Genomic DNA, 56,876 nt, shown 5'->3' with positions numbered 1-56,876 from the left:
TGCACATGAAGAAGACCACCGGCTTCCTCGGCGCGGACGTCGCGATCGACGCGGTGGGCGCGGAGGCGGACGGCAACTTCACCCAGCACGTCACCTCGGCCAAGCTGAAGCTCCAGGGCGGCTCCCCGGTGGCGCTCAACTGGGCCATCGACTCGGTCCGCAAGGGCGCCACGATCTCGGTGGTGGGCGCCTACGGCCCGATGTTCAGCGCGGTGAAGTTCGGCGACGCCGTGAACAAGGGCCTGACGCTGCGGATGAACCAGTGCCACGTGAAGCGGCAGTGGCCGCGGCTGTTCGAGCACGTCCGCAACGGCTACCTCAAGCCCAGCGACATCGTGACCCACCGCATCCCGCTCGAGCACATCGCGGAGGGCTACCACATGTTCTCGGCCAAGCTCGACGGCTGCATCAAGCCGCTGATCGTGCCCAACGCCGCCTGAAGGAGACGACCGCCATGACCTACACGTCGGACAAACCGCCGCTGCCCGAGTCCACCGACCAGTTGCGGGCCCGGATCCCGGGCTGGGGCGCGGACCTGGACCCGAAGGACCGCCCGTCCGTGCCGAAGCTGCGGTGGCAGGAGGACCGGACCGGCGCGCACTGGGAGTTCCCGAACCGCCAACCGGAGAAGTGGCCGCGGGAGCGCTCGATCGAGCACGAGTTCCTCGCCCCCGTCTTCGGCACCTCCTGCCCGCCGCGAGGGGCGTCCGGGCGGATCCGCCGGCTCGCCTACCGGAAGTACAGCGAGGGGCGGGCCGCGCACTGGCTGCTGCTGCTCGCCGCCGACCGGGTGGACGCGTGGGAGAGCCACCTGAGCTCGTTCCTGACGGCCCGGCCGGACAACCCCGTCACCGAGACGGGGGTGCTGAGCGAGTTCTCCCGGCACGGCGTCTCCTCCCGCCTCGGCCAGAAGCGGGCCGACGTCAAGCACCAGGTCCTGGACCCGGTCATCGTGGCCGGCCCGTGGGTGCTGGCCGTCGCGGTCGTGGTCACGCTGGTGCGGAAGCTGCTCCGCCGGTCGTAGGTGGGCCCTGAAGCACCCGGTGTGCGGGCGGCTGGGACGCGCTGCTCGATCGCGCTGGTGTGCCGCCGACCAGATCGTCGACGATGCGGGACGAGAAGGTGCGTCGGTAGTCGGTCGGGGTGGTTCCCGTCGCGACCCGGAAGTGGTGGCGGAAGTTCGCCGGGGTTCCCAGCCCGCACGCCTGGCCGATGTGGTCGATGCCGGCGTCGGTCGTCTCGAGCAGTTCGCGGGCGCGGCTGACCCGGGCGGCCGTGAGCCACTTCATCGGGCTGATCCCGAGCTGCTCGGTGAACATCCGGGCGAACGTGCGCTCGGCGACCGCGGCGTGCCTGGCCAGCTCGGCGACGGTCAGCGGGGTGTCGAGGCGGTGCAGGGCCCACTCCAGGGTCGCGCTCAGCTCGGTGCGGTTCGGTGGCGCGGGCGGGCGGGTCACGTACTGCGCCTGGCCGCCCTCGCGGTGGGGAGCGGCCACCATCACGCGGGCGATCGACGTCGCCGTGGCCGCGCCGCAGTCCCGGCGCAGCAGGTGCAGGCAGAGGTCGATGCCGCTGGCCACCCCGGCCGAGGTGAGCAGGGAGCCGTTGTCGACGTAGAGCGCGCCGGCGTCGACCTCGATGCGCGGATGCCGGCGGGCCAGCTCATCGGTGAGCAACCAGTGGGTGGTCGCGCGCAGACCGTCGAGCAGGCCGGTGGAGGCCAGGGCGAACGCGCCCGTGCAGATGGTGGCGATCCGCGCGCCCCGGGAGTGCGCCTCGCGGAGCGCGTCCCGCACGTCCGGGGTGGCGTCCGGTGGGGTGTCCCGCTCCGAGCCCCCGTGGGCCGGCACGATCACCGTGTCCGCCGTGACGACCTCGTCGAGGCCGTGGGGCGCGGTGAGCGACCAGCCGTGGAGAGTCTCCACCGGCCCGGCGGACCGCCCGCACAGGATGACGTCGTAGCGGCTGTCGTGGAGACCGAAGGTCTGGAACGGCATGCCGACCTCCATCGGCTGCACACCGCCGAGGGCGAGCACCGCGACGCGATGCCGCCGGGACGATCCGGTCATGGCGGAATCCTATCGAACAGGGGCATTCCTGCTACTCGTCGCGGCGGGGCGGGCCACGAAGGATGAGGGCATGACAGACACGCGGCCCTACCGCATCACCGTGCTCCTCTTCGACGGCGTCGAGGAACTGGACTTCACCGGCCCGTGGGAGACGCTCCGGATCTGGCAGACGGTGGCGAGCCGTCCGGTGAGCGTGCGCACGGCCAGCCTCGACGGGGCGCCCGTGCGCTGTGCGCTGGGGTTGACGGTCACCCCGGACGGCGGGATCGACGACGAGCCCCTGCCCGACCTCGTCGTGCACCCCGGCGGCGCGGGCATCGAAGCGCTCCACGCGGACCAGGCCCATCTCGCCCGCATGCGGACCCTCGCCGAGCACGGCACGATCATGACCTCGGTCTGCAACGGCGCGATGGTCTACGCCGCGGCCGGGCTGCTCGACGGCCGGGCCGCCACCTCCCACTGGCTCGTCCTGGACGAGCTGGCCGAGAAGCACCCGGAGGTCGAGGTCGTCCGCGACCGGCGCTGGGTGGACTCCGGCCCGGTGGTGACCAGCGCGGGCATCACCGCCGGCATCGACATGGCACTGCACCTGATCGACCGGCTGGAGAACACCGACATGGCCCAGGCGGTGGCCGGCGTGCTCGAGCACCCGTGGGACCCGCGCGTGGACCTCGTCGCGGCGACCAGCCCGGAGACCCGCCGGCACACGCTCACCACCATCGTCCCGCGGATGCAGGCGGCCCGCAGGGACGGTTGATCGGCCTCGGACGGCGTTTCGGGAGCCCGCTGCCGGCAGTGGCAGCGGGCGGTGCGCACGTGCCGCCGACGTGATCGACCGCCCGCCGCCGGACGCACCCCCGCAACGCGCGCGAAGGTCAACGAACCGATCATCGTCACCACCCGGAGGGCGTGATCCGCTCAGGTCGATCCCCGGCGGGAGTTCGGGTCCCGTCCCTCGACGAACTCCTTGAGGTGCACCAGTCCCTGGTCCATGACCTGCTGGGCGCCGGCGAGCAACTCCTGCGCCGACTGGCCGGACGGCAGCAGGGCGCCGCGGGTGTAGACGTCGTAGGCGACCACCGTGCCGTCACCGGCCGGGGTCAGTTCCCAGGTCGCGAACCCGATGAAGGAGCCGTCCAGCCCGTCGAGGCGGATCGTGCGGCGCTGCTCCGCGACCAGTTCGACGTTCTCGACGTAGTAGAGCGGAACGTCGAGGGCTTCCGGTGCTGCCACGTGGAACCGGCCGCCCAGACCGCCCGCATCACCGCTGAGGTGCACGAGTCGCTGACCGGGGCGCCATCCGCTCACATCGACGACGTGCGGCCAGATCGTCGCCGCGCCGGCCTCCACCCGCACCTTGCTGTGGGTCAGGAAGTCGATGGTCTCGAGGGCCTCGGTCATGCGGAATCTCCCTTGTGGACCGCGCCGGGGCGGCGCAGGTGGGTCGGTTGCGCGCCGGCGTGGCCTCGCGCAGGCGGTCGGTGAACTTGCGGCCGCAGAAGGGCCGGCAGGTCGCTCTCGCCGAACACCTGGTGGACGGCGGAATCCCTCGCGCTCGGGGACGAGGGATTCGCCAGGTCGTGACGTCCTGGGACATGGAGACCGGAATCGCCACCACCTGCCCGCGGGACCCGTCGACGGTGACCCGCACGACGTAGGTCTCGTCGTCGAGCCACGAGCTGTCGCACTCCCCCGTCCACCCGCTGGGAGGGAAGGGGTTCAGCGCGAACGTCTCCAGGTCGAGCAGTCCGTGCCCCGCAGGTCCCCGGCGGCGACGGGGCGGTTCCATGCCTCAACCACCTGCCTTCGCGAGCGACGGGACCCGTGCAGAAGTCCAGTGTGGACACTGAAGGAGTCGCGTCACAACCGACGGATGTCGAGGAGCCCGCGCTCCCGGCCCGACATGTGTTCACCGTCGGGCGCCGAGCCGGACGGCGTCACGGCGAGTGCCGAACCACATCTGAGCGTGACGAATAGGCGTGTGACATCGTCGTCTCGCCGGTGTCACGCGGACGGCACGCCACGAGCCGTCGACGAGGTGATGGGGGTGGATCCTTGGCCAAGGTGCCGCTGGCGGACCGGATGTACGAGGTGCTGCTGACACAGCTGATGGACGGGACGCGCAAGCCGGGCGAACCGCTCAACATCGGTGCGATCAGCCGTGAGCTCAAGGTCAGCCAGACCCCCCTGCGGGAAGCGCTCGCACGCCTCGAGCACTCCGGTCTCGTGCAGCGCGAGGCCCTGCGCGGCTACTTCGTGGCGCCGGTGTTCACCAAGCGCGAGATGACGAAGCTCGCCGCCGCCCGCGAACTGATCGAGCCGGCCATCGCCGCCGAGAGCGCGCTGCGCCGCACGCCGGAGTTCCTGGCCGAGCTCGCCGTCACCATCGACGAGCTGGCCGGGTCCGGCGCGAGCGCCGACACCGACTCCGACTCGTTCCGCCTGTACTGGAGCTCGGACGCCCGCTTCCACAGCCTGATCGCCGCGCAGGCCGACAACCCGTTCCTCGAAAGCGCCTTCCACGCGCTCAGCGGGCACGTGCAGCGATTCCGCCTGTTCATGAAGGCCGGGCACGCGCACGCGGGGCAGGCCGCGGACGAGCACCAGCGCATCCTGGACGCGCTGGCGGCGGGCGATCCCGTCGTCGCCTCCCAGGAGATGCTGGCGCACGTGAAGGCCGCGTCCGAGCGCGCGTTGGCCGAGCACGGCTGACGTGACTCCGGTTCGGGACCTGTCAGGCTGAGTTCGCGCGTCCGGCGATGTAGGCGGCGACGTTGCGTTCCACGGCCGTCAGCGGCAGCGTTCCCGATCCGAGCACGACCTCGTGGAACTCGCGCACGTCGAAGGCGGCGCCGAGTTCCTGTTCCGCTTCCCGGCGCAACTGCCAGAACTTCGTCGCTCCCAGCCGGTAGCCGAGACATTGGCCGGGCATGTCCGTGGCGTACCGGAGGGTCTCGGACGCGACCTGGGCCGGAGATTCCATGGTCATCGACGCCATGTACTCCCGCGCCTTCTCGAGCGACCAGCCCATCAGGTTCAGGCCGGTGTCGACGACCAGGCGCTGGGCGACGAACCGCTGGTGCACACAGGCGCCGTACGCGTCCCAAGGATCGTCGTACGCACCCATCTCGAACCCGAGCGAGGCGGCGTACTCGGCCCAGCCCTCGGTGTAGGCGCCGAACTCCGCCGGTGCCGCCTGGGCCTGCACCGGGTGCAGGCCGGTGTCCTCGGCCTGGCGAGCGAGGTGGAAGTGGTGGCCGGGAACGAGTTCGTGCAGGATCAGCGCGGCCGCGGAGATCTGCGCGCGGGAGTCCAGCCCTGATCCGTTGAACCGGTAGCGGCCCACGACGTTCGAGGCGACGGGCGGCTCGTAGTAGCCGTACGACATCCCGGCTTCGAGCGCCGCGTCCAGCCGCTGCACGCCGTACTCGGCCTTCGGCAGGACGCTGAACCACTCCCCGATCCGCGGTTCGATCGCCGCGATGTGCCTGCGGTAGGTGCGCGCGACGGACTCGGCGTCGGGTGCGTGGAAGCGGTCGTCCGCCTGCAGCACCGCGCGGTACGCGGCCTCGTCACCGGTGAACCCGGCAGCACCACGGATGTCCGCCAGCTGCTCGGTCAGCTGCGCCACCTGCTCCAGGCCCAGCTCGTGGACCCGCTCAGGCGAGATGTCATAGGTCGCGTACTGCCGCACGAGCGCGCGGTAGGCATCTTCGCCGCCGGCGTACTGGTGGAGTCCTACCCATTCGATGGCGCGTTCGGCGCCAGGACCGGTCAGGTGGTCAAGCAGCCGGTCGAACGCGGGAAGCACCTCCCCGTCGACGATGCGTTCGACGTCGTCGCGGAGGTTGCCCCGCGCCGCCGCTCCGAGGCCGGCCGCACGGGCCTCGTCGACCCGGAAGAAGTCGGCCGCGGCCACGCGGTGCGCGCGAATGGTGGCCAGGAAACCCGGCAGTGCGGGACGCGGCACCGCGATCCCGTTCTCGGCCTGCGCGACCAGCTTGCCGCGGGCGGCGTCGAGGGTCTTCGCGAAGTCGTCGACCAGCGAGAGGTAGCGGGAGACGTCGCCCCCGTCCGCGAAGGTGAACGGCTCGAACACCTGCTGCCGGTACAACGACCACGGATAGGTCTGGTAGGGCGCGACCGGGAAGGTCCACCAGTAGTCGTTGTCGGCGCGCGCCAGCTTGCGGGCGTACTCCCCGACGACGACGGCGAGGTCGGAGTCCTTTTCGGACAGTGCGGAGATCTCCGCGAGCAGCCGCTTCCCGAACGCGGCGTCTTCCTGCGCCTCCTCCGGAGTGCCGTGCGGGAGCCGCGTGACCGGATCGCCGGCCCGCTGCGCGAGGTAGGGATCACCCGCTCGGAGATGCGACCAGAGACGGTCGGCAAGAGCCCGCAGCGCGATCGAGTCAGTTGTTTCCGGCATCGGACCAAACTATCCACGGGGGCATGGCGGTGGAATCGACTTGTGTCGCTCCCCGGCTCCGACGACCAAGACATCTGTCGACACGTGTCGCGTGGCTCCGCCGGACTTCTGCCCAGCGTCGTCGAGGCCATCGCCGAGGCGGCCACCAGCATCGGCGTACCTGCGGACCACATCGCCGTCGGCTGCGGCTCGGTGATGAGGTCCTGTTCGCGTGGAGGTCCTTCGAGGCCTACCCGATCGTCACGCACGTCTCCGGCGCCCGACAGATCCGCGTACCGCTGACCGACGAGCACACCCACGACCTCGACGCGATCACCCTGAACACGCGGATGCTGTTCGTCCGCAACCCCAACAACCCGGCCGGCACCGCGCTGCAGTGGGCGGCCGGGCACACCAACGTCGCCGTGCTGCGCAAGGTCCACGTGCCGTTCTCCGTCAACGCACTGGCGCAGGTCGCCGCCACCACAAGGTCGTCGTGCGGGCGTTCGTCGACGAAGGCGCCCGCGTGACCATCGGCGAACCCGACGAGAACGACGCCTTACTGGCCGCCGCCCGCGCGTTCACCCTCTGAGAACTACTGCGACGGACTACTGCGACGTCTTCACGAGGTGGGTGCGGAAGAAGTCGCTCACCTTGCGCCAGTAGTAGCTGTTGTGCGCGGCGTCGTAGCTGTGCGGCTGTCCCGGCAGGACCACGAACTCGTGCTGCTTGCGCGCTCGGATGAGGGCCTCGCTCATGGTGACGTTGTTGGACCAGGTGGAGTGGTCGATGGTCCCGCAGAGGAGCATGAACTCCGCCGACATGCGTTCGGCGAGGGGGTAGACCGCGGCGTCGCGGTAGGCGTCGGCGTCGGTCTGGGGGAATCCGAGGTAGCACTCGTACAACACCGACGAGTACGGGTCGAAGCCCGAAGCGGACGACACGGCGGCGCTGTAGACGTCAGGTCGTTCGGCGGCGAGCCGGAATGCGGAGTAGCCGCCCCAGCTGTGCCCGATGACTCCGACCGGCGCGTCCGACAGGAAGGAGTGCCGTGCCTTCAGCTGCTCGACCACGGTGGCGTGGTCGGGTACCAGTGCACCGGCCCAGTCGCGGTGCACGACGTCGTGGAAGGCCTTCGACCGCTCCGGGGTGCCTCGGCCGTCGACGACGAACGTCACGAACCCGAGTTGCGCCAACGCCTGTGCCCTCGGGGTGAACACGTCGTGGAAGGCGCGCGGGACGACCGCGATCTGCGGACCGCCGTAGACGTACTCGATCAGCGGATAGGTCCTGGTCTCGTCGAAGTCGGCCGGGAAGAACATCGTTCCCCACAGCTCGGTCCTCCCGTCCGCGGCGGTGGCGGTGAACTCGCGGGGCGGCGTCCACTCCAGACGCGACACGTCCGCTGTGGACAGTTCGCACAGCAGCGCCCCGTCGTTGCGCCGGAGCACGCTGCGCGGTGCCTCGGCCGGAGTCGACCAGGTGTCGACGAACACGGCACCGTCCGGCGAGAACATCGCCGAGTGCTTCCCCGCGTGCTCGGTCAGGTGCTCCACCTCCCCACCGGCCAGCGGAACCCGCGCCAGGTGGAGGTCGTAGGGACGGGCCTGGTCGAGGTGCGCCGTGAAGTACACGTGCTCGCCGTCGATCCGGCACACGTAGTCCACCGGCCAGTTCCCGTCGGTGAGCTGACCGACCAGGTCGCCGTCGAGGTCGTACTGGTAGAGGTGCTTCCAGCCGGACCGCTCCGACAGCCACAGCAACCGGGTGCCGTCCGGCGTCAGGAACAGGCCGATCTTCTTGCCGAAGTAGACGTCGTGGTGGATGCGCAGGAAGGTCTCGCCTTCCTCGACGAACAACGACCGCGTGGCCCCGGTCCTCGCATCGGCGAGCAGCACCTCGGCCCGGCGGCAGTCGCGGCTCAGCACGAAGACCACCAGCGCGGTGCCGTCGGGCAACCAGGCCGCGTGCACCGGATAGGTGTCGGTGGTGTCGCCGAGGTCCAGCTCCACCGGCGCACCGCCGTGCACGTCCAGTACGTGCAACGTGGTGCGTTCGAGCTTTCCTCCCGCCAGCGGGTCGTAGCGGAAGACCACCTCGGCCTCGCGCTTGAGCTGGTGGACCTGGGGGTTCTGGTACACGCCCCGGTTGTCGACGCGGTGAACGGCGAGACGTGAGCCGTCCGGCGACCAGTTGCACACGGGGAAGGCCAGGCCCAGCATGGCCATCGACGGGTCCACCAGGTCGAACCGGTACTCGTGCTCGGGTGTGCCGTCCGAGGTCAGCGGCACGGACCGCCCGTCCGCGGCGGAGCGCAGCACGACGTTGCCGCCCTCGGTCGACACGAACAGGTCGCCTCCCGGCGACACCAGCTCCCGCACCTTCATGGGGTCGACCATCGGCAGCGTGCGCAGGAACTCCCGCGGCGTCCGGCGGACGCTGTCCGCGAATCCCGTGTGGACGTCGACCGCCCGTTCCTCGGGCACCTCGCGGACATCACCGGTGTCGAGGTCGAGGGTCACCCGATCCGGCCCGACCACGCCCAGGAGCGTGCGCGGCCCGGTGAAGGCGATGTGGTCGAACGGCAGGCCACGTCCGGCCGGAGACCTCCCGGTGGCCTTTCGGACTTCCTCGCGCAGCGCCTGCACGTCGGCGACGAGCGGGGTGCTCTCCCCTGTCTCGAGGTCGACGAGGCGGCCGGTGCGCTCCTCCGCGGTGCCGTCGAGGAACGCGAGCGACCTCCCGTCCGGTGACCAGGCGGGAAGGATCGTCCCGCCGGTGACGAGCCCGTCCAGGCCCCCGATGAACCGGTCGAAGCCGGCGTGTCCGGTGCTCATCGAACCTCGATCCTCACTTGTGGACTGATCATGTGATCACGCTTCGCCGAGCCGGTCGTTCATCGGTTCGGGCGTTCGGCTGGGCAGTTCCGGCAACCTACTGCCGGCCCGGCCGCGTTCGGCATCGACATCCGTCGCCAGTTCACCCGCACCGCGATCCACACTTGTCGTGCGAACGATCCGATCGACATCTGTCGAATCCGGACAGGGAGCAATGCGAAGGTTTGCGCCTGCGCCGGGCCGCTCCCCCGTGGCAGTGTCCGTCGCATGATGACGTCAGATGAACTCCAGGTGAGGCTGGCGGAACTCGCCGCCAGCACTCTCGTGCCGGGTGCCGCGGTCGCGATCCTCCGCGGCGAGGAGACGGTCAGCGCCGTGACGGGTGTGGCGAACATGAACACCGGTGCGCCCGTCGTGGCGAACACCCTGTTCGCCTCCGGCTCGATCTGCAAGGTCTTCACCGCGTCGCTGATCATGACGCTGGTGGACGACGGGCTCGTCGAGCTCGACGCGCCGGTCCAGCGCTACCTGCCGGACTTCACCCTCGCGGACCCGGTCAAGTCGGCGGCCGTCACCGTGCGGATGCTGCTCAGCCACACCTCCGGGCTGCCCAGGAACTTCTTCCCCGACGACCCGGCGGGACCGGACGTCATCGAGAAGTTCATGCAGCGGCTCAAGGCCGTGCCCTTTCCCGGCACGCCGGGCAAGCAGTGGAGTTACAGCAACCCCGGCATGGTGACGCTGGGACGCATCGCCGAAGTCCTCACGAAACAGACCTACGACGACGCACTCGATCAGCGCATTCTGCGCCCGCTCGGCCTCAACGCCACGACCTACCCGGATCGCATGATCATGGGCTCGACGGCGGTCGGCCACCTGGTCGACCCGGCCACGGGTGACGTGACGCCGGCGCCGCTGTTCCGCAAGTGGTTCGGCAACGCGCCCGCAGGATCGACTCTGTGGCTCGACGTGGCCGCCCTGATCGGGTTCGCCCGAATGCACCTCGACGGCGGGCTCGGACCCGACGGGCACCGCGTGCTGTCGGAGGAGTCGGTGGCGGCGATGCAGACACCGCTGGCCGACATCTGGGGCTTCCTCTACCCCCGGTGGGGGCTGGGATGGGGGATCGCCGACGTCGGCGATCGGCGGCTGGTGGCGCACGCCGGTGGCAACATCGGCATGCAGTCCACGTTGTGGGTGATCCCGGACCAGCACGCCGCGGTGGCGGTCCTGACCAATAGCGGCACCGGATTCGGCCTGAACTCGACGCTTGCCGCCGAGATCCTCGAGCGGGAGTTCGGCCTGGAACTGCCGGCTCCACCGTCACCTCCCGACGCCCCCGAATCCGTGGATCCCTCGTTGTACGTCGGCCGGTACGGATCAGTGGAGGGCGACCTCGTGGTCACGTGCGACGCGAACGGAAGCCTGTACGTGCAGGTCGAGCCAGAGGCCTCCCAGGTGGATGCGGGCCGGCTGATGGGAGGCCCGACGGAGCCCTCGCGTTTCCCGATGACCTGCGTCGATGCCGAGCGATCCCGGTTCCTGGTGGCTGCAGGACCAGAGGGATCGCCCCTGGCTTCGATGCCCATGGAGTTCTACGAGGCGGATTCCGCAGGCTGCCCCAGGGTGGCGAATCTGTTGTTCCTCGCCGAGCGGGTCGGCTAGATCTTGAGCGCGGCCTTGCGGCACGAGTTCGCGCGGTACTCCAGGAACGTGCCCTTCGGGTCCTCGAAGCGGCTCCACGGTGCGCCGTCCGCCCGGCCGCCCAGGGCCCGGAACTGCTCGATCACCTCGGCGAAGCGGTTGTGGTCGTACAGCGCGAGGACCAGGTGACCGCGGTCGTCGTTCGAGAGTTCGTCCGCGGCCAGGAGTTGGTCCACCGCGTCGGCCACGAGTTCTGTGCGCCAGATGAGCGGGTCCTCGTCCTCCAGCAGGAACGCCGCCCGCAGGACCAGCGAGGGGCCGGCGTTCGCCGCGAAGTCGAGCATCACGTCGGACGACTGCCCCGCCCAGTACTCCAGGGCGGCCTCGTGGGCGGCGCGGTGCCTCGGTGCGCGGCTGACGAGTTCGTGCCAGATCTCGGCGAAGCGCGCCTGGTCGAACGAGAGGCCGCCGGCGACCTCGACCAGCGTCCACCACGGCGTCGGGTCCTGCGGGGCCAGGTGGATCGCGTGCCGTGCCGCGCGTTCGGCCCGGCGCAGCACGCGGTGGAAACCGTCCACGTGGTCCTCCTCGTCGCTCTCGCCGAGGATCTCCTTCGCCACCAGCACCCACGCGGCCGCGTCGACGGCGGCCAGGTCGCGGTCCGGCTGCTCGTCGCGCCACGTGTTCAGCCACTCGTCCGTGCGCGCGCCTTCGCGGGCCAGCGCCAGGGTCACGCGGGCGCGGTCGTCCCAGTCGCCCCAGGTGGGCTTCATCGCGTCCGCGGCCTGCCGCCACTGCCCGCGGGAGGCGGCGGTGACCGCGCGGGCCAGCACCGGGTCCTCCTCGGGGAAGACGTCGCGGACGTACGCGTCCGGGACCAGGCCCCAGCGTTCCGGATCGGCATGTCTGGTCGGGTCGAGCGCCACTGCGTCGTTCTCCTAGCGGGTCGGGACCTGGTCGACGCGGAGTCCGGCGAGCGCCGCGCGCAGACCTCCCGTGGAGCCCCTGTCGTCGGTGGCCTGGTCGATCTCGGTGGTGAGATCGGGGCCGTGGAACGTCGTCCTGCCGAGCCAGTCGGACTCCCAGCGCGCGTGCCGCTGGTCGGCGAGGGTGAGTTCGACGAGCGCGGTCAGCTCACCGATCAGCAGGCCGCGGGCGAACTCGCGCCGCGCTCGTGGCCCCGGCGTGCCGCTGCCGGGCCGGACGTCGGTGCGCAGCAACGAGGACAGCCGGCCCTCGTCGAGCAGGTCGAGAACGGTGCCGAGCGAACCGCCGCCGACCCGTGCCAACCGCCGCGACCGGTCCACCCGCGTGGCGCGGGCCGCGGTGTGCGACAACGTCGCCCAGTCGACGCGCTGCTTCACGCCGAGCTGTTCGACCAGCGGGCTGACCAGGGTCCTGTCCATCACCGCCCCGTTGTTCGCGAGCAGTGCACCGGCCGGCCGGTCGGGGCCCCTGCTCGGTACGGCCATCGCGGTGACGGCGGCGATCCGGTCCGGCAGCGGCGGGTGTGAGTCGTAGCGGCCGAGCACGCGCTCGGGCGGGTTCTGCCTGACCTCGTCGAGGTAGGCGCCCAGCTCCGGCGAGCCGCGCAGCCCCGCGAACGCGGCGAAGATCGTCGTCGGCAGGAACCCCGCCTCCCAGGCCGGGCGGAAGTGCCTGTCGTGGAACAGGGTCCAGGCGGCTTCGACCACCGGGAGCTCCCGCAGGGCGCTCACCGCGGCCTCGGACCCGGCGATCCGGGTGGCCGTCGCGTCGGCGGCGAGCTCCTGCTGACGCGACAGCGACGCGGTGACCGCGAAGTAGAGCTTCGCGTAGTAGGCGAACATCACGGCGACCACGACGTGGTACCAGGAGCGGTTGTTCAGCCCGGTGAGCATGCGGACCAACGCCACCCGCCCGGCCGCCACCACACCAGCCAGCCTCGTGTCGTGGTTGCCGTAGTGGCCGAGTTCGTGCGCGAGGACGAAGCTCAGCTGCCGCTCGGTCAGGCACGCGAGCAGCGGTGCTCCCACGTACATCCGGCGGGTGGTCGCGACGAGGCCGAGCAGTCGGGTGCGCTGCGACACCGCGGCGTTCGCCTCCGCCACGACGAAGAGGCGGTCCGGTGGACGCGTGCCGACCTCGTCGGCGAGCCGGCGGACCAGCGCCCACAGTTCGGGCTCGTCCTGCTCGCCGACCGGTTCGCCGCGCTCCTCGTCGTCCGAGGCGCCGGCGATCGTGAACAGGCCGGTGAGCAGCGCGAACGCCAGCGTTCCGCCGATCACGACGGACCAGACGAAGCCGATCGGCCGATCGTGGACGAGGAACAGGACGTTGACCAGCACGATTCCGGCGATCAGCGCCAGCCCGAGGACGTACACCCCCACGAGCAGCGCGACCGCGACGACAGCACGCATCACTTCCCCCCAGCACCGCCCCCTGCGGCAGGAGAAGTGTGCACGATGGACGGTCCTGCCGGACAGCGTGCCCCGGGAGTCGCGCATCACAGGCACCGGCGCGGTCACCGCCGACTGATCATCCGAGTAGTTCTACCGACGTCGCTCCGAGCCACCGCATATAACGTGCACGCAGGAGGTGCGGGAGTGAGTACACGGTTGGCCGGTGTGGCGGTGCACCTGCCGGAGACGCGGATGAGCACGGACGAGGTGGAGCGGCGTTTGGGGCCGTTCACCCCGCCGCCCGGGCTCATAGGCCGGTTGACCGGTATCCGGTCGAGGCACGTGATGCGCGAGGACGAGCAGGCATCCGACCTGGCGGTCGCGGCGGCGCGGAAGTTGCTGGCGGACACCGGTTCCGAGCCGGCGGACGTCGACCTGCTCCTGTTCGCGTCCGCCAGTCAGGACATGGTGGAGCCGGCGACCGCCCACATCGTCGCGGCGAAGCTCGAGCTGCGCTGCCCCGTGATGGACGTCAAGAACGCGTGCAACAGCGTGCTCAACGCGATCGAGGTCGCCGACGCCCTGATCTCGACGGGTCGTTACCGCACGGTTCTCATCGCGAGCGGGGAGTCACCGTCGCGGGCTGTGCGCTGGGACGTGGCGAACGCCGCGCAGTTCCGGCGTGCCTTTCCCGGGTACACGCTCTCCGACGCGGGCGCGGCCGTGCTGCTCACCGCCGGTGATGCCGGCGTGCTGGGCAGTGCGTTCACCGCGGACTCGACGTGGTGGGACGTCGGCACCCTCCCCGGTGGCGGATCCCGGCATCCGCGCGATCCGGAGTTCACCTACTTCGACATGGACGGTCCGCGGCTCAAGGACGCGTTCCTGCACCTGGGCCGCGACGTCCTCGACGACACGCTCCGCGGGCTCGATCTGACGTGGGACGACTTCGCGGTGGCCTGCGTGCACCAGGTGTCGTTGCCCTACCTGGAGATCTTCGCCGACCGCGCGGGCGTGCCGCGCGACAAGCTGGTGGTGACGCTGGCCGAGCACGGCAACGTGGCGTCCGCGAGCCTGCCCCTGCAACTGGTCACCGCGCAGCGCATGGGCCGTTGCGGTCCGGGCGACCTCGTCGCGCTGGTGGGGCTGGCCGGTGGCGTGAGCCTCGGACTCGTGGTGGTGCGGCTGTGAGCCTGTGGGTGGTCGTGCCGGCCTACAACGAGGAACGCTCCATCGTCGCGACGCTGAGATCCCTCGCGGCGCAGGAGGACCAGGACTTCACGCTGGTCGTGGTGGACAACGGCTCGACCGATTCCACCGTGGACCTGGTGCGGCGGTTCCACGGGCAGAATCCGGGGCTGCGGCTGGAAGTCGTGCACGAGCCGCAGAAGGGCACCGGCGCGGCGGCGGACACCGGGATGCGCCACGCCGTCGCCCGCGGGGCGCGGTGGCTGGCGCGCACGGATGCCGACTGCCTGCCGGCACCGGACTGGACGGCCCGGATCAAGGCCGCGCTGGGTGGCGGGCTTCGACTGGTGTCAGGACAGCTCCTGCCGCGCGAGGACGAAGGGGTTCCGGCTGTCACGCGATGGGTGCTGGTCGTCGCCGTCGAGGTCGCGTCGCTGTTCGGCAAGGTGAGGTCCGGCAACCGGGATCCCCGCTACCTGGGTCCGTACGTGATGACGCCGGGCTGCAACATGGCGATCACGGCCGAGTTGTACGTGCTCGCCGGTGGGTTCCCGCGGTCGAAGATCGAGGACCTGCACGAGGACCGCGCCCTCGTGAACGCGGTTCGCCTGCACACCAAGGCGTACGGGCGGAGGCGGGACGTTGTCGTGCACGGCTCGTCGCGGCGGGCGCGGGCGTGGGGGCTGCGCAGAACGCTCGCCTGGTACGCCGACCACCGGTACCGGCCGGACGTCGTGGACATCCGATGAACTGGGAGCTGAAGCTCCACCTGGCCGCGCACCCGGTCGCCTACCCCTTGGTCCGCGCGGTCGGCCGCATCGCGCCGGTGGTCCGCGTACCGCGGGTGGGGGTCGTGGTCAGCGACGCCGCTCTCGCGAAGGAAGTGCTCAACGACCCGGCGCACTTCACCAAGACCGGGCCGGGGTCACCCGCGGACCTGTGGACGCCTGTGGTGGGCCCGACCGTGTTGCTGAACATGGAGGGCGCGGCGCACGGTGAACTCCGGCGCAAGCTGTCCGGGCTGTTCACCCCGCGCAGCGTGTCCGAGCTGTGCGGGGCGGTCCTCGACGCACCGCTGGAGGAGTTGCGGAACGCTCTGAGGTCCGGCCGCCCGGTCGACCTGGTGGCCGTCGTGCGGCGGCTGGTGGGTGCGGTGATCTGCGGACTGGTCGGGCTGGAGGCGTCCGAGGCGGTCGCGGCACACCTGGCGGGAACCGCGATCACCTCGGAGATCCGGCTGGGCCGCCGGTCGCTGACGCCCGCGCAGGTGCTGCGGTGCCGGCAGTCGCTGGGTGTGCTCACCCGGCCGGCCGCACGGGCGTGGGCCGACGGCGACCCGGCGACCGTGCCGGGCCGGATGCGGCAACTCGGGCTCACCGAGGAGGAGGCGCTCGGCGCGGTGGCCGCGTTCGTGCTCACGGGGACCGAGACGCTGGTGTCGTACGTCCCGCGGCTGGTGGCGTTGCTGCACGACTTCGGCTGGCTGGACCGGCTGGCGGCGGACAGGAGCCGGGTCGACGACGCGGTCGCCGAGGCGCTGCGGGTGACCGTGCCCTCGCCGGTGATGCTGCGCAGCGTCGCCGCGGACACCCGGATCGGCCGGGTGCGGGTGCGGGCGGGCGACCGGGTGGTGATCGCGACGATCTCGGCGGCCACCGCGCTGGGGTCGTTCGATCCGGAGCGTCCGCACCCGCAGGAGATCAGGCAGCTGTGGTTCGGCGCGGGACCGCACTTCTGCCTGGGAATGCCTTTGGCACAAGCGGAGATCCACGCGGTGCTCGGCGCCGTGCTCGACGCGACTCCCCTGTCCGTTGTGGACCGCAGCGCCGCCCAGCGGGTGCTGATCCCCTCCTACTCGAAACTGGTGGTGCGCAGTGGCTGACGACCTGCTGATCGGGGTGCTGCAGGCGGCCAGGCGCCACAGCAGGCGCCCCGCGCTGACCGACGGACGCGGGAGGACGACGACCTACGGCGAGCTGGCCGACCGCGTGCTCGGCACAGCACATCGGTTGCGCTCCCGGGGTTTCTCGCCCGGCAGCCGGATGCTGTTCTCGGTGCGACCGGGGCCTGACGCGATCGTCCTGGCTCTCGGAACCGTCGCGGCCGGCGGCACGGTGGTGTTCGTCGACCCCGGTGGTGGGCAGGAGCTCTTCACGAGGCGCACCGAACTGGCAGGACCGGCGTGGGTGGCGGCCGAATCCCTGCTGTACGCGGCGAGCGCACCCGGCCCGGTGCGCGCCCTGGCTCGTCGCAGGGGCGTGCTCCTCCCGGACTACACCTCCCTCCCGGTGCGGTACATCAGATCCGGGCCGTGGCTGCCCGGTGTGCCGCTCCGCTCGGTGTCCACCCGGAGGCTCGCGAAACCGGTCGCCGACGCGCCGGTGCCCGATCCCCGGCCGGACCAGGACGCCGTGGTCGTGTTCACCTCGGGCACCACGGCGGAGCCGAAAGCCGTTGTGCACACCAGGGGTTCGCTCGCGGCCGCGCTGACCGTGCTGGCGACGCGGTGCGAACTCGACCAGGACTCCCGAGTCCACACCGACCAGATGATGCTGGGACTTCCCGCGCTCATCGCGGGTGCGCACTGGTCCATGCCGCCCTACGGGTTCGCGCCCGCCGCGGAGCCCGCCGCGCTCGCGGCCGGCCTGGAGGGCGCGACCCACACGTTCCTGGTGCCCTCCGACCTGGCCGCGATCCTCGACAGCGGGGTCGCGCTGCCGCGGTCGCTGCGCCAGGTGTTGCTGGGGTCCGCACCGGTCCTGCCCCCTCTGCTGCGACGTGCGCGAGCCGCGCTGCCGGAGGTCGAACTGCTCGCCGTGTACGGCATGACCGAGATCCTCCCGGTGGCGATCGCGACCGCCGAGGAGAAGCTGGCGCACGACGGCGACCTCCTCGGCCGGCCGTTGCCGGGCGTACGAGCCCGTGTCGCCGAGGACGGGGAGCTGGTGGTGTCCGGGCCCAACCTGTGCCGCGGTTATCTGGGATCGCCACCGTTGACCGAGCACGCCACCGGCGACCTGGCTCGACTGGAGGGCGACCTGATCGTGCTCACCGGCCGGAAGAAGGACATGATCCTGCGCGGGGGCACCAACGTGTACCCCGGCCTGTACGAACCGGCCATCACCCGCCTGCCCGGAGTGGCGGACGCCGTCATGATCGGCGTGCCGGACGAGATCGGCGACGAGCGGATCGTGCTGGCACTCGTGGCCACCCCGGACGCGGGCCCCCACCTGGCCGCGCGGGTCCGGGCATCGCTGCCGGACCTGATCGACGTCTACGCGCTGCCGGACGAGGTCGTGGTGCTGCCGGAGCTGCCGTTGTCGGGCCGCACCAGGAAGATCGACCGGTCCGCCCTCCGCGCGGGACTGGCTCGCTGATGCGGCTCGCGGTGACGGGCGCGACCGGTTTCGTTGGCGGGGCGGTGTGCCGTGCTGCCGAGGCACGGGGCTGGCAGGTGCACGCCTACGGCTCGCGTTCGTGGGACATCACGGCGGGCCCGCTGACCGATCCGCCGGCCGTCGACGCGGTGGTGCACTGCGCCGCCGCCGTGACCGACTGGGGTTCTCCCGCGCAGATCCGGCGGGTGAACGTCTCCGGCACGCGGAACGTCCTGGAGACCTTCCCTGATGCGCGGTTCGTGCACATGTCCTCGGCGAGCGTGTACGACCCGTTCAGGCCGACCACCTCGGCGGTCGAGTCCACCGCCCCGGTGAGTCGCTACCTCACCGCCTACGGTGCGACGAAGGCCGAAGCCGAAGGAGTGGTGCTGGCACGTCCGGACAGCGTCGTCCTCCGCCCCCATGCCGTGTACGGCCCCGGCGACCCGACTCTGCTCCCGCGGGTCCTGAGCGCGATCCGCGGCCGCACCTTGTTCCTCGTGGGCGACGGGCAGGCGCCGCAGTCGCTCACGTCGATCGACAACCTGGCGCAGGCCAGCCTGCTGGCCTGCACCGGCCGGCCCGGCGTCTACAACGTGGCGGACTCTTCGCCTGTCGTACTGGAAAGCGCGGTGCGGGACCTCCTGCGGGAACGCGGCCTGGACGTCCGGATCCGCCACCTCCCCCTGCGACTCGCCTGGTCCCTGGCAGCGGTGGCCGAGCCCGTCTGGCGACTGGCGGGCCGAGCCACGCCTCCCCGCCTGACCCGGTACGCCATCAGCCACCTCGCCCACGAGCGCACTCTCGACATCACGGCGGCCCGGACGCACCTCGGGTACAAGCCCGCACCGACGTCTTTTGCCGGTGCGGCAACGTGGTGAGCCGCTCGTCACCACCGCAGGGCGCTGAGCCGCCTGGTCAGAACCGGTGACAACGTGCCGTCGGCGGTCGTCATCGCGTGCCCCACGTCCGGCAGGACCACGCGGTGGCCGACCACGGCGGCGAGCTGGTCGGTGGTGTGGCAGGGCACCTGGGGGTCCAGCGCGCCGCAGGTCAGCAGCACGGGCATCGGCCGCAGCCGGCGTGCGACGTCGGGCGGGAAGTACGCGTCCACGGACGTGATGTACCGGCGGCTCGGTCCTGCCAGTGCCTGGAACAGCGCGGCGAGCGCCGGCGGCATGCCCGTCGTGTCGACCGGGCGGCCTCCCCGCAGGTCGGCCACGGCCAGGTCGACCGCACGGTCCGCGGCCCGCCCTTCTGCCTCCGGCACGGCACCTGCCTCGACGGCCTGCCCGATCTGGCCGTGCAGTTGCATGGCCAGCACGTCCAGCATCCGCAACGCCAAGGGCTGCAACAGGATCAGCGCGGCGGCACGCCGGTCGCGGGGTGCGTCCGCGGCGAGCACCAGCGCGGTCATCGCTCCCTCGCTGTGCCCGGCGAGCGCCACCCGGCGCGGAGCCACCTCCTCGCGGCCCCGCAGGTAGTCGCGGGCGGCCGCGGCCTGCCGGACGAACGCCGGGTAGTCGATCTCCTGGGGACGCCCCGCCCACTCCCCCAGCCCGGTGCGGCCGGTCCCGTACTTGTCGAACCGCAGGGTCACCACGCGATCGCGGTCCAGCACGCCGGCCAGATCGCGGAGGGTGTTCGGCGTGAGCGCCGGAGGCTGGTTGCCGTCGCGATCGGTGGGCCCGCTACCGGGCAGCAGCAGGGCCGCGGGCAGCCGCTCCCCGCGGCGGCGTTCGGGCACGTGCAACGTCCCGTAGGTGGTCGTGCCGTCGACGACGAAGGAGATCTCCTCGTCCTGCGCCGGCACCCACCCGGCGTGGTGACCGCCGCCGACCGCGAGGGCGGTCGGGGCCGGTGAGGCGACCGTGACACCGGCCGCCGTCGACAGCACCGCAGCCAACGCCACCGCGGCGTTGGCGATCACCGGTTCGTCGCCTTCTCGACCATCGCCACGACCGCGCGCGGGTCGTCGACCTCGACCACGAGCCGGGTGTAGGTCTCGTCGGCCAACTCCACGACCACGGCCTTCTGCGCGTCCCGCACCGCCCAGAAGACCTTCTCGCCCTCGTGGTGGAACGTGCCCGCGGTGATCACCTTCGGCACGTGCGTACCCGGCGCCCGGATTCCCTTGGGCTCGCCCAGAATCCCCGGATCCACCGTGGCACCCCGCACGTTCGCCAGGGGGATGGTCAGCCTGCTCTTCAGAGCCCACAGCTTGTCCAGTCCCTCCATCTCCACCACCAGGTCCTCGCCCTGCACGCTGACCACAGCCATGTCAGATCCCCTCACCAGGCGCCGTTTCCGGCGCGTCCTGTTCAGCCGGGACGCCGTGGCGCCCGGCCTCGGGCCGGCGACGCAGCCACCGGCCCAGCAGCACCTCGGTGGCCGCCGGATCACCCATCGCCTCGTCGAGCTCGGCGAAGACGGCGGACACCAACTCCGCCACCTCCGCGTCGTCCGGCGCCCGGTCCACCGCGGCGAGCAGCAACAGATCCCACGTCAGCGCGACCCCCGGCTCCGCCGCGCGGGCCAGGTGCGGACGCACCTCCTGGTCGATGTGCCGGCGCAACGCCGCGAGGTACACCCCGCGCTTGCTGCCGAACACGCCGTAGAGGCTGTTGCGGTGCACACCGAGCCGTTTGACCAGGTCGTCGATCGAGACACCGTCGTAGCTGCGGCCGGCGAACAACTCCGCGGCCGCCTCGACGACCTCGTCCACGTCGAATGACCGTCGCCGTCCCATGAGACGACCCTAGCGTTTTCAGGAACGATCGGTCAAGAACGAGCGTTCCTGAATTGGGCGGCGCTGAGCGGACGCAAAAACTCCGGGAACCGCAACACAGTGCGGTTCCCGGAGTCGCGGTACTGCGTCTCCCCTGGAGATGTCAGGCGGGGAGCAGCACCGAGTCGATGAGGTACACGGTGGCGTTGGCGGTCTTCACGCCACCGCAGATCACGTTGGCGTCGTTGACCTTCAGCGCGTCCTTGGTGCCGGTGACCTTGACGGTGCCGGTCTGGACGGTCTTCTGGTCGCCGACGATCTTGTCGGGCGAGATCTGGCCGGGGACGACGTGGTAGGTCAGGATCTTGGTGAGCAGCGCGTCGTCGGTCTTGAGGGTCTCGATCGTCGCGGCGTCGATCTTGGCGAACGCGGAGTCGACCGGGGCGAAGACGGTGAACTCGCCGCCGTTGAGGGTCGAGACGAGGTTGACCTTCGGGTTCAGCTTGCCGGACACCGCGCTGACGAGGGTGGTGAGCAGCGGGTTGTTGGACGCGGCGGTGGCGACCGGGTCGGCGGCCATGCCGCTCACGGAACCGGCGCCCGACGGCACCTGCTTGGCGTAGTCGGCACAGCCGGGGCCGACGAGGTCGCGGGCCGGGTCGGCCATCGCGGCCGACGAGGACGCGGTCGTGGTGGGCGCGGCGGCGGAGCTGGAGCTGCCACCGCCGGCCGTGTCGCCCGAGCCGCACGCCGTGCCGAACAGGGCGAGCGCGGCGGTGCCGACGGCGAGAACGGTGTTGCGGACCGACTTGTTCATGACGGGACATCTCCAGGGAGCGTTCGGGTTGTGTCGGAGGGGATTCGCCACTCCGGGCGGAGTGGATGGGTTCGGTTATCGACCCGTTACCCAAGAATCCGCGAACCTCGCACCACCAGCACGAACAGTCCCGCGCCGTCCAGTTCCTCCACAGTGGACGACGAGATCGATTCACTCTTCCGTGTTCGCAAGCACCTTCGCGGCGCGGAGCCGCGGCGCGGATGTCGCGATGATCGCCTCCTCGGGGACGAGGCCTACCACGACGCCGGCCTGTCGGCCATCGGCTCGTTCACCGCGACCGTGAACGCCGGCGGGCAGGCCTTCTCCTTCACCTTCGGCTGACGTGGGGCAGCCCGGCGAGCCGGTGGGTCACGTGCGCAGCAGATCCAGCATCGCGAGGGATCGCCGCACGGCGGCGCTGGAACTGACCAGGAGGTCCACGGTGGACGCGTCGACCTCCCCGCTCACACGGACTCTGATCACCTTCGCGACGGCGGCGGGAACCACCATGCACCGCACGCGTGCGACGCTTCGCTCTGCGAGGCGGAATTCCACCGCGGGCGGTAGACCTGCGGGGTCACTCCCGTTCACGGCAGGGGCTGCTGGTGGTAGGGGTTGTCGAGGAGCACGCCGGTCATCCAGATCTGCGGGTGGGCGTGCACCATCGGGACGATCACGTCGCCGTCGAACAGGTCGAGGTCGTAGAAGCACAACGCGTACACCGGGCGCGTCGTCACCCACCGGCTCGCGTTCACCTCGTGCCGGAAGAGCGCGTCGAGCTGGCCCGGCCGGCTCAGCGCGCTGCCGGCCCAGCGCATGTCGCCCGCGACCCGGCAGGGGGTTCCCTGCTCACCCGACCACTCGTCGAGCTCGGCCATGAACGCGTCGCTGTCCATGCCGTCGTCGCACCGGTAACGGCTTTCCGCGCCGTTCACCTGAAGTCGCGGGTGCGGACCTCCCAGCTTCCGTTCCGCGTCGTCCCGGTCCCCGGCCATGGCGAAGTACTGGCACGCCTCGCCGCGGTGGAGCCCATCCGCGAGGAACGGCATCAGCAGCTCGTCGCGCTCGGCGGGGCCGTGGTGGAACACGCACAGGTGGGAGTGCATGTCCAGCGGCACGCCGTCGAACACCGCACCGGTCACCGGCCCTCCAGCGATCGCCCCTGCAGCACCTGCCACGCGCGCGTGGCGACGTGGACGTTCAACCGAGTTTCCACGTCACCCAGGTCGAAACCGGTGATCTCCCTCATCCTGCTCAGCCGGTACCGCAACGTGCTGCGGTGGATCATCAGCGCGGTCGCGGTCCTGTCGTAGCTGCCGCCGCACTCGAGGAACTGGGAGAGCGTGCGGACCATGTCCGCGGCCCGCGCCTCGTCGTAGTCGATCAGCCCGCCGAGCCACTGCCGGACGAAGGCCGTCACCTCGGCGCGGCTCTCCCCCGCGTCGAGGATCCGGTAGAGGCCGAGCTGCTCGAACGACGCCATCCCGTTCGGTGTGCCCGAGGCCTGCCGGATGCGCAGCATGCGCACCGCCTCGCGGTACGACCGGGGCAGCGTCTCCGGTGTGTCGCACGCTCCGCCGACGGCGACCACTCCCGTCTCCACGCCCAGGTCGTTCGCCACGGACCGGAACAGCGCCTCGCAGTCCGGATCTCCAGCGACGAGCACCACCACGACGCCGGAACGGCGCGAGCACAGGGCTTTCCAACCCAAGGCGACTACCGCACGCGCCACCGCGTCCGACAGATCGCTGTCGGCCTGGGCGCCGTCCCACTGCGCCACGAGCACCTGGTGGGTGCCCCGCAGGTCGTGGCCCAGCGCGTCGGCCCGTGCGTACGCGCTGGCGTTGTCGGTGCCGGCGATCAGGTCGTCAACGAGCTCCCGGTGCAGCCTCAGCTCCACCTCGGCGAGGGTGCGCTGGTGGGCGAGCTCCAGCGCGAGCACGGTCGTGCCGTACTCCAGCGTGAAGACGTCCTGGTCCCCCGCGGTCTTCGCCGGCTCGACCAGGGAGACCACGCCCAGCACCTCGTGGTGCGGCTTGACCAGCGAGATCAGCCGGTCCTTCTCCCTCAGCGGGGACGTGCGGCGGGCGGCGCGGGCCAGCAGGTCCTCCCTGCGCCGCGCGGGCGGCTTCGGGTACGGGTCGGGAAGGCCCGGCCCCGCCCACGCGCGCAGGTTGCCGAACTTGTCCTCGATGGCGACGGACAGTCCGGTGAGCTCGTGCAGCGCCTGCGCGATTCCCGGCTCACCGTCTCCACGAGCACCCTCGCGAGTTAGCACGTCGTGCACGCGTTGCTGGTGCCGCAGCACGTCGACCGTGTCGGTCAGCCGGGCGTTCACCTCCGCCCGCTCGTCGTTGGACCGGCGCAGCTCCTGGACGTAATCGTCACCCCTGCGGTGCAGGGCCGCGTTCGCGAGCGCGGCACTGGTCTGCTGGCAGAGCACCTTGAGCAGGAACATGACGTCGACCGTCGGCTCCGAGTCCGCGGCCACGACCAGGCAGCCGGCGAGACCGGCCTGCTCCCTGAGCGGGAACGCCCAGCGCCACGTGCCGCCGGGGAGCGCCACACCGGATCCGTGCTCGTCGATCTGCGACACGATGCGGTCGAGCTCGGCGTCGGGCGGGCGGTCCGAGGGCTGGCGCTCCAGCGCGCCCCCCGCCGCGAGGTAGGTCGCGGCCACCGTGCACGGCCCGAGCGACGGCACTGCGGTCGCCGCAAGGGCGAGGATTTTCGCGGCGTCCCTGCCGCCGAACATCTTCATCGACAACACGAAGACGCCGTAGAGATTGGACAGTTGGGTGCGAGCCCACCCGTCCACTCCTCCGGTGCCGGCGATCATGGTCCCTCCGTGACTGGTTGCCCGTCGACCGCTCGGGGACCTCCCGGTCGTGCTCCCGTGTCCACCGGGGAAGACCGGTTTGGTCCTGGCAGGACGACGCGCCGCACATGTGTTCTTCGCGAGGGTTGACGCGAAGAACGGGACTAAACCGCGCAGGGCCGGCAGACCCCGCGCGGATGAAATCCGCGACCAACCCGCAGTCAACGCCTGAGGGAGCAGCCATGACCACCCACCACTCGGGTGCCCACGCACGCGCTGACACCGGTGCCGGCACCACGCAGAATACGCCGCGCCGGCGCACGATCGCGTCGTTCAGCAACTACGAGGACGCCGAGCGCGCCGTCGACCACCTGTCCGACAACAAGTTCCCGGTCGGCCGCACCGCGATCGTCGGAGTCGACATCCGCATGGTGGAGCAGGTCGTCGGCCGGATGAACTGGGGCCGGGCGATGCTGCACGGCGCCGCCACCGGCGCTGTCCCCGGACTGCTGTTCGGCTGGATCTTTGGCCTGTTCGACCTCATCAACCCGCTCGTCGCCGCGTTCACGCTCGCCCTGTACGGCCTCGTGTTCGGCGCGCTCATCGGCGCCGTCATCGGCGCGATCACCTACGCCCTGCAGCGCGGCAGGCGTGACTTCAGCTCGGTGACCGCGATGGTGCCCAGCCGGTACGACCTCGTTGTGGACGAGGAGGTCGCGGAGGACGCACTGCGACTCCTCAGCGCCATGACCCCGGCAGGAGGTGGTAAGTGATGGCAGCGGCAGTCGGGATCGACCTCGGCACGACGAACTCCGCCATCGCGGTCGTCGAGGGAGGCCAGCCCACCGTGATCGCGAACGCGGAGGGGTCGCGGACCACCCCGTCCGTCGTGGCGTTCACCGACAGCGGCGAACGCCTGGTGGGACAGCTGGCGAAGCGCCAGGCGGTGCTGAACCCGCACGGCACGATCAACTCGGCCAAGCGCTTCATCGGCCGCCGGTTCGACGAGGTCGGCGAGGAGGCGAAGTCGGTCACGTTCGACGTCGTCCGCGGACCGAACGACTCGGTGCGCTTCAAGGTGCGCGACAAGCTCTACGCGCCCGAGGAGATCAGCGCGCAGGTGCTGCGCAAGCTGGTCGACGACGCGAGCAAGTACCTCGGGGAGAAGGTGCGCGAGGCGGTGATCACCGTGCCCGCGTACTTCAACGACTCGCAGCGCCAGGCGACCAAGGACGCCGGGAAGATCGCGGGTCTCGAGGTCCTGCGGATCATCAACGAGCCGACGGCGGCCGCGCTGGCGTACGGGCTGGACCGCAAGGGGCACGAGACGGTGCTCGTGTTCGACCTCGGTGGCGGCACGTTCGACGTGTCCCTGCTGGACGTCGGTGACGGCGTGGTCGAGGTGCGGTCCACCTCCGGTGACACCCACCTCGGCGGCGACGACTTCGATCACAGGCTGGTCGACCACCTCGCCGGCAAGTTCAAGAACGACACGGGGATCGACCTGCGCGGCGACGCCCAGGCGCTGCAACGGCTGTCCGAGGCCGCCGAGAAGGCGAAGGTCGAGCTCAGCTCGGTCACCCAGACCCAGGTGAGCCTGCCGTTCATCACCGCCGACGCGAGCGGCCCGAAGCACCTGACCGAGACCGTGACGCGATCGACGTTCGAGCAGATCACGGCCGACCTGGTGGAACGCTGCCTCGGCCCGGTCGAGCAGGCCATGGCCGACGGCAAGGTGACCGCGAACGACATAGACGAGGTCGTCCTCGTCGGCGGGTCGACCAGGATTCCGGCCGTGCAGAAGCTCGTCCGCCGGCTGACCGGCGGCAAGGACCCGAACATGAGCGTCAACCCGGACGAGGTCGTGGCACTCGGTGCCGCCGTCCAGGCCGGTGTGCTCAAGGGCGAGGTCAAGGACGTGCTGCTGCTCGACGTGACCCCGCTGTCGCTGGGCGTCGAGACGCGCGGCGGCGTGATGACCAAGATCATCGAGCGGAACACGACCATCCCGGCTCGCCGCTCCGAGGTGTTCTCCACCGCCGAGGACAACCAGCCCGCGGTGGACGTCGTCGTGCTGCAGGGCGAACGCGAACGCGCGGCCGACAACCGCGTGCTCGGCCGGTTCCAGCTCAGCGGCATCAGGCCCGCGCCCCGCGGGGAACCGCAGGTCGAGGTCATCTTCGACATCGACGCCAACGGCATCCTCAACGTGACCGCCCGGGACAAGGACACCGGCGCGGAGCAGGGCATCACCATCAGCGAGAGCTCGAACCTCGACACGTCCGAGATCGAGCGGATGGTGACCGACGCGCAGGCGCACCAGGCGGAGGACCAGCGGCTGCGCGAGGCCGTGGACGCCCGCAACACCCTCGACTCGATCGCCTACCAGGTCGAGAAGACGCTGTCCGACCTGGGCGACAACGCGCCGGCGCACGAGAAGGCCCGCGCCGAGATGCTGGTGTCCGAGGCGCGCGAGGCGTTGCAGGACGAGGCGCCGATCGAGCGCGTGCGGGAGATGACCGACGAGCTCACCCAGGTGCTGAACGGACTGGTGGCGGCACGGTCGTCCGCGCCACCGCCGTCGTCCGGCCCGAGTTCGGCCACCGCGCCGGACGACGACGTCATCGACGCCGACTTCGACCGGGTCTGATCACCATGACCGCACAGGGGAACGCCGCGAACGCCGCGGCCGAATCCGGGGCCGGTGCTCCCCCTTCCCCAGCGCCGGTCCCGGACGTCGCCGAGCTGGAAGACCGCTGGCTGCGCGCCATGGCGGAGCTGGACAACACGCGCAAACGCCACAGCCGCGAGCTGGAACGCCAGCGCGCCTCCGAACGCGCGCGGGTGGCGTCCGCCTGGCTGCCGGTGCTCGACAACCTGGAGCTCGCGCTCGGGCACGCGTCCGACGACGCCCTGGCAGAAGGCGTGCGGGCGACCCTCGACCAGGCCGTCGAGGTGCTCGCCCGGCTCGGCTACCCGCGCCAGGACGCCACCGGGGTGCCGTTCGACCCGGCCGTGCACGAGGTCGTGACGGTGCTCGACGATCCGGACGCCCCGCCGAACACGGTCGTGCGCGTGCTGCGACCGGGTTACGGCGATCTGCGTCCCGCCGCCGTCGCGGTGGCGCGCGCACGGGGGTGATGACGACGTGGCCAGGGACTTCTACGAGGTGCTCGGCGTGCCGCGCGAAGCGAGCACCGAGGAGATCCAGCGGGCGTACCGCGCGCTCGCCCGGCAGTACCACCCGGACGTCAACCGCGACCCCGGTGCCGAGGACCGGTTCAAGGAGGTCAGCGAGGCCTACGGCGTCCTGTCGGACACCGAGCAGCGCCGGCGGTACGACCGGTTCGGCGCCGACTTCCGCCAGGTTCCGGAGGACTACGGGGAACGCGCGCCCCGAGGCCGCACCGCGTACTCGAGCGGGCCGGGCCTCGGCGGGTTCGAGGACTTCGACTTCGAAGACCTCTTCGGCGGTGTCTTCCGCCGCGGCGGACGGGGTGGCCCGATACCGGGCGCCGACCAGGAGGCCGGGCTGACCCTCTCGGTCGAGGAGGCCTACCGGGGCGGCCACCGCCGGCTGACCGTCGGCGACCGCGAGCTGGACGTGACGATCCCGGCCGGCGTGGTGGACGGCCAGCGCATCCGCCTGTCCGGCGAGGGCGGCCGCGGCTCCGGCGGTGGCACGTCCGGGGACCTGTTCCTGGTGGTCCGGATCGCACCGCACCCCCGCTACCGGCTGGAAGGCCGCACCATCGTCGTCGACCTGCCCGTCACGCCGTGGGAGGCCGCCCTCGGCGCCACCGTGCCGATCACGACCCCCGGCGGGGAGGCGAAGGTGCGGGTCGTCCCCGGCTCGTCGAGCGGACGACGGCTGCGGCTGCGCGGCGAGGGCATGCCGAACCCGCGCGGGAAGGACGGTGACCTCCACGCGGTCGTGAAGGTCATGGTGCCGAAGTCGCTCGGCAAGCGGGAACGGGAGCTGTTCGAGGAACTGTCCGCGGTCTCCGACTTCGACCCGAGGGGCTCGTGATGTACGTCCTGACCAAACCCGCCCGGCTGAGCGTCGACCGGGTGTCCGTCCACACCGGACTCCACCCGGACCTGGTGCGCCGGTTCGCCGCGCTCGGGCTGATCGAGTGCGCGGTGGACGACGGCGGACGGCTGTGGTTCCCCCCGGACACCGCGGCCCGCATCGCGAGGATCCAGCGGCTGCGCGGCGGGCTCTCGCTCAACTACAACGCGGTCGCGCTCGTGCTGGACCTGCTCGACCGGATCCGGGTCCTGGAAGCACAAGTGCGCGGCGGTGATCCGTCGTGGAGGTGATGTGGCTGTGGACGTGAACAAGCTGACGCAGAAGTCGCAGGAGGCGCTGCAGTCCGCCCAGGAGGTCGCCCGGCGGCTCGGGCACACCGAGACCGACGGCGAACACCTCCTGCTGGCACTGGTCGAGCAGCCCGACGGCCTGGTGGCACGCCTGCTCGCCCAGGCGGACGTGGACGTGCGGGCGTTGACCGACGACGTCCGATCCGCCCTCGCCCGACGCCCCAGGGTGACCGGGCCGGGTGCCCAACCCGGGCAGGTCAGCGTCGCCCGACGGCTGATGGGCCTGCTCGACGCCGCGGAACGGGAAGCCAAGCGGCTCAGGGACGAGTACGTCAGCGTCGAGCACCTGCTGCTCGCGCTGGCCGAGGAGGGCAGCGGTACCAAGGCCGGTCAGGTGCTCGTGCAGCACGGCGTCACGAGCGACCGGTTCCTGGAGGGACTGACCAGGATCCGGGGCAACCAGCGCGTGCGCAGCGCCACGCCGGAGGGGACGTACGAGGCGCTGGAGAAGTACGGCCGCGATCTGGTCGAGGACGCGCGGACCGGTGACCTCGACCCGGTGATCGGCCGGGACGCGGAGATCCGCCGGGTGGTCCAGATCCTGTCCCGCAAGACGAAGAACAACCCCGTGCTGATCGGTGAGCCCGGCGTCGGCAAGACCGCGATCGTCGAAGGACTCGCGCAGCGCATCGTGCGCGGCGACGTGCCGGAGGGGTTGCGGGACAAGACGGTCTTCTCCCTCGACATGGGTGCACTCGTGGCGGGCGCCAAGTACCGCGGCGAGTTCGAGGAACGGCTCAAGGCCGTGCTCGCCGAGGTGAAGGCCGCCGAAGGCAGGATCCTGCTGTTCGTCGACGAGCTGCACACGGTCGTGGGCGCGGGTGCCGCCGAGGGGTCGATGGACGCCGCCAACATGCTCAAACCCATGCTCGCGCGCGGTGAGCTGCACCTGATCGGCGCCACCACGCTCGACGAGTACCGCAAGCACATCGAGTCCGACGCCGCGCTGGAGCGGCGGTTCCAGACCGTGGTCGTGGCCGAACCGTCGCCGGAGGACGCGATCTCGATCCTGCGCGGGCTCAGGGAACGCCTGGAGGTCTACCACGGTGTCAAGATCCAGGACGCCGCGCTGGTGTCCGCAGTGGTGCTGTCCCAGCGCTACATCACCGACCGGTTCCTGCCGGACAAGGCGATCGACCTGGTGGACGAGGCGTGTGCCCGGCTGCGCACCGAGATCGACTCGATGCCCGCCGAGCTGGACGAGACCTCGCGGCGGGTGACCCGGCTGGAGATCGAGGAGGCCGCACTGGCCAAGGAGACCGACGAGGCCAGCAGGCACCGCCTGGAGGCGTTGCGCAAGGAGCTCGCCGACCTCCGCGCCGAACTCGACGCCATGACCGCGCAGTGGGAGGCGGAACGGCAGGCGATCCGGCGCGTGCAGGACCTCCGCGGCGAACTCGAACGCCTGCGCCGCGAAGCCGAGGAAGCGGAACGGGCGTACGACCTCAACCGGGCCGCGGAACTGCGCTACGGCAAGCTCGCCGACCTGGAGGGCCAGCTCGCGTCCGAGGAGGAACGGCTGGTGGGCAAGCAGGGTCAGCACCGGCTGCTCAAGGAGGTCGTGACCGAGGACGAGATCGCCGAGATCGTCGCGGCGTGGACCGGCATCCCCGTGTCGAGGCTCAAGGAGGGCGAACGCGAGAAGTTGCTCAGGCTCGACCAGATCCTGCACGACCGGGTGGTCGGCCAGGACGAGCCGGTGCGGCTGGTCGCCGACGCGATCATCCGGGCGCGGGCGGGTGTGAAGGACCCGCGCAGGCCGATCGGGTCGTTCATCTTCCTGGGCCCCACCGGGGTCGGCAAGACCGAGCTCGCGAAGGCGCTGGCGGCGGCGCTGTTCGACAGCGAGGACAACATGGTGCGCCTCGACATGAGCGAGTACCAGGAGAAGCACACGGTCTCGCGGCTCGTCGGCGCGCCGCCCGGCTACGTCGGCTACGACGAGGGCGGCCAGCTCACGGAGGCGGTGCGGCGCAAGCCCTACTCCGTCGTGCTGCTGGACGAGATGGAGAAGGCGCACCCGGACGTGTTCAACACGTTCCTGCAGGTGCTCGACGACGGGCGGATCACCGACTCGCAGGGCCGCACGGTCGACTTCCGCAACACCGTGATCATCATGACGTCCAACATCGGCTCGGAGCACCTGCTGGACGGCGTGACTCCCGACGGGGAGATCAAGCCGGACGCGCGCGGGGCCGTGCTGGCGTCGCTGCGCGACCACTTCCGGCCCGAGTTCCTCAACCGCGTCGACGACATCGTGCTGTTCACACCGCTGCGGCTGGAGCAGATCGAACGCATCGTGGACCTCCAGATCGCCGAGCTGCGCACCCGCCTCGCCGAACGCCGGATCGACGTCGAGCTCACTCCCGAGGCCCGCGAGTTCATCGCCAGGCGCGGTTTCGACCCCGTCTACGGCGCACGGCCGCTGCGGCGCTACATCGCGCACGAGATCGAGACGCGGGTGGCACGGGCGCTGATCGCGGGTGACGTGGCGGAGAACGCGACGATCCGGGTCGACGTGGCGGACGACGAGCTGTCCGTCAGCACGTCCGGTGAAAGCAGGGCGGCCGCATGAGGACGACCGGCGTCGCGTGCCCGAACTGCGGCAGGACCAACCGCATACCCGTTGCCGCACAGGGCAGGCCGAAGTGCGGCAACTGCGGTCGGCCGCTGCCGTGGATCGTCGACGCGCTGGACGGCGACTTCGGCGAGGTGGCCGAGCAGGCGGACGTTCCGGTGCTGGTGGACATGTGGGCGACGTGGTGCGGGCCGTGCCGGATGGTCAGCCCGGTGCTGGACCAGATCGCGCACGAGCGGGCGGGAGAGATCAAGCTCGTGCGGGTGGACGTGGACCGCGCACCCCGTCTGTCCGAACGGTTCGACGTGCGTTCCATACCCACGTTGATGATCCTGCGCGGCGGTGAGGTCATCGCGCGCCAGCCCGGTGCCGTGCCCGCACCCCAGCTGCGCGCCTGGCTCGACAACGCTCTCGTCCCGGAGGTGAGGACATGATCAGCCGATCCCTGCTGCGCCAACTGCCCGCGCGCATCACCACAGGTGCGTACGTGCTCAACTCAGGACTCGGCAAGCTCCACGCCGACCAGCAGGCGGCCGAGTCGATGCACGGCTGGGCCGCGAACACGTACCCGTTGCTGGGCAAGCTGGATCCCCAGCGGTTCGCGAAGCTGCTCGCGGCCGGCGAGATCGCGACCGGCGTGGCCCTGCTGGTGCCGCTGGTGCCCGGGATCGTCGCGGGCGCCGCGCTCACCGGGTTCGGCGGGGCGTTGCTCGGGCTCTACCTGAAGACACCCGGGATGCGGCAGGAACGCAGCCTGCGGCCGACCGAGCAGGGCATCTCGCTGGCGAAGGACGTGTGGCTGGTGGGCATCGGCCTGTCGCTGGTGCTCGACGACGTGATGCGGGAGGAACGATGACCACGGTCGTGGACGAACACCTGGCACTGGTGCGCGAGGTCGTGCCGCGAACACCTCAGGGGTGCGAGGAGTGCCTCGTCTCGGGCACCTCGTGGGTCCACTTGCGACTCTGCCTCACCTGTGGACACGTCGGCTGCTGCGACTCCTCCCCCATGAAGCACGCGCGCAGGCACGCCTTCGGCGGTGGCCATCCGATCGTGCGATCCCTGGAACCCGGCGAGAACTGGCGGTGGTGCTATGCCCACGAGGCTTTCGTCTGACCTGCCCGTGCAGGAGACGCCTGACGAGAACGGTGCTTTCCCCCGACTCGACGACGACCAGATCGACCAGTTCGCGCGGTACGGCACACGGCGTCCGGTACCAGAGGACGAGGTGCTCTACGCCGCAGGCGACCGGAACCACGACTTCTTCGTGATCGTGAGCGGTGTCGTGCAGGTGCTGGAGCACGGCGAAGTCGTGCGCACGCACGGACCTGGGCGGTTCCTCGGTGAACTCGGTCTTCTCGAGGGGCAGCCGTCGTTCGTGACGGCCGTGGTCGCCGAGCCCGGCGAGGTCGTCCAGCTGTCCGCCGACCAGCTGAACGAGCTGGTGCGCAACGACCCCGTGCTCGGCGACCTGGTCCTGCGCGCGTACCTCGTGCGCCGGGCGGTGCTGATCGGCAGGGGCGGCGGACTGCAGATCGTCGGCTCGTGCTTCTCGCCGGACACCAAGCGGCTGCTGGAGTTCGCCGCGCGCAACCGGATCCCGCACCGGCTCGTCGACACAGACCAGGACGCCCACGCCGAGGACCTGTTGCGCCGGGTCGGCGTGACCGTCCACGAGACGCCCGTGGTCCTGGTGCCCGGCGACGGGACGCTGCGCAACCCGAGCAACCGGAAACTGGCCCAGGTGCTGGGACTGCACGCGTCACCGCCGCCGGGTGACCTCGCCGACCTGCTCGTGGTCGGCGCCGGCCCCGGTGGTCTCGCGGCCGTCGTGTACGGCGCGGCGGACGGCCTGGGCGTGGTGGCGGTCGACTCGATCGCCGCCGGCGGCCAGGCGGGCACGACGTCGCGGATCGAGAACTACCTGGGTTTCCCGGCCGGCATCTCCGGCCCGGACCTCGCCGAGCGCGCGGTGCTGCAAACCGAGAAGTTCGGTGTGCCGGTGACCGTGTCGGCGGAGGCGGTCTCGTTCTCCGCGCACGACGGCCACTACGTGGTGGGCTTCGACGACTCGACGGAGGTCAGGACGCGTTCGCTGGTGATCGCGACCGGGGTGCGCTACCGCAGGCTCGACCTGCCCCGGCTCGCCGACTTCGAGTCGACCGACGTGTACTACGCCGCCACGATCCACGAGGCGCGCGAGTGCCGGGCGAACCCGGTCGCGATCGTGGGCGGGGGCAACTCGGCCGGCCAGGCCGCCGTGTTCCTCGCGGACCGGGTGCCCCGCGTCCACCTCGTGGTGCGCGGCGGTGATCTGAACAAGGACATGTCCCGCTACCTGGTCGACCGCGTGACGAGCCATCCCCGCATCGAGGTGCTGCTGCACCACGAGGTCGTGGAGCTGCTGGGCGACGACAAGCTCGAGGGCGTCGTCGTGCGTAACAACCGGGACCACGACCGCCGCATCCTGCCGGTGCGGGCGTTGTTCGTGTTCATCGGCGCGAGGCCCTGCACGGCCTGGCTCTCGTCGTTGATCGCGCTGGACGACGACGGTTTCGTCCTGACCGGGGAGCACGTCGCGACCGACGACACCTGGTGGCACAAGGGCAGGAGGCCGTTCCCGCTGGAGACGAACCGGCCGGGCGTGTTCGCGATCGGCGACGTGCGCAGCGGTTCGGTCAAACGGGTCGGCTCCGCGGTCGGCGAGGGCGCGATGGTGGTGCGGCTCGTGCACGACCACCTCTCGTTCGGGGCGACGAGATGATCTCGCTCATCCCGAACCAGTGACCACGGGGCGACTGCTCCGTCTGGCGTGCCGTGGGCTGTCGAGAGACTGCTCAACCATCCGGTGCCCCGGGAAACCTGGGTCGATGAGGCGGGGACTCGGTCACCCGCGTGTTCCTGCCGCACCGCAACGTCCTGGGGATTCGTCCACCTGGGACGGTTCGCGGGCGCTCACCGCCAGCGGTTCGGGGAGACGCCGTCCGAGACACACCGAAGAAGCGTCACACACCGGTGAACCCCCGCAGGGCACGGCCGACCGCCGCTGACGAACACGTCGACACCGCGTGAGGCCGCGAGCCGGGTAACCGCACGAGGGCGGCGACCCCGCACGCTCCGCCGAGCCTGCCAAGTGCCCGCGTTGCCCAGCGCTTCGGCAGCGATGGACGAACCCAGCGGCCGGTCACGGGCGCACGGGCGACCCCGGCACCCGAGCGTGCCGTCTCACCGCCGCGACACCCCGAAGACAGGCGTGCCGTCCCTGTCCGTGCGCGCGTCGAGCACCTTGTCGTCCAGGTAGTCCGCCGATCCCGGCGCGACGAAGACGCGTTCGCCGAACCGGCCGGTGACCACCTCGTCGCCCTCCTCGGGCCCGTCTGCTCGCGTGACGCGCAGGTCTCCGTCCGCGAAGTCGAGCCGCAGGCCGGCCGACGGACTCTCCCCTTCCACGAGCCGCCTGATCACATCGGCGGCGACGGGCGTCATCTCCAGCACAGCTACCTCCCGTTGGGTCAACGACCACCCAGGACGACCGTCAGCTCGGTCTGCTGCTCACCGCGGCGCACCGAGACGGAAGCCCTCTCGTCCACGCGCGAAGACCTCAGCACGGCCTGCACGTCCTGCACGCCGGTGATCTCCTGGTTCTTCATCTCGACGATCACGTCCCCGGCCCGCAGTCCTCCCGCCTGCGCGGGCCCGCCCTGCTCGACCTCCAGCACCAGGGCTCCGCGCTCCGCGGAGATCCCGAACCGCGAGCGGATGTCCGGTGTCAGGTCGCCCAGGGAGGCTCCGAGGTACGGGTGCTCGACCTTGCCGGCCGACAACAACTTCTCCGCCACGGTCAGCGTCACGCCGGACGGGATCGCGAACCCCAGGGACTCCGCGCCCTGTGCGGGCGGGATGTAGGACTCGTTGATGCCGACGACACGTCCTGCCGAGTCCAGCAGCGCGCCACCGGAGTTGCCGGGCGAGATCGGCGCGTCGGTCTGGATGAGCTCGACCTGCGGTCCGCCGGCCAGCGTCCGGTGCAGACCGGACACGATTCCGGCCGTCACCGTGAACTCCAGCCCGAGCGGGCTGCCGATCGCCAGCACGGTGTCCCCCGGCCGGGGCAGTTCGTCGCGGAACTCGGCCGCGGGCAGGTCCTTGCGCTCGGTGCGGATGACCGCGAGGTCCGACAACGGGTCCGTGGCGAGCACCTCGCCGCCGGACTCCTGCCCGTCGGCGTACCGGATCCGCACCTGCCGGGCGGTCTTCACCACGTGCTCGTTCGTCACCACGACGTCGGAACGCAGGACGACGCCGCTGCCCACGCCGTCCTCGACGCGGACGGTCACGGCGGAGGGCGCGACGCGCGCGACCACGTCGGCCTGGGAACCGGACCCGGCAGGCGGTGGCGACCGGCTGTCCGTGCACGCGATCGATCCCAGCAACAGCAACAGGAAAGCGAGCACTCTTGCGAACATTCAGCCCGGCTACCCGTCGAATTCGGTTTCACACGTCCAGGTTCACCCATCTCAGTCCTAGATTTCGGCACCTCACGGCCACTTGTCCCCGCAGGACGAACGCGGACCGAAAAGTTCGCCCTCCCAGGCGAAAGCGCGCCGCGCCGCAACCTTGCCAGGGTCTTCGTGACGGCATTCACGGGAGGAGGCGGGACGATGACGCCCACGATCAACCCTGCCGGGCGCCGGCAGGACGGTGCACCCGGCCACCTCGGGACGCCATGACCGGGGGCTGGGCGTTCGAGGGTCAACCCGCCGCGCTCTCGGGCGGCACCGTGACACTGGTCAACGGCACGTCCTTCTGCGTCTGCGGGCACGACGGCGAGATCCACGGCGGCGGACCGCAGGGCATCTTCTTCCTGGACACGCGGATCGTGTCCGGCTGGCGCGTGCGGATCGACGACGCGGCCACCGAACCGATCACCGCGGTCCCGGCGGAACCGTTCCGCACGACGTTCCTCGGCCGAGCGGTCCTCGGCCGGCGTGGCGAGAGCACGCTGCTGGTGGAACGCACCCGGTACGTCGGCGCCGGCATGCGCGAGGACGTGGTGCTGCGCAACTACGGGCCGGAGGATCTGGAGGTCACGCTCACCGTCCACGTGCAGGCCGACTTCGCCGACCTCTTCGAGGTCAAGGAGGACCGCGTGCGCGCCGACCAGCGCCGGTCCGGCGCGGAGGCGCGGGAGGACGGCCTCGAACTGCACCGCGGCAGCCGGGGCGTGCGGGTGAGCGCCGATCACGCCGAGTACGACCTGGACCGGCTGACGTTCCACGCGCGGGTGCCCGCCAGGGGTGAGTGGTCGACCCGCGTCACCGCGCGACCGGTCGTGGACGGCGAACTGGCGCCCGCGCTGTTCCCCCTGGACGAGCCGGTCGAGCAGTCCGCGCCCATGACACGGGCGCGGCAGTGGCACGAGAGTGGGCCGGTGCTGCGGGTCTTCGGTGCGCCGTCGCTGATGCGCACCCTGCAGCAGAGCAGGGAAGACCTGGGCGCGTTGCGCATCTTCGACCCGGAACGGCCGCAGGACACGGTGATCGCGGCCGGAGCGCCGTGGTTCATGACCCTGTTCGGGCGCGACTCGATCCTGTCGTCCCTGATGGCGCTGCCGATCGACCCGACGCTGGCGCTCGGCACCGCGCAGACGCTCGCGCGCCACCAGGGCAAGGCCGTGGAGCAGAACAGCGAAGAGGAACCCGGCCGGATCCTGCACGAGATCAGGTTCGGCGCGGACTCCTCCCTCGCGCTCGGCGGGCGCAACGTCTACTACGGCACCGCCGACGCCACGCCGTTGTTCGTGATGCTGCTGGGCGAACTGAGCCGGTGGGGCATCGGCGACGACCAGATGGGCGCGCTGCTGCCCCACGCCGACCGCGCCCTCGAGTGGGTCGACCACCACGGCGACCGCGACGGCGACGGATTCGTCGAGTACCACCGCACGACCCCGCGCGGGCTGGTGAACCAGGGCTGGAAGGACTCCTGGGACGGCGTCAACTTCGCGGACGGCACCATCGCGAGCAGCCCGATCGCGTTGTGCGAGGTGCAGGGCTACGTGTACGCCGCGTTCCGCGCACGGGCGTGTCTCGCCCGTGTGGCCGGCGACGATCCGGGCTACTGGGAGGACCGGGCCCGGGCGCTGAAGAAGAAGTTCAACGACGCCTTCTGGCTGCCCGAGCTCGGCCGTTACGCCGTCGCGCTGGACCACGCCAAGCGGCCGGTCGACTCCGTCACGTCCAACGTCGGGCACTGCCTGTGGACCGGCATCGTCGACGACGACAAGGCCGAACAGGTCGCGGAGTCCTTGATGTCGAAGGAGATGTTCACCGGCTGGGGTGTGCGCACCCTCTCGTCCGACATGGGCGCGTACAACCCGATGAGCTACCACAACGGATCGGTGTGGCCGCACGACTCGACCATCGTGGCCGCAGGCTTGATGCGGTACGGGTTCGTCGACCACGCCCAACGCCTCGCGAGCGCGCTGTTCGACGCGGCGGAAGCGTTCGGCGGCAGGCTGCCCGAGCTCCTGTGCGGTTTCGACCGCACCGAGTACGCACGTCCGGTGCCCTATCCGACGTCGTGCTCGCCGCAGGCGTGGGCGTCGGCGTCACCCGTGCACCTGCTGAGAGTGTTGCTGCGCCTGGAACCCGCGGTGCCGGACGGAAAGGTGCGGCTCGCGCCGGCGTTGCCGGACGAGTTCCTGCCGATCGCGATCGACAACGTGCCGCTGGCCGGAACACGGGTGACCGTGGAGGTCGACTCGGAGGTCCGGGTTTCCGGTCTGCCAACGGAAATAGTGCTTTCGCACGACACGTCCCCTGGTTTCGCCGGCCCCTTCCGGGAAACTCGTCCGAAATGGACGAACTGAAGGTCGCGATGGTGTCGCCTCCGTGGTTCGAGCTCCCGCCGAAGGCCTATGGTGGAATCGAATCGATGTGCGCGGACCTCACCGAGGAGCTGCTGAGACAAGCCGTGCACGTGACGCTGATCGGCGTCGGCGAGAACGGCACGAACGCGGATTTCGTGTCGATTTCGGTTGCCGCACAGGAAAAGAGGATGGGCATGGGTATGCCCGAGGTGGTGCACGCGGCGGCGCTGCCCGACGTGCTCGCCGATCTCGACGTCGATCTGGTCCACGACCACTCGCTGGCCGGACCGCTGCTCGCCCGCGGACGCATGCTGCCCACCGTGGTCACCGCCCACGGTCCGGTGACCGGCGAGATGGGCCGGTACTACCGGGATCTGGGCGACAGCGTGCACCTCGTCGCGCTCTCGGAAGCGCAACGCACCCAGGCACCCGGCCTGAACTGGGTGGCCACGGTGCACAACGCCGTCGCCGTTGCGGAGTTCCCGTTCCGGGAGGACAAGGAGGACTTCGCCCTGTTCCTCGGCCGGTCCACACCGGAGAAGGGCATCCCCGAGGCGATCGAGGCCGCCAGAGCCGCCGGGGTCCGCCTGCTGATCGCGGCGAAGTGCCGTGAGCGGGACGAGATCCGCTACTTCGACGAGGTGGTGGAACCGTTGCTCCGGGAGGGCGACGGCGTCGAGTGGCTCGGCGAGGTGGACCGCGAGCGCAAACTCGCGTTGCTCGCCGCGGCCCGGTGTCTGCTGTTCCCGATCCGGTGGGAGGAGCCGTTCGGCCTCGTGATGGCGGAGGCGCTGGCCTGCGGGACACCGGTGGTGGCACTGCGGCGCGGCTCCGTGCCCGAGGTCGTGACGCACGGCGAGACGGGCTGGGTCTGCGACACCCCGGACGAGCTGGCCGACGCACTGCGCCGAGTCGGGTCGCTGAGCCCTGCCCGGTGCCGGGCGGACGCCGAGGAACGCTTCGACGTCTCGCTGATGGCACAGCGCTACGAGTCGGTGTACCGATCGGTCGTGGCACGAACGGCCGGACGCGACGGGCCTGGCCTCAAGCTGGTCAGCGGACGCTGACCCACGTTCCGCACGCACTCGAGCAGCGAGGAGCCGACCATGCCGGTCATGAACGCAACCAGGTTCGAGCACTTCTTCCGCACCGCGGCGGGTCTTGACGTCGACAAGGAGGACCTCAAGCGCTACAACGACTTCCTGGACCAGCAACTGCAGGACATGTACCTGATGGCCGGGATCACGGCGAAGACGAACGCACGCGACGTGGTCGAAGCCCACGACTTCCCGATCACCAAAGGCCTCCAGGAACGCGTCCGCGAGTTCGACAAGCTCTTCTCCGAACTCGCGGACGTCCTCGACGAGATGGCACCGCGGCCACCGGACATCACCCTCTCCGAGGAGGCCGAGGCGTGGGTTCCGCGCATCGCGGGCGGCATCAGCCTGGGGCTCGCCCACACCTTCAAGATCCTCGCTCCGGACCTGGCCAACCCGCGGACCACGCACTGGGAGTCGGCTTTCCGGCTGTTCGACCTGCTGCTGTGAAGAGTCGGAGAGACCCATCCACAGTGGACAACAGGTTTGGACGGTCTCTCAAGGGTATTCGCCCCTGAAGGGCTTGCCCGGACGGAGGCAGGCGCCGGTGACGAGGAGGAGGAAGTCGTGAAGGCAGTGGTGTACGAGGGCCCGCGGCACGTCAGTGTCGAGGACGTGCCGGACGCGCGGATCGAGCGGCCGACCGACGTGCTGGTGCGGATCACGTCGACGAACATCTGCGGTTCGGACCTGCACATGTACGAGGGGCGGACCGACTTCGAGACCGGGCGCTGGTTCGGGCACGAGAACATGGGCCAGGTCGTCGAGGTCGGCGCCGGGGTCGACAAGGTTCAAGTGGGTGACTGGGTCGTCCTGCCGTTCAACGTCGCGTGCGGGCACTGCAAGAACTGCGAGCGCCAGCTGACCAACTACTGCCTGACCGCCCAGCCCGAGCCGAAGATGGCCGGCGCCGCGTACGGCTTCGCCGACATGGGCCCGTGGGCCGGTGGGCAGGCGGAGTTCCTGCGCGTGCCGTGGGGCGACTTCAACTGCCTGCGGCTGGGCGAGGACGCCGAGGAGCGCCAGACCGACTACGTGATGTTCGCCGACATCTTCCCGACCGGCTACCACGCCACCGAGCTGGCCGGCGTGAAACCGGGCGACCAGACGGTCATCTACGGCGCCGGCCCGGTCGGGCTGATGGCCGCCCTCTCGGCGACCATCCGGGGCGCGAGCAAGGTGATGGTCGTCGACCGCAACCCCGACCGGCTGCGGCTGGCCGAGTCGATCGGCGCGATCGCGATCGACGACTCGAAGGTCGACCCGGTGCAGGCAGTGCTGGAGGAGACCCTGGGGCTCGGCGCGGACAACGGCTGCGAGTGCGTCGGCTACCAGGCCCACGATCCCGACGGCAAGGAGCAGCCCGAGCTGACCATGAACCGGTTGGTCGCCTCGGTCCGCTTCACCGGCAAGATCGGCAACGTCGGCGTCTTCGTGCCCCAGGACCCCGGCGCGAGCGACGAGTTGGCCAAGCAGGGCAAGCTCGCCTTCGACTACGGCCTGTTCTGGTTCAAGGGCCAGCACATCGGCAGCGGCCAGGCGCCGGTCAAGAAGTACAACCGGCAGTTGCGCGACCTGATCGCCGGCGGCAAGGCCGAACCGTCGTTCATCGTGAGCCACGAGTTGCCCCTCGACCGCGCGCCGGAGGCGTACGAGCACTTCGACAAGCGGGACGACGGCTGGACGAAGGTCGTCCTGCACCCCGCGATGGCGGGTGCCTGACATGGCAGGAGAGCTGAACGGACGCCGGGTCGCCATCCTCGCCGCCGACGGCGTGGAACGGGTCGAGCTGGAACAGCCGCGGCAGGCGCTCGACGACGCCGGAGCCAGCACGGTCGTGGTCTCCCTCGCCGAGGGCGAGATCCAGGCGCGCGACCACGACCTCGAGGACGCCGGCACCTTCGCGGTGGACCGGCTCGTCGGCGACGTGTCGGTCAACGACTACGACGCGCTGCTCCTGCCGGGCGGGACGGTGAACCCGGACAAGCTGCGGATGGAACCCACCGCGGTGCGGTTCGTCCGGGAGTTCGTGCAGTCGGGCAAGCCGGTCGCCTCGATCTGCCACGGGCCGTGGAACTTCGTCGAGGCCGACGTCGCGCGGGGACGCCGGCTGACCTCGTGGCCCAGCGTGCGCACCGACCTGCGCAACGCGGGCGCCGAGGTGGTCGACGAGCAGGTCGTCACCGACGGCAACATCACCACCAGCCGGTCGCCCGACGACCTGCCGGCCTTCTGCGAGCGGATCGTGCAGGAGTTCGCCAAAACCCCGTGAGTCGTGCGGTGAGGTGCCGGTCCTGGTGTCGATGACGCTGAGACCGGCACCTCACTCGTGAGACTCGAGCCCGACAGGACGTTGGAACAGCACGTAGAGATACACCAACGAGGGAACCAGGATCAGCGCTCCGGCCCCCAACGCCACGAGCAGGGCGACGAGAGTGCTGCGGCCGGTCGCGGCCTGCTCGACGGTCAGGGACGGCAGCAGCACGTACGGGTACTGCCCGACCGCCCACCCGATCAGGATCGCCGTGACGGCGAGCGCGGAGGCGATCCTGGCAGCGGTGTAACGGCGGGTCAGCAGCAGGGCGAGGGCGCCGAGCCCGGCGACGACGGACGACACCACGACCGGCAGGCCGCGTCCGACGAGTCCGTCGAACAGCTCCGGCGCGTCGGCGCGGAGCACGGCGATCCCGGCCAGGCCCACCGCGCCCGCGACGGCGGCGGTCACCAGGGCGCGCAGGCGGAACGCGTCGGCCAGGTCGTGCTCGCCGTCACGACGGGCGTCGCCGCACAGGAACACCGCCGCCAGGTACGCGCAGACCAGCACGGCGAGGCTGCCGCCCAGCAACGACGTCGGGTTGACCCAGCTGCTCACCACGTCACCCTCGGCGATGCCGGGCGGCACCCGGCCGGAGGCCACGCCACCGACCACGGCACCGAGGAAGAACGGTGTCAGCAGCGAGGACAGCGCGAAGGCGGCGCCGAAGAGGCGGCGCATGCCCGGCGTGCTGACGCTCTTGCGGTAGGCGAACGCCGCTCCCCTGGCGATGATGCCGAACGCCGCCAGCGTGAGCGGGACGTACAGCGTGGTCACCGCCGCGGCGAACGCGCGGGAGAAGCCGGTCCACAGCACCACCAGCACGAAGATCAGCCACACGTGGTTGGCCTCCCAGACCGGGCCGATCGAGTGCTCGATCCGGTCCCGCACCCGGCGCCCGCGTTCCGTGCCGCCTGCCAGCAGGTCCCACACACCGCCGCCGAAGTCCGCGCCGCCGAACAACGCGTAGGCCACCAGGCCCGCGAACGCCGCTCCGAGCACCACCTCCGCCAGCGTCATCGCCGCTCCTGCGGCACCGGGGTGTCCCGATCACGAGCCAACCGGCGCAGCACCACCACGGTGAAGACCGTGAGCACGGTGTAAACGCCCGCGACCGCGACCAGGCCCCAGCCGAGCCCTGGCGCCGGGCTCACGGCGTCAGCGGTGCGCAGGATGCCGTAAACGACCCACGGCTGCCGGCCGACCTCGGTGGTGATCCACCCCGCCTCCATCGCGACCACCGCCGCGACACCGGACACCGCGACGGCGCGCAGGAACCACGCGCTGTGCGGCAGTCGCCGCCTCCGCCACCACACCAGCCCGTACCAGGCGGCGAGCAGCAGCAGCGCCATTCCGATGCCGACCATGGCGTTGTAGGCGAGGTGCACGACGTTGACGGGTGGTCGTTCGTCGGCCGGAACCTCCTCCAGGCCGGGCACGACACCGTCCGGATCGTGGTGGATCAGCAGCGACAGCCCGTACGGGATCTCCACGGCGTAGTGCAGCTGGTCGTCCCAGTAGAGGCCTCCGAGCGACAACCCGGCGCCGGAGGTCGTCTCGTACTGGCCCTCCATCGCCGCGAGCTTCGCGGGCTGGTTGTCGGCCACCACGTTGGCGATCCAGTCCCCGACACCGATCTGCACCGGCGTGGCCAGAGCGGCGACGGTCAGCGGGATGAGCAGTCCCGCCCGGTGGTAGCGGTCCCGCCGGCCGCGCAGCATGCCCACCGCGTACACCGAGGCGATCAGGAACCCCGTCACCATGAAGGCCGCGAGCCACATGTGGACGAACTGCGCCCACGCCGACGGACCGAACATGGCGGCCCACGGCCGCGCGTCGACCACGTTGCCCTGCTCGTCCAGCCGGAACCCGGTGGGGTTGTTCATCCACGCGTTCGCGGACACCACGCAGAACGCACCCACGACGCCCGCGGCCACCATCGGCAGCGCGCTGAGCATGTGCGCCCGCGGCGACAACCGGTTCCAGCCGAACAGGTACACGCCGACGAAGATCGCCTCGACGAAGAACGCGAACCCCTCCAGCACGAACGGGAACCCGAACACCTCGCCGAACCGGCCCATCAGCCCGGGCCAGAGGATGCCCATCTCGAACGACAGCAGGGTGCCCGACACCGCACCGGCCGCGAACAGCACGGCCATCGCCTTGGCCCACTTGTGCGCCAAGGCGTTCAGCACCTCGTCACGGCGCCGATGGCTCCGCCACTCGACGAACACGACGATCGCCGGGAAGGCGATGCCGAAGCAGGCGAACACGATGTGCCACCCCAGCGACAGCGCCATCTGCATCCGCGCCGGGTACAGATTCGCGCTCGCATCAGCCAGGTGTTCCAGCACGACCCTCCCGACCACGCGTCGCCCGACGTGGCCGGACTACCCGCGCGTTCCCCGGCCAAACAACCGCCGGCGAACGTCAGTCCGAAGCGGAGGACGTCCTCTCACGCGACCTCCCGCTGTTCACCTCCGCCGTCCACCGGCCCGGCACGGCGAGCTCGGCCACGTCCGACGTGGCGCTCACCGCGGTGTTACCCCGTCGGGCGAGCCGTCCGACCGGCGGCAGCGGTTACTGCACGGTCCGTTCCACGACGGGCCGGTGACAGCGGACCGGGCTCGGGCCGGAGCCGCAGTCCGCTGCACGCGCTCAGAGGTAGATCGCCAGCGCGACCGTCACCACCCAGGCGAGTCCCAGCGACTGCAGGACCCGGTCGGAGCGGGCCAGGTCGTCCGGCGCGCCCGCCTTGCCGCTGTCCACGTCGACGGCGTAGCGGAGCACGGCGATGACGAACGGCACCATCGACAGCGCGGCCCACGGACTGCCCGTGCGCTGACCGAGCTCGAACGCCCACAGGCCGTAGGTCATGTTCATGACCGCGGCCGACGTGGCCCAGACGAACCGGAGGTAGGTCTCCGAGTACCTGGTCAGCGAGTGGCGGATCGCGGCTCCGGTCTCGTGGAACAGCTTGATCTCGGCGTACCGCTTGCCCGCCACGATGAACAGCGACCCGAACGCGGTCACGAGCAGGAACCACTGGCTCGGCTCGATGTCCGCGCCCATGCCGCCCGCGATGGCGCGCAGCAGGAACCCGGAGGCGACCACGCACAGTTCGAGGACGGGCTGGTGCTTCAGGCCGTAGCAGTACCCGAGCTGCACGACCAGGTAGACGGCCATGAGCACGAGCAGCTTCCAGCCCGCCACCGCGCCGATCGCCAGCGACGCGGCCATCAGCGCACCGGCGGTGCCGAACGCGAGGGGCACGGGGACCACGCCCGCCGCGATCGGGCGGTGGCGCTTCTTCGGGTGGGCCCGGTCGGCTTCGACGTCCTTCGCGTCGTTGACCAGGTACACCGCCGAGGCCGCGCAGCAGAACGCGGCAAACGCCAGCGCCGCCGACCGCAGCACGACGGGTTCCGCGATCCTGCTCGACGCGAAGGGCGCGGCCAGGACCAGGACGTTCTTCACCCACTGGTGCGGCCGGGCGGTCCTGATCAGTCCCCGGACGATCGATGGCCGTGTCTCGGTCGCCACGGTCATCGACGACCCCACACCACGCGCCGCACGCCGCGTGCCACCACGGCACCCAGCACGGCGCCCGCCAGCACGTCGGTCGGGTAGTGCACGCCCAGCACCAGCCTGCTCACCATCATGGGCGGCACGAGGATCGGCACCAGCGGCTGGTTCGTCAGCGCGCCGTAGGCGATCGCTGCCGCCGTGGTGGAGGACGCGTGCGACGACGGGAAGCTCAGCTTGCTCGGAGTTCCCGCCAGCACCTGGACCTGCGCGTGGTGCGGTCGCCGCCGCCGCACCACGCGCTTCACCACGATCGACGCCGCGTGCGCCGCGACGACCGAGGTGGCCGCGACCGTCCACTCAGGACGGCGTGCGCGGTCCACCGCGGCGCCGGCGACGCCCAGGAGCAGCCATCCCGCGCTGTGCTCGCCGAACCACGACAGCAGCCGGGCCGCGTGCACCACGGGTGTCGTGGCCAGGGCCGTCTGCACGGCCACCAGCGCCTCCGCTTCACGATCGCTCATCGAACGCCTTCCCAACCCATCCGGGTCCGGGTGTCGCGGGTGGTCGTGTACCGGCCGGTCTCGTAGAGAGGGGTGGCCTGGTACACCTGGATCGGGTACGGGCGGGAGGTGTCCCGCAGCCGTGCCGGCAACGCGGTGACCTCGTGCGTGGTGACGACGTCCCCGAACAGCGCGCCGCGCACGGGTTGCCAGGTCGCGTCGGACAGGCCGAGCGCCTGCGTGTCGCCCCACTGCACGGCGTAGGAGACAGGTTCGATCACGCCGTCCTGGACGCGCGGCTGGCGCTGGCACGGGAACAGGAAGGCGATCTGCCACGCCACCGCGACAGCCGGTTCGCGAGGCAGGAACTCCCGCAGCCGCACGTACTTCTGCGCGGCGGGCGGGGTGAACTCGCCCTCTCCGGTGAGCCGCACCTGCGTGGCCCCGGCGGGTGCCGGTGGCAGCAGGAGCGTGCGCCGCACCGTGCTGTCCACGTTGTCGGTGACCTCGCCGGTGCCGAGCACCTTCGCGTTCGAGTCCGCGTACTCGTAGGTGACGGGAGCCGGGCCGCCGGTGACGACGGTCGCGATCGGATCGGTCTGGATCGCGAACCACCTGTCCGGCAGGGAGACCAGCGGCTGCGGTGTCGCGACCTCGACCGCGTCCGCCGCGACGCACCGTTCCGCGAGCGGGTCCTGGACGTTCGCGGCCCACGGTGACCACGTGTCCAGCGTGCGCACGGTCGCGACGGTGAAACCGCCCACGAGATAGGCGATGTTGGCGAAGAAGAACATCACCACCACGACCGGTATCGCGATGACCGGTGCGAGAGAACCCTTGCCCCGCCGGTACAACACGACCGCCACGACCACGATCAGCACGAGCCACCAGTACGGCTTGTCGAACTTGAGCACGGACACGTGCGGCGGAACACCCGTGGACGGCAGCCCGAGGTGCCACGAGTAGGGCCACAGGTTGGCGCCGTGCCCCGCGAGGCCCAGCATCGCGACGACGCTGACGATGCCGCCCAGCAGTACCGGCACCGGCATGCGCCGGTCGCTGGTCAGTTCCCGCACCAACGGCACGGAGCCCAGCAGCATCAACGCGATGAACACCGAGCCGATCCCCGCGAGGCTGCCGAAGTGGTGCGTCCACTTGCTGGGTGTCAGCCACAGCAGGAAGAACGCGAACAACGTCGACCAGCCCGCCAGCGCGAGCCTGGGTGGGACGTCGATCCGGCGCGCACGTGCGGCCGTGACGAGCACGACGAACCAGACCAGTGCGACCACGCACACCAGCACCGGCGCGCGTTTGGCGTAGTTCGCCATGGCGTCGCCCTGGTTCAGCAGGAACATCCACCGCGCGAACTCCGTGTACCAGGTCTCCGAACCGGCCATCTTCTTGAAGATCTCCTGTGCGTACAGGAAATCGCGCAGTGTGCCGTCGCTGAACGCCATGATCATCGCGATCGCGCCGGGAGACAGCACGGCGAGCGTCCTCGCCACGACCGTGCGCCAGCCCGCGTCCCTGGTGAGCAGCTTCCACGCGAACGGCAGGCCCGCGAGCAACGGCGCGAGAGTCGTGAAACCCGTGGGGTGCGCGAAGAATCCGATGCCGGCGACGCCCACGGCGGCGGCCAGCAGCGCCAGCCGCTCGCGTTCGACTGCAGCCGTCACCGCCAGCAGCGTGAGCATGCCGCACATGGTCACGACGCCCTCCGGCCGCACCCCCATGTCGAGCGGGAGCCACCACGCCAGGAAGGCCGCGCCGAGCACGACCCCGCTGAACCTGCCCGACACGTAACGACGTGCGGCGAACCACGTCACCAGACCGAAGAGCAGCGCGGGGATGCGCAGCACCACCGGGGCGAAGCCGAAGACCTGCCACTTGGCGAGGAAGTAGTAGAACCAGGAGAACGGTGTGAAGCCCTGGTTGAGGATCTGGTAGTAGTTCCCGACATATCCCTCGAACGGCACGTTCTTGGCCATCGCGCTGTAGTAGCCGTCGTCGTCGGACATCGGCGCCAGGAACAGCCAGAGGATCATGATCGCGGGGACGACCAGGTCGACGGGGCTCAGCCGCCACCGGAACCGGGCCGGCTCGCGGGACACGCGCCGGTCCAGCAGCACCAGGCAGGTGAACGCGGTCGCCGCGCACAGCGCCAGGAGCCCCATCAGCACGATCTTGAGCGGTGTCGGGCTGGTGCTGAACTGGTCGTCCACCCTGATCCGCACGGACAGGTCCGCGGTCGCCGACGCGGTGATCGAGGTCGCCAGCACGTGCACGTCCGGCATGGTCGCGGACCGGCCGATCTCCTTGCCGTCACGCAGGATGCTCAGTCCGCCGCGGTCGCCGGTGACCTGGTAGGAGCAGTCACCCGCGGGCAGCGGCTCGTCCACCGTCGCGACACCGCTGACCAGCAGCCGGTCGTTCTCCGCCTTCACCACGAGGCCTCGTGCCGGAGCCGAGGGCGTGATGGTCGCAACCACGACACCACCACTGGCCTGCGCGGCGCGTGCTGTCGCGCAACTGAAGCGCGCGTCCATCTCGAATGGCCGGTAGGCGCTCAGCGCCAGCATCGTGGATCTGGGCGCCGACGCGTTCTCCGGCCACGCGACGGTGGGATCGTTTATCGTCACGGGCGCGAGCGGCATCAACGCCGACAGCAGCACCGTGAGCGCACCCGACACCACCGCGACGGCCAGCAGCCGTCGTCTCCTCCCCTGTCCGGGTCGAGCGGTCACCGCGGGTGTTTCGGGAGCGAGCGAAATCGTTTCAGTCGTCACGCGCCGATGTCCTAAGGGGGTTTGGAAGGGCGAGGCGTCAGAAGCTAGCGACCGCCCGTTACGCGAGAACCCCGGAGAACCCCCGCATTGCTACGTCTGCGTTGCCATACCCCGCAATCGTGTTACGGAGGGGAAAATCGCCACAGCGCGGCCGATAGGGTCCGGCCATGGTTCGTGCGCTCGGTCTCGTCGGGGTGTGCATCGTCCTGTCCGGACTGCTCGTCAACGCCTACCTGGCGATCGTCGCGCGCAACGTCTCACCCGCCGAGTACAGCGACTTCGGCGCGTTCTGGTCGATCGCGCTGCTCGTCGGGTTCGGCGCTTTCCTTCCCGTGGAACAGGAACTGGCCCGCCTCGGCCCCCGCGCGCTGCGCTCGGCCGCCGTCGTCGCCGGCTGCATGGCGGTCGTCGAGGGCGCGCTGGCCGTGTTCGTCTCCCCCGCCGTCGTGCTGCTGTGCTTCCTGTCCGCGGCGCAGTTCCTGGTGCGGGGCACGCTGATCGGCAGCGGGAGGCTGGCGTGGCACGGCGGCCTGCTGGTCGCCGACACTACCCTGCGCGTGGTGTTCGCGCTGCTCGCCGGCTGGCTCGGGGCCACGACGAGCGCGCAGTTCGAGTGGACGCTCGTGGCGGCGGTCGCGGTGGCGCACCTGCCCGTGCTGGCCGCCATCTGGTGGCAGCAGGACGGCGAAGTGCCCGTGCGCGAGTTCGCCCGCGCGGTCTCCCCGCTGCTCGTCGGCTCCCTGTGCGCGCAACTGCTCCTCAACGGCATCCCCGTGCTGGTGAGCGCGGTCGCGACGCCGGCGGAACGAGCCCACGCCGGGGTGTTCCTCGCGGCCTTCCTGCTCGCCAGGGTCCCGCTCTTCGTCGCGGTCCCGCTGCAGACGGCGCTGCTGCCCGTGCTCGCGGGCAAGCGCAAGCGCACCGTCGTGACCCGTCTCGCGGCCGTGCTCACCGTCGCGGCGGGCTTCGGCGTCGCCGTGGCGTTCACGATCGGGCCGTGGCTGGTGCGGCTGGTGTTCGGTCCTCTCTACGTCGTGTCCGCCGCGGATCTGGCGCTCCTCGCGGTCGGCGTCGTCGCCCACCTCGGGTTGATCGTCACCACCCAGGCCCTCGTCGCGGACGCCCTGCACAGCCGGGTCGCGTGGAGCTGGATCGCGGGCGTCCTGACCGCCGCCGCGACGTTCGCCGTCATCCCCGACCTGGTGCTTCGCGCGGAGATCGCGTTCCTCACCGGATCACTCGCCGGACTGCTCGTCGGACTCCGGCTGCTCACATCCCCACGACAGGAGAGCGAACTGTGCTCGACGACCTCGTCATCGCCCTGACCTACTACTCGCCGTACGTGTCGGGCCTGACCAACTTCGCGCGGGACGTCGCGGAGGGGCTCGCCGAACGCGGCAAACGCGTCTGCGTGGTCACGACCCGCCACGACCCCTCGCTGCCGCACGAGGAGACGATCAACGGCGTGCGCGTGAGCCGCGCGCCCGTGCTCGCCCGGTTCGGCAAGGGCGTGATCAGCCCGGCGTTCGCCACGATGGTGCGCGAGGCGTCGGCGAACGCCAGGGTGCTCAACCTCCACCTGCCGATGCTCGAGGCCGGCCCGGTGGCCGCGCTGGCCAAGTGCCCGGTCGTCGTGACCTACCACTGCGACGTCAGCCTGCCGCCCGGCCTGGTGAACGCGGTGCAGGGCAAGGTGATCGACGCGTCCAGCCGCCTCGCGATGCGGCGCGCGGCGGCCGTCGCGGTGACGAGCGAGGACTACGCGCGGGAGAGCAGGCTGTGGCCGTCCATCCAGCCGCACATGACCGCCGTGCCCCCGCCCTGCCGCCCGGTCCCCGCCGGGACGCCGAGGTTCCGCGACGGCGACGGCCCGCACGTCGGGTTCCTCGGCCGCATCGTCGAGGAGAAGGGCGTCGAGCACCTGGTCGACGGCTTCCGCGCGCTGGAGGACCCGTCCGCCCGCCTGCTGATCGGCGGCGACTTCGGCAACGTCGCCGGGGGCAGCGTCATCGCCCGCGTGCGCGAACGCATCGCGGACGACCCGCGGATCAAGCTGCTCGGGTTCGTGCCGGACGAGGACCTCGGCGACTTCTACGCGTCCCTCGACGTGTTCGCCCTGCCGTCGGTGAACGCGTTCGAGGCCTTCGGGATCGTGCAGGTCGTCGCGATGCTCGCAGGTGTGCCGGTGCTGGCGAGCGATCTCCCCGGCGTGCGCATCCCGGTGCGGGAGACCGGTTTCGGCGTCATCGTGCCGCCCGGCGACGCGGCGGCCATCACCGCGGGACTGCGGTCGTTGCGCGACGAACCCCCGGTCTCCGACGGAACGGCCGCGGCGAAGTTCAGCGTCCCGGCCGTGCTCGACGCCTTCGAGGCGCTGTTCGAGAAGCACGCCCGCGAGCAGGGACCGGTGCCGGACGGTTCCGCCTAGGCCCCGCCCCTGCGGGTCGGCTGCTTCCGCGGCCCGTGGAACACCGCGGACGTCGTCGACGCGCTGTCCGCGGTGCACCCGCTCGCCGAGCCCGCGACGATCGCGTGGACCGAACTGGGCGACGGATAGGACGTCAAGACCCTGATCGACGATGGGCACGGCGTCACCATCAGCTTCGTGACGGTCGCGCGAACCACGAGACTGGCAACCGGCCTGAACCCTGCCGAAACGCTGACCCCGACGTCGTCCACCAGAAAACTTCTCCGGAGGTGCATCCGCGGGGTTCGTGCCGGTCGTACCCCTCCTGACCAGTTCCGCACGACGGACAGGAGTGCTTCGATGCGCAACCGCATGATCACCGCCGGTCTTGCCCTCGGGATGGCTCTCGCGGGCGGTGTGTCCACGGCTCCCGCCGCCACCGCCGCGCCCGCCTCGGCCACTCACAGCTCGGCATGGGGGAACTTCTTCAAAGGGCGCACCGACCTGACGCTCGATCCCGCGGCCGCGGCGGCGTTGACCTCGCTGGGGGTGAAGGTGAAGCCCTTCCTCGCGGGCAGGACGGGATCGGCGATCAGCTTCGGCATCGTCGGGAACCCGTCCGACGGCACGATCGAGCACGTCGGCGGACTCGTGCTGCAGGCCGGTCACACGCGCCTGTACCTGACCAACTACACGATCGACCTGAACCGCGGGGTGGTGTCCGGGCTGGTGGGCTTCCGGCAACGCGCGGACCTCTTCACCATCGGTGCCGCCACCCCGCAGGGCGTCACCCTCGCCCTGACCCCGGGGGCCGCGTCGGTGCTGAACGGCACCTTCGGCGTCACCGCGTTCACCCCGGGCCTCGTGATCGGCTACGGCAACCCGGTCCTGCGCTGAGCACGCCCCTGTCCGGGCCCGCTCACGCCGTCGTGAGCGGGCCCGTCGCGGCCGTCGTGCGAACCGGGCCGGCGAGCCCTAGATTCCGTGAGGTGGTGCGATCTTGCCCGCGGTGGTCACCGTGATGGCCGATGCCAGCGAGTCCCTCGACGAGACGACCAAGTCGTTCGTCGCCGGGGACGACGGTGCGCTGCGCGCGGTCTACGAGCGCTATTCCGCGGCTGTGCTGCGGGTGGCGGCGGCGACGCTGCCGTCGCGGCCGGACGCCGAGGACGTGGTGCAGACGACGTTCGTGACGGCGTGGCGGAGCCGGGAGAGCTTCGATCCCGCCAAAGGGAGTCTGCTCGTCTGGCTGCTCACCATCGCACGTCGCCGTGCGATCGACGTGCTGCGTTCTCGCGGCCGGGACGAGCACGTGGTCGAGGTGCTCCACGCGGCCGCCGCGGGCACGACGTCCGACGAGCCCGTCCGGCCCGAACGCGTGATCGACAGAATGGTGATGCTGGAGGCGATCGCCGCGCTGCCACCCCAGCAGCAACGCGTTCTTCTGCTCGCCTTCTACGATGACCTCACGCACGACCAGATCGCCGCGGCGACCGGCATGCCGCTCGGCACGGTGAAGAGCCATCTGAGGCGCGGAATGGCACGACTCAGGCAGCGGTGGGAGGTGGACCGTGGCACACGCCGACCCTGACGCGCTCACGTTGCTGGCGCTGGGCGAACCGGCACCTGATCGGTCCACTGAGGACCACCTGCGCACCTGTGCCTACTGCCGCTCCGAGGTGGAGGCGCTGCGCGAGGTGGTGTCCCTCGGCCGCGAAGCCCGTGCGGAACTGGATCTGCCCGCACCACCCGACGCCGTCTGGAACCGCATCGCGGCCGAGACGGGCCAGGAGGCGATCGCGCCTGTAGTTCCCCTGCGGCGGCCACCACGCCGCTGGCGCGCGTTCCTCGCCGTCGCGGCTGTGGCGGCCGTGGTCGGCGCCTCCGGCGCGATCGTGGTGGAGCGGGCCATGAGGACCGCTCCCGCGGTCACCGAACAGCTCGTGGCGCAGACGGACCTGGTCCGGCTGGGCACCGCCCCCGACACCGCTCGCGGGACCGCCCAGGTCGTGCGCACCGACGGCCGCACCGTGCTGCGCGTGTCGGTGGACGGAATGCCGGCACCCGAAGGGCTGTACCAGGTGTGGCTCTACGACGGCGCGGCCGTCATGATCCCCCTGGGCGTGCTCACGGGCGGGCAGGCCGACATGCCGATCCCCGCGGGGGTCGACCTGCGCACCTTCGGCGTGGTGGACGTGTCCGCGCAGCGGCTGGGTCAGCAGGAGCACGGCGTCAGCATGCTCCAGGGAAACCTCAGCTGAGCCGGCCACGGCGAATGCGTGCGCCCATCATGCAGGCGTTGTCGCGGCGGGTGACGATGGATTCATGGCTGGACGGGAAGTCGAGGTGCCGCCCACCGCTGGATGGTCTCTCACCCAGCGGTGGCTCCTCCGACGACACCGGGCGGCCGCGATGACGAGTGCGGACCCTTCTACCGTCAGGACGCCGGGTTCCGGTCCAGCACCTCCAGCAACCGCGCGGCGCCCCGCTCGGGCCCCGCTGCCCGCACGGCGTCCCTCAGCTCCGCGATCGAGCTCGGGTCCGCCAGCACCGCCTTCAGCGCGTTCTCCACGTCTTCGGGTGTGGCGGCGTTGGGATCCAGGCACACGCCCGCACCTGAGCGCTCGGCGTCGTGGGCGATGCAGAACTGGTCACTGGAAAAGGGCAGGACCACAGCCGGAACTCCCGCCTCGAGGCATTCCGTGAAGGAGTTGTTCCCGCCGTGGTGCACCATCGCGGCGACGTGCGGCAGCAACGCGCGCTGCGGAACGACCGGCTCGACGACCACGCGGGGATCCGCGGCCAGGTCGGCGAGTTCGGCGACCCGGCCACCGGCCGCCACCACGACGGTCAGGCCGGGAACCCGGAGTGCTCCGCGGACCACGGTGCGCAGGACGTCGTGCCTGGCGGACAGGAACGTCCCCAGCGCCACGAGAAGGACACGGCGGCCACGGACCCGGTCGAGCCAGGTCTCGTCCAGCGCCTCGGGAGACGTGCAGTGGCCGAGGAAGATCCGGGGCTGGTGCTGCGGCAACGGAGGCAACCAGGGCAGCTCCGGGTAGTTGACGACCGCGGCGCGGGAGGAGGTCAACGCGAAGGCACGACGCGGCGCCGGCGTGGCCGGCGAGAACTCCCGCAGGAAGCGGGCGAACGCGGCGGTGAGGGCGAGATCGGTGAGGCGGACCTCGGCGGAGAGCAGCTCCAGCTCTGCCGGTGCCGGCCGCACCGCGGACGGCCAGGCCTGGGGCAGACCGAAGAACTGGTCGTCCTCGGCGACCAGGTAGCTCGGATGACCGGTGACGTAGGACACGAACGGCAGGCCCAACGCGTGCAGTGCAAGCGTTGTGGCGTAATCGATCTGGTCGACGACGTACCAGTCGGGCCGCACGCTTTCCTGCAACGCGGCCACACCGCGCCACACCTGCTCCGGCGCGGCGAGCGGTTCCGCCCTCCTGCGGCGCGTCTGCGCGAGCAACGCGGCGGCCGCACCTCCTTCGGTGGCACGGAGAAAGCCGGTGAGCTCACTTGCGGAGCGCTGGTCCTGCTCGGTCCGCTCCGCGATCCCGCTGTTCGAGTCGCGCGTGGTTTTCAGTGCCGCGAAAGGAAGACCGCGGGCGAGGTCGGCGAACTCAGGACCACACGCGAACGTCACCTCCCGCGCACCCGCCGCGTTCAGCGCGGCCGCGAACACGGACATCGGCTGCGCGTGGGAGCGAAACGGCGGACTGACAACGACAAACCGTGACACAGGTCTCCTCCTCGTTGCTACTGCTCGAAAATTGTTCGATCCGACCACCCCTTCCGGTTCGAACAACGGATGTGCGGACACATCTCGAAGTACAGCGAGCGCTGCTAGCCAGGAGCGCCGGGAACGCCCCGCAGGTGACGGCACCCCACGACCTGCTCTCCCCGTTGCTCCAGGACCCGAGCCCGAGGACCTTCTCCCTGACGTGTGAAGAGGTTCCCGCGACGGTGCGGGAACACGGCGCCGGACCGGTGACCGAGGAACTGCGCGGGGCACTTCTGTCCACGCAGGACCGCGAGCTCACCGCGAGCCTGCTCGACATCGCGACCACGCACCGCCTCGCACCGCTCAACGCGGACGAGGCGCGCGCCGCTGCCACGGGCCCGGCGTTGTGGCGCTACCTGCACGCGCTCGGCGAGCCGGTGGACGACACACCCCGTTCCCCCTACGAAAAGCTCATGCTCGACCTGCTGCACGACGACATCGCGTTGCCGGTCGCACCGCCCGCCACGGGACCCGTGATCGCCCAGGCGATGCTCATCGGTGGCACCGCGCGGCCGGGCGAGGGCGCGAGCGGCGGGCTCAGCGTGTTCCTGTCGTCCCTGGCGGACGCCCTGGTGCGGCGGAACGACATCGGCCGCGTGATCACCGTCGTGCTCGCGCACGAACCCACCACCGTGACCGTCAGGAAGGACCCCGAGCTCGACCACTGGACGGTGCACGTCCCCGTCGACTCGCCGGTGGCGGTCGCCCAGCCCGACATGGCCCGCCACAGGGCGGGGATCACCTGGTGGCTCACCGAGCTCCTGCCGCGATGCGGCCTGTCACCGGAGGTCGTGCACGTCCGCTACTCCGACGACGGGTCCCTCGCCGTGGCCGACGCCGCACGGCTGCTCGGCGCGAAGCTGGTGTTCACCGTCACCCCGGACCCGCACCGGCATCTCGCCGAACGCCATCTCGACGACGCCGAGGACCTCACGGCGATGCGCTTCGACCTCCACCGCGTGCGCGCCGCCGACCACCTCGTCGAGCGAGCGGACCAGGTCATCACCATCGGCGGCAAGCAGGACGAGGTGCTGGCGCACTTCCCCCGGCTCACGCCCACGACGGTGACGGCACTCGAGGAAGGAATCACCCCGGCACCCCCGCCGTCCACCCGGTCGCTGGTTCGGGAGTTGTTCTCCCCCTCGGCTTCGCCCCGCCTCGACGCCACCGCCGAAGGGCTGCCCGTGCTGCTGAACGTGGGGCGGCTGCACCCGATGAAGCAGCAGCCCCTGCTGGTGAGGGCGTGGCTGGAGGCAGGCCTGCACCACCGGACCGCTCTGGTGATCATCGGCGGCTCCTCCACCGACCGGACACCGGACGAGCAGGCGGTGCTCGACGAACTGCTCGACCTGGCTCGGTCCACGCCCTCGGCCCGCGGGCGGCTCGCGGTCCTCCCCGCCTGGTCCAACGGCGACATCAGGCGGCTGCAACACGAACTGGCGGCCAGTCCCCCGCTTTCCGGGGCGCCGCACATCTACGCGTGTTCCAGCGCGAAGGAGGAGTTCGGCATCGCCGTGCTCGAAGCCATGGAAGCCGGGTTGCCGGCGGTCGGCCCTCAACGAGGCGGGCTGCGCTGCTACGTCGACCACGGCGAGAACGGCTTCCTGGTCGACACCTCGACCGCGCGGTCGCTGGGCGAAGGGCTCGCACACGTCGTCGGGCTCGGCGCCGCCGCGGCCCCGATCGCGGCGGCAGGGCAGCGCACCGTGCGCCGGCGCTTCCACATCGACGCCGTCGCGGAGCCGTTCGCGGCGCTGTACCGCCGGCTGTCACCGGAGCATGTGACGCAGCAGGCACGAACCGGCTCGGGCACCGCGACGAATCCCTGATGGAGAACGGAGGTCATCCATGAACTCCCACCGCGGTGAACAGCCAGTGCTGATCACCTCTGCCGCGCCCTCTTACCAGGACCAGCTCACGGCCCGGCGGCGCCGCTACGCCCTCATCATGAGCATGCGCATCCCCTGCATCGTGCTGGCCGTGCTGTTCGCACAGGTGTGGTGGCTGGCGCTCGGACTCATCCTGCTGTCCGTGCCGCTGCCGTGGATGGCGGTCCTGATCGCCAACGACCGGCCGCCGCGCAAGGCCGAGAAGCCGCACAAGATGACGCCGACCAGGCGTGCGCTCACCACCGCAGCTGAGAATCGCTCTTCCCGATGAAGGACATCTCTCAGCTACCCGGCCGTGATGACGATTCATCGTTGTGCAATGGACCCGGCGTGCGCCTACCGTCGAAGACGGACCGATCGACGATCACCCGCGCCGTCTTCATCGAGGCTGTGGGTCCGGCGTTCTGGGAGCGGAAGTCATGAGTGCCATCACCACGCCGACGAAGCCGGCCAACGCGGCCGCGCGCGTCGC

53 protein-coding genes and 1 pseudogene (1 of these 54 running past the window's edge) are annotated in these 56,876 nt (G+C 70.9%); 34 read left to right on the top strand and 20 right to left on the bottom strand.

Going from position 1 to position 56,876, the window contains the following annotated elements; translation table 11 throughout:
• Both BMY74_RS43055 and BMY74_RS43050 read left to right on the top strand, forming a co-directional pair.
• On the top strand, positions 1–440 hold the final stretch of the coding sequence (locus BMY74_RS43055; protein WP_089927978.1) for a zinc-dependent alcohol dehydrogenase. It extends 709 nt beyond the left edge of the window; 440 of the gene's 1,149 nt are visible here — the last part of the coding sequence; its start codon lies beyond the left edge, outside the window; the stop codon is at positions 438–440.
• Between the two features lie 14 nt (positions 441–454).
• Entirely contained in the window at positions 455–1,024 is a 570-nt protein-coding gene (locus BMY74_RS43050; RefSeq protein ID WP_089927976.1) for a hypothetical protein, read from the top strand.
• Here the strand turns inward: BMY74_RS43050 and BMY74_RS43045 are convergent.
• Complete coding sequence (locus BMY74_RS43045; protein WP_218159958.1) at positions 990–2,069, bottom strand: GlxA family transcriptional regulator; 1,080 nt, start codon at positions 2,067–2,069, stop codon at positions 990–992. The two genes, BMY74_RS43050 and BMY74_RS43045, sit on opposite strands and share 35 nt — an antisense overlap.
• Before the next feature lie 70 nt (positions 2,070–2,139).
• Here BMY74_RS43045 and BMY74_RS43040 point away from each other — a divergent pair, with 70 nt between their 5' ends.
• Complete coding sequence (locus BMY74_RS43040) at positions 2,140–2,826, top strand: DJ-1/PfpI family protein (RefSeq protein ID WP_089927974.1); 687 nt, start codon at positions 2,140–2,142, stop codon at positions 2,824–2,826.
• A gap of 161 nt (positions 2,827–2,987) precedes the next feature.
• Here the strand turns inward: BMY74_RS43040 and BMY74_RS43035 are convergent, their stop codons facing one another.
• The gene (locus BMY74_RS43035; protein WP_089927971.1) at positions 2,988–3,470 is read right to left on the bottom strand and encodes an SRPBCC family protein; all 483 of its coding nucleotides are present in this window, start codon (positions 3,468–3,470) and stop codon (positions 2,988–2,990) included.
• A 663-nt stretch (positions 3,471–4,133) separates the two neighbouring features.
• On the opposite strand from BMY74_RS43035, the gene BMY74_RS43025 reads away from it, so the two are divergent.
• Complete coding sequence (locus tag BMY74_RS43025) at positions 4,134–4,781, top strand: GntR family transcriptional regulator (RefSeq protein ID WP_245786721.1); 648 nt, start codon at positions 4,134–4,136, stop codon at positions 4,779–4,781.
• 22 nt (positions 4,782–4,803) lie between these two features.
• On the opposite strand, the gene BMY74_RS43020 is transcribed toward BMY74_RS43025, so the two are convergent.
• Positions 4,804–6,495: a DUF885 domain-containing protein gene (locus BMY74_RS43020; protein ID WP_089927966.1), complete on the bottom strand. Its 1,692-nt coding sequence runs from the start codon at positions 6,493–6,495 to the stop codon at positions 4,804–4,806.
• A 102-nt stretch (positions 6,496–6,597) separates the two neighbouring features.
• On the opposite strand from BMY74_RS43020, the pseudogene BMY74_RS43015 reads away from it, so the two are divergent.
• Positions 6,598–7,066, top strand: a pseudogene (locus BMY74_RS43015) (aminotransferase class I/II-fold pyridoxal phosphate-dependent enzyme); the annotation flags it as partial.
• 16 nt (positions 7,067–7,082) lie between these two features.
• Here the strand turns inward: BMY74_RS43015 and BMY74_RS43010 are convergent.
• Entirely contained in the window at positions 7,083–9,311 is a 2,229-nt protein-coding gene (locus tag BMY74_RS43010; protein ID WP_089927964.1) for a S9 family peptidase, read from the bottom strand.
• Positions 9,312–9,578: 267 nt separating this feature from the next.
• Here BMY74_RS43010 and BMY74_RS43005 point away from each other — a divergent pair, with 267 nt between their 5' ends.
• A complete protein-coding gene (locus tag BMY74_RS43005; RefSeq protein ID WP_089927961.1) occupies positions 9,579–10,976 on the top strand; it encodes a serine hydrolase domain-containing protein in 1,398 nt (465 codons plus the stop codon).
• Here the strand turns inward: BMY74_RS43005 and BMY74_RS43000 are convergent.
• Together BMY74_RS43000 and BMY74_RS42995 are read right to left on the bottom strand one after the other, a co-directional pair.
• Positions 10,973–11,881 (bottom strand): hypothetical protein, encoded by a 909-nt coding sequence (locus tag BMY74_RS43000; protein WP_089927959.1) that lies wholly within the window; start codon positions 11,879–11,881, stop codon positions 10,973–10,975. The two genes, BMY74_RS43005 and BMY74_RS43000, sit on opposite strands and share 4 nt — an antisense overlap.
• Before the next feature lie 12 nt (positions 11,882–11,893).
• On the bottom strand, positions 11,894–13,354 hold the full coding sequence (locus BMY74_RS42995) for a M48 family metallopeptidase (RefSeq protein WP_177230218.1): 1,461 nt from the start codon (positions 13,352–13,354) through the stop codon (positions 11,894–11,896).
• Between the two features lie 186 nt (positions 13,355–13,540).
• Between BMY74_RS42995 and BMY74_RS42990 the strand changes: the two genes are divergently transcribed.
• From BMY74_RS42990 to BMY74_RS42970, 5 genes are read left to right on the top strand one after another with little or no spacing between them, the layout of a single operon-like run.
• Positions 13,541–14,527, top strand: a complete 987-nt coding sequence (locus BMY74_RS42990; RefSeq protein ID WP_089927953.1) for a 3-oxoacyl-ACP synthase III family protein — start codon at positions 13,541–13,543, stop codon at positions 14,525–14,527.
• Positions 14,524–15,273 (top strand): glycosyltransferase family 2 protein, encoded by a 750-nt coding sequence (locus BMY74_RS42985; RefSeq protein ID WP_089927950.1) that lies wholly within the window; start codon positions 14,524–14,526, stop codon positions 15,271–15,273. The genes BMY74_RS42990 and BMY74_RS42985 overlap by 4 nt, the downstream gene beginning before the upstream one ends.
• Positions 15,270–16,406, top strand: coding sequence for a cytochrome P450 (locus BMY74_RS42980; protein ID WP_089927947.1), 1,137 nt, complete (start codon positions 15,270–15,272; stop codon positions 16,404–16,406). The genes BMY74_RS42985 and BMY74_RS42980 overlap by 4 nt, the downstream gene beginning before the upstream one ends.
• Positions 16,399–17,901 carry a class I adenylate-forming enzyme family protein gene (locus BMY74_RS42975; protein ID WP_089927946.1) on the top strand — a complete coding sequence of 501 codons (1,503 nt, stop codon included), beginning with the start codon at positions 16,399–16,401 and terminating at the stop codon, positions 17,899–17,901. The genes BMY74_RS42980 and BMY74_RS42975 overlap by 8 nt, the downstream gene beginning before the upstream one ends.
• Positions 17,901–18,782, top strand: a complete 882-nt coding sequence (locus BMY74_RS42970) for an NAD-dependent epimerase/dehydratase family protein (RefSeq protein WP_089927944.1) — start codon at positions 17,901–17,903, stop codon at positions 18,780–18,782. The genes BMY74_RS42975 and BMY74_RS42970 overlap by 1 nt, the downstream gene beginning before the upstream one ends.
• Positions 18,783–18,790: 8 nt before the next feature.
• On the opposite strand, the gene BMY74_RS42965 is transcribed toward BMY74_RS42970, so the two are convergent.
• The 4 genes from BMY74_RS42965 to BMY74_RS42950 form a co-directional block, all read right to left on the bottom strand.
• Positions 18,791–19,831 (bottom strand): alpha/beta hydrolase family protein, encoded by a 1,041-nt coding sequence (locus BMY74_RS42965; protein WP_089927942.1) that lies wholly within the window; start codon positions 19,829–19,831, stop codon positions 18,791–18,793.
• A complete protein-coding gene (locus BMY74_RS42960) occupies positions 19,828–20,181 on the bottom strand; it encodes a hypothetical protein (RefSeq protein ID WP_089927939.1) in 354 nt (117 codons plus the stop codon). The genes BMY74_RS42965 and BMY74_RS42960 overlap by 4 nt, the downstream gene beginning before the upstream one ends.
• Position 20,182: 1 nt before the next feature.
• Entirely contained in the window at positions 20,183–20,650 is a 468-nt protein-coding gene (locus tag BMY74_RS42955; RefSeq protein ID WP_089927937.1) for a TetR/AcrR family transcriptional regulator, read from the bottom strand.
• Positions 20,651–20,792: 142 nt separating this feature from the next.
• Positions 20,793–21,446, bottom strand: a complete 654-nt coding sequence (locus BMY74_RS42950; protein ID WP_089927934.1) for a fasciclin domain-containing protein — start codon at positions 21,444–21,446, stop codon at positions 20,793–20,795.
• 153 nt (positions 21,447–21,599) lie between these two features.
• Between BMY74_RS42950 and BMY74_RS42945 the strand changes: the two genes are divergently transcribed.
• The gene (locus BMY74_RS42945; RefSeq protein WP_089927931.1) at positions 21,600–21,788 is read left to right on the top strand and encodes a hypothetical protein; all 189 of its coding nucleotides are present in this window, start codon (positions 21,600–21,602) and stop codon (positions 21,786–21,788) included.
• Between the two features lie 245 nt (positions 21,789–22,033).
• On the opposite strand, the gene BMY74_RS42940 is transcribed toward BMY74_RS42945, so the two are convergent.
• Together BMY74_RS42940 and BMY74_RS42935 are read right to left on the bottom strand one after the other, a co-directional pair.
• Positions 22,034–22,588, bottom strand: a complete 555-nt coding sequence (locus tag BMY74_RS42940; RefSeq protein WP_089927929.1) for an MEDS domain-containing protein — start codon at positions 22,586–22,588, stop codon at positions 22,034–22,036.
• Entirely contained in the window at positions 22,585–24,285 is a 1,701-nt protein-coding gene (locus tag BMY74_RS42935) for a PucR family transcriptional regulator (protein WP_089927927.1), read from the bottom strand. The genes BMY74_RS42940 and BMY74_RS42935 overlap by 4 nt, the downstream gene beginning before the upstream one ends.
• A 221-nt stretch (positions 24,286–24,506) precedes the next feature.
• Between BMY74_RS42935 and BMY74_RS42930 the strand changes: the two genes are divergently transcribed.
• From BMY74_RS42930 to BMY74_RS42885, 10 genes are read left to right on the top strand one after another with little or no spacing between them, the layout of a single operon-like run.
• Positions 24,507–25,037, top strand: coding sequence for a YflT domain-containing protein (locus BMY74_RS42930; RefSeq protein WP_089927925.1), 531 nt, complete (start codon positions 24,507–24,509; stop codon positions 25,035–25,037).
• Positions 25,037–26,914: a molecular chaperone DnaK gene (dnaK, locus tag BMY74_RS42925; RefSeq protein WP_089927922.1), complete on the top strand. Its 1,878-nt coding sequence runs from the start codon at positions 25,037–25,039 to the stop codon at positions 26,912–26,914. The genes BMY74_RS42930 and dnaK overlap by 1 nt, the downstream gene beginning before the upstream one ends.
• 5 nt (positions 26,915–26,919) lie before the next feature.
• The gene (locus BMY74_RS42920; RefSeq protein WP_089927920.1) at positions 26,920–27,405 is read left to right on the top strand and encodes a nucleotide exchange factor GrpE; all 486 of its coding nucleotides are present in this window, start codon (positions 26,920–26,922) and stop codon (positions 27,403–27,405) included.
• 7 nt (positions 27,406–27,412) lie between these two features.
• Positions 27,413–28,294 (top strand): DnaJ C-terminal domain-containing protein, encoded by an 882-nt coding sequence (locus BMY74_RS42915; protein WP_089927917.1) that lies wholly within the window; start codon positions 27,413–27,415, stop codon positions 28,292–28,294.
• Positions 28,294–28,587: a chaperone modulator CbpM gene (locus tag BMY74_RS42910; protein ID WP_089927996.1), complete on the top strand. Its 294-nt coding sequence runs from the start codon at positions 28,294–28,296 to the stop codon at positions 28,585–28,587. The genes BMY74_RS42915 and BMY74_RS42910 overlap by 1 nt, the downstream gene beginning before the upstream one ends.
• A 7-nt stretch (positions 28,588–28,594) precedes the next feature.
• Entirely contained in the window at positions 28,595–31,222 is a 2,628-nt protein-coding gene (gene clpB / locus BMY74_RS42905; RefSeq protein WP_089927992.1) for an ATP-dependent chaperone ClpB, read from the top strand.
• Complete coding sequence (gene trxA / locus BMY74_RS42900) at positions 31,219–31,659, top strand: thioredoxin (protein WP_089927914.1); 441 nt, start codon at positions 31,219–31,221, stop codon at positions 31,657–31,659. Before clpB ends, trxA begins: the two co-directional genes overlap by 4 nt.
• Positions 31,656–32,081 carry a DoxX family membrane protein gene (locus tag BMY74_RS42895; protein ID WP_089927912.1) on the top strand — a complete coding sequence of 142 codons (426 nt, stop codon included), beginning with the start codon at positions 31,656–31,658 and terminating at the stop codon, positions 32,079–32,081. Before trxA ends, BMY74_RS42895 begins: the two co-directional genes overlap by 4 nt.
• Positions 32,078–32,341: a UBP-type zinc finger domain-containing protein gene (locus tag BMY74_RS42890; RefSeq protein WP_089927910.1), complete on the top strand. Its 264-nt coding sequence runs from the start codon at positions 32,078–32,080 to the stop codon at positions 32,339–32,341. Before BMY74_RS42895 ends, BMY74_RS42890 begins: the two co-directional genes overlap by 4 nt.
• The gene (locus BMY74_RS42885) at positions 32,319–33,989 is read left to right on the top strand and encodes an FAD-dependent oxidoreductase (protein ID WP_089927908.1); all 1,671 of its coding nucleotides are present in this window, start codon (positions 32,319–32,321) and stop codon (positions 33,987–33,989) included. The genes BMY74_RS42890 and BMY74_RS42885 overlap by 23 nt, the downstream gene beginning before the upstream one ends.
• A 461-nt stretch (positions 33,990–34,450) precedes the next feature.
• Here the strand turns inward: BMY74_RS42885 and BMY74_RS42880 are convergent, their stop codons facing one another.
• A complete protein-coding gene (locus BMY74_RS42880; protein WP_089927905.1) occupies positions 34,451–34,720 on the bottom strand; it encodes a hypothetical protein in 270 nt (89 codons plus the stop codon).
• Between the two features lie 17 nt (positions 34,721–34,737).
• Positions 34,738–35,691, bottom strand: coding sequence for a S1C family serine protease (locus BMY74_RS42875; protein ID WP_089927902.1), 954 nt, complete (start codon positions 35,689–35,691; stop codon positions 34,738–34,740).
• 260 nt (positions 35,692–35,951) lie between these two features.
• On the opposite strand from BMY74_RS42875, the gene BMY74_RS42870 reads away from it, so the two are divergent.
• From BMY74_RS42870 to BMY74_RS42850, 5 genes are all read left to right on the top strand, one after another.
• Positions 35,952–38,093, top strand: a complete 2,142-nt coding sequence (locus BMY74_RS42870; protein WP_089927899.1) for an amylo-alpha-1,6-glucosidase — start codon at positions 35,952–35,954, stop codon at positions 38,091–38,093.
• Positions 38,081–39,160: a glycosyltransferase family 4 protein gene (locus BMY74_RS42865; protein ID WP_089927896.1), complete on the top strand. Its 1,080-nt coding sequence runs from the start codon at positions 38,081–38,083 to the stop codon at positions 39,158–39,160. The genes BMY74_RS42870 and BMY74_RS42865 overlap by 13 nt, the downstream gene beginning before the upstream one ends.
• A 48-nt stretch (positions 39,161–39,208) precedes the next feature.
• On the top strand, positions 39,209–39,640 hold the full coding sequence (locus tag BMY74_RS42860) for a DUF1931 family protein (protein WP_245786719.1): 432 nt from the start codon (positions 39,209–39,211) through the stop codon (positions 39,638–39,640).
• A 117-nt stretch (positions 39,641–39,757) separates the two neighbouring features.
• On the top strand, positions 39,758–40,912 hold the full coding sequence (locus tag BMY74_RS42855) for a glutathione-independent formaldehyde dehydrogenase (RefSeq protein WP_089927891.1): 1,155 nt from the start codon (positions 39,758–39,760) through the stop codon (positions 40,910–40,912).
• Position 40,913: 1 nt separating this feature from the next.
• Complete coding sequence (locus BMY74_RS42850; RefSeq protein WP_089927888.1) at positions 40,914–41,462, top strand: type 1 glutamine amidotransferase domain-containing protein; 549 nt, start codon at positions 40,914–40,916, stop codon at positions 41,460–41,462.
• A gap of 51 nt (positions 41,463–41,513) precedes the next feature.
• On the opposite strand, the gene BMY74_RS42845 is transcribed toward BMY74_RS42850, so the two are convergent.
• The 5 genes from BMY74_RS42845 to BMY74_RS42825 all read right to left on the bottom strand — a co-directional run bounded on the left by BMY74_RS42845 (position 41,514) and on the right by BMY74_RS42825 (position 48,276).
• The gene (locus BMY74_RS42845) at positions 41,514–42,524 is read right to left on the bottom strand and encodes a cytochrome d ubiquinol oxidase subunit II (RefSeq protein ID WP_089927886.1); all 1,011 of its coding nucleotides are present in this window, start codon (positions 42,522–42,524) and stop codon (positions 41,514–41,516) included.
• Entirely contained in the window at positions 42,521–43,858 is a 1,338-nt protein-coding gene (locus tag BMY74_RS42840) for a cytochrome ubiquinol oxidase subunit I (protein ID WP_245786718.1), read from the bottom strand. The genes BMY74_RS42845 and BMY74_RS42840 overlap by 4 nt, the downstream gene beginning before the upstream one ends.
• 304 nt (positions 43,859–44,162) lie before the next feature.
• Complete coding sequence (locus tag BMY74_RS42835) at positions 44,163–45,053, bottom strand: decaprenyl-phosphate phosphoribosyltransferase (RefSeq protein ID WP_089927985.1); 891 nt, start codon at positions 45,051–45,053, stop codon at positions 44,163–44,165.
• Positions 45,050–45,553 carry a phosphatase PAP2 family protein gene (locus BMY74_RS42830; RefSeq protein ID WP_089927883.1) on the bottom strand — a complete coding sequence of 168 codons (504 nt, stop codon included), beginning with the start codon at positions 45,551–45,553 and terminating at the stop codon, positions 45,050–45,052. Before BMY74_RS42830 ends, BMY74_RS42835 begins: the two co-directional genes overlap by 4 nt.
• Positions 45,550–48,276 carry an arabinosyltransferase domain-containing protein gene (locus tag BMY74_RS42825; RefSeq protein ID WP_177230217.1) on the bottom strand — a complete coding sequence of 909 codons (2,727 nt, stop codon included), beginning with the start codon at positions 48,274–48,276 and terminating at the stop codon, positions 45,550–45,552. Before BMY74_RS42825 ends, BMY74_RS42830 begins: the two co-directional genes overlap by 4 nt.
• Positions 48,277–48,485: 209 nt before the next feature.
• Between BMY74_RS42825 and BMY74_RS42820 the strand changes: the two genes are divergently transcribed.
• From BMY74_RS42820 to BMY74_RS42795, 5 genes are all read left to right on the top strand, one after another.
• Positions 48,486–49,643, top strand: coding sequence for a lipopolysaccharide biosynthesis protein (locus tag BMY74_RS42820; RefSeq protein WP_089927876.1), 1,158 nt, complete (start codon positions 48,486–48,488; stop codon positions 49,641–49,643).
• Positions 49,616–50,746 (top strand): glycosyltransferase family 4 protein, encoded by a 1,131-nt coding sequence (locus tag BMY74_RS42815; RefSeq protein WP_245786717.1) that lies wholly within the window; start codon positions 49,616–49,618, stop codon positions 50,744–50,746. Before BMY74_RS42820 ends, BMY74_RS42815 begins: the two co-directional genes overlap by 28 nt.
• Positions 50,747–51,085: 339 nt before the next feature.
• On the top strand, positions 51,086–51,622 hold the full coding sequence (locus BMY74_RS42805) for a hypothetical protein (protein ID WP_089927870.1): 537 nt from the start codon (positions 51,086–51,088) through the stop codon (positions 51,620–51,622).
• Between the two features lie 112 nt (positions 51,623–51,734).
• A complete protein-coding gene (locus tag BMY74_RS42800) occupies positions 51,735–52,316 on the top strand; it encodes an RNA polymerase sigma factor (RefSeq protein ID WP_245786720.1) in 582 nt (193 codons plus the stop codon).
• Entirely contained in the window at positions 52,297–52,986 is a 690-nt protein-coding gene (locus tag BMY74_RS42795) for an anti-sigma factor (protein WP_089927867.1), read from the top strand. Before BMY74_RS42800 ends, BMY74_RS42795 begins: the two co-directional genes overlap by 20 nt.
• 176 nt (positions 52,987–53,162) lie before the next feature.
• Here the strand turns inward: BMY74_RS42795 and BMY74_RS42790 are convergent, their stop codons facing one another.
• The gene (locus BMY74_RS42790; protein ID WP_089927864.1) at positions 53,163–54,422 is read right to left on the bottom strand and encodes a nucleotide disphospho-sugar-binding domain-containing protein; all 1,260 of its coding nucleotides are present in this window, start codon (positions 54,420–54,422) and stop codon (positions 53,163–53,165) included.
• 185 nt (positions 54,423–54,607) lie between these two features.
• On the opposite strand from BMY74_RS42790, the gene BMY74_RS42785 reads away from it, so the two are divergent.
• Positions 54,608–56,344, top strand: coding sequence for a glycosyltransferase family 4 protein (locus BMY74_RS42785; protein ID WP_089927861.1), 1,737 nt, complete (start codon positions 54,608–54,610; stop codon positions 56,342–56,344).
• Positions 56,345–56,363: 19 nt separating this feature from the next.
• Positions 56,364–56,675, top strand: coding sequence for a DUF3099 domain-containing protein (locus tag BMY74_RS42780; RefSeq protein WP_089927857.1), 312 nt, complete (start codon positions 56,364–56,366; stop codon positions 56,673–56,675).
• The last annotated feature ends 201 nt before the right edge of the window (positions 56,676–56,876 follow it).

The organism is Lentzea albida, assembly GCF_900111005.1.
Taxonomy (GTDB): domain Bacteria; phylum Actinomycetota; class Actinomycetes; order Mycobacteriales; family Pseudonocardiaceae; genus Lentzea; species Lentzea albida.
The sequence above is the reverse complement of the archived record's forward strand: the minus strand, read 5'-3'. Positions and strand labels throughout refer to the sequence as shown.

Excerpts from the sequence above, each read along its gene's own strand:
- BMY74_RS43050 (WP_089927976.1), top strand. The coding sequence starts at position 455 with ATGACCTACACGTCGGACAAACCGCCGCTGCCCGAGTCCACCGACCAG.
- BMY74_RS43045 (WP_218159958.1), bottom strand. The coding sequence starts at position 2,069 with ATGACCGGATCGTCCCGGCGGCATCGCGTCGCGGTGCTCGCCCTCGGC.
- BMY74_RS43040 (WP_089927974.1), top strand. The coding sequence starts at position 2,140 with ATGACAGACACGCGGCCCTACCGCATCACCGTGCTCCTCTTCGACGGC.
- BMY74_RS43035 (WP_089927971.1), bottom strand. The coding sequence starts at position 3,470 with ATGACCGAGGCCCTCGAGACCATCGACTTCCTGACCCACAGCAAGGTG.
- BMY74_RS43020 (WP_089927966.1), bottom strand. The coding sequence starts at position 6,495 with ATGCCGGAAACAACTGACTCGATCGCGCTGCGGGCTCTTGCCGACCGT.
- BMY74_RS43010 (WP_089927964.1), bottom strand. The coding sequence starts at position 9,311 with ATGAGCACCGGACACGCCGGCTTCGACCGGTTCATCGGGGGCCTGGAC.
- BMY74_RS43005 (WP_089927961.1), top strand. The coding sequence starts at position 9,579 with ATGATGACGTCAGATGAACTCCAGGTGAGGCTGGCGGAACTCGCCGCC.
- BMY74_RS42995 (WP_177230218.1), bottom strand. The coding sequence starts at position 13,354 with ATGCGTGCTGTCGTCGCGGTCGCGCTGCTCGTGGGGGTGTACGTCCTC.
- BMY74_RS42980 (WP_089927947.1), top strand. The coding sequence starts at position 15,270 with ATGAACTGGGAGCTGAAGCTCCACCTGGCCGCGCACCCGGTCGCCTAC.
- BMY74_RS42970 (WP_089927944.1), top strand. The coding sequence starts at position 17,901 with ATGCGGCTCGCGGTGACGGGCGCGACCGGTTTCGTTGGCGGGGCGGTG.
- BMY74_RS42960 (WP_089927939.1), bottom strand. The coding sequence starts at position 20,181 with ATGGCTGTGGTCAGCGTGCAGGGCGAGGACCTGGTGGTGGAGATGGAG.
- BMY74_RS42955 (WP_089927937.1), bottom strand. The coding sequence starts at position 20,650 with ATGGGACGGCGACGGTCATTCGACGTGGACGAGGTCGTCGAGGCGGCC.
- BMY74_RS42950 (WP_089927934.1), bottom strand. The coding sequence starts at position 21,446 with ATGAACAAGTCGGTCCGCAACACCGTTCTCGCCGTCGGCACCGCCGCG.
- BMY74_RS42935 (WP_089927927.1), bottom strand. The coding sequence starts at position 24,285 with ATGATCGCCGGCACCGGAGGAGTGGACGGGTGGGCTCGCACCCAACTG.
- BMY74_RS42930 (WP_089927925.1), top strand. The coding sequence starts at position 24,507 with ATGACCACCCACCACTCGGGTGCCCACGCACGCGCTGACACCGGTGCC.
- dnaK (WP_089927922.1), top strand. The coding sequence starts at position 25,037 with ATGGCAGCGGCAGTCGGGATCGACCTCGGCACGACGAACTCCGCCATC.
- BMY74_RS42920 (WP_089927920.1), top strand. The coding sequence starts at position 26,920 with ATGACCGCACAGGGGAACGCCGCGAACGCCGCGGCCGAATCCGGGGCC.
- BMY74_RS42910 (WP_089927996.1), top strand. The coding sequence starts at position 28,294 with ATGTACGTCCTGACCAAACCCGCCCGGCTGAGCGTCGACCGGGTGTCC.
- trxA (WP_089927914.1), top strand. The coding sequence starts at position 31,219 with ATGAGGACGACCGGCGTCGCGTGCCCGAACTGCGGCAGGACCAACCGC.
- BMY74_RS42895 (WP_089927912.1), top strand. The coding sequence starts at position 31,656 with ATGATCAGCCGATCCCTGCTGCGCCAACTGCCCGCGCGCATCACCACA.
- BMY74_RS42890 (WP_089927910.1), top strand. The coding sequence starts at position 32,078 with ATGACCACGGTCGTGGACGAACACCTGGCACTGGTGCGCGAGGTCGTG.
- BMY74_RS42885 (WP_089927908.1), top strand. The coding sequence starts at position 32,319 with ATGCCCACGAGGCTTTCGTCTGACCTGCCCGTGCAGGAGACGCCTGAC.
- BMY74_RS42875 (WP_089927902.1), bottom strand. The coding sequence starts at position 35,691 with ATGTTCGCAAGAGTGCTCGCTTTCCTGTTGCTGTTGCTGGGATCGATC.
- BMY74_RS42870 (WP_089927899.1), top strand. The coding sequence starts at position 35,952 with ATGACCGGGGGCTGGGCGTTCGAGGGTCAACCCGCCGCGCTCTCGGGC.
- BMY74_RS42865 (WP_089927896.1), top strand. The coding sequence starts at position 38,081 with ATGGACGAACTGAAGGTCGCGATGGTGTCGCCTCCGTGGTTCGAGCTC.
- BMY74_RS42860 (WP_245786719.1), top strand. The coding sequence starts at position 39,209 with ATGAACGCAACCAGGTTCGAGCACTTCTTCCGCACCGCGGCGGGTCTT.
- BMY74_RS42850 (WP_089927888.1), top strand. The coding sequence starts at position 40,914 with ATGGCAGGAGAGCTGAACGGACGCCGGGTCGCCATCCTCGCCGCCGAC.
- BMY74_RS42845 (WP_089927886.1), bottom strand. The coding sequence starts at position 42,524 with ATGACGCTGGCGGAGGTGGTGCTCGGAGCGGCGTTCGCGGGCCTGGTG.
- BMY74_RS42835 (WP_089927985.1), bottom strand. The coding sequence starts at position 45,053 with ATGACCGTGGCGACCGAGACACGGCCATCGATCGTCCGGGGACTGATC.
- BMY74_RS42830 (WP_089927883.1), bottom strand. The coding sequence starts at position 45,553 with ATGAGCGATCGTGAAGCGGAGGCGCTGGTGGCCGTGCAGACGGCCCTG.
- BMY74_RS42820 (WP_089927876.1), top strand. The coding sequence starts at position 48,486 with ATGGTTCGTGCGCTCGGTCTCGTCGGGGTGTGCATCGTCCTGTCCGGA.
- BMY74_RS42805 (WP_089927870.1), top strand. The coding sequence starts at position 51,086 with ATGCGCAACCGCATGATCACCGCCGGTCTTGCCCTCGGGATGGCTCTC.
- BMY74_RS42790 (WP_089927864.1), bottom strand. The coding sequence starts at position 54,422 with ATGTCCGTGTTCGCGGCCGCGCTGAACGCGGCGGGTGCGCGGGAGGTG.
- BMY74_RS42780 (WP_089927857.1), top strand. The coding sequence starts at position 56,364 with ATGAACTCCCACCGCGGTGAACAGCCAGTGCTGATCACCTCTGCCGCG.